Origin of the sequence: Spirosoma endophyticum (genome assembly GCF_900112365.1) — a bacterium.
GTDB lineage: Bacteria > Bacteroidota > Bacteroidia > Cytophagales > Spirosomataceae > Spirosoma > Spirosoma endophyticum.
On record NZ_FOLQ01000003.1, the window covers coordinates 288,357 to 346,027 of the forward strand.

A 57,671-nucleotide genomic window follows, 5' to 3' on the forward strand; every position below is an offset into this window, starting at 1 on the left:
AGACCGGTATGCCTTAATCAGGCTGGCTACTGAAACTTCTTTCTCGGCATGAAGCGCATCGACAGGTTTGGCCGCGGTCTGGCCCGTTGCAGCGGCTCCATTTCCGTTCGGTGTAGTACCGTTACCGTTGGATTTGCCCGGTCCGGTGTTTCCATTAGGTTTTTCGCCGTATGTCAGCGAAAATTCAAATCCTTTGAAAAATTGCTGCCAGCTTTCGTCAACTGCTTGAGGGTCTTGCTTATAAGACTGATAGAGTTGATCTACGTAAGCCGCATCAGAATTGGCGATATATGAGTACTGATCCATGACGGGGACGCGTCGTTGTTATGACCCGCAAAGGTAGCGTTTCGGCCAAACAGTTGACTGCAAAATTTTCTGTTTTTATTGACTTTTTGTTGGTTACCACTTCATTAGCAGCATAACAGTCAGAACACCATTTTGGTTGACTTCCAACTTAAGCTGTAGATCAAATCAAAACATAAGTCATTTCAAATTTTAGGTATGACTTATATTTTCATGCATAATTACTTTCTAATGGGTAGAGAAACGATAAGTCTTCCACGGAGTAATACAGGCATCCAGTCGTATGTCCGTTGGCTCGACATCGTCGATGCATTCGATGGGTTCAAACAAGGATACCCCAATTTTTAGGCAATCCGGCCGACATTCAGCCAGAAAGCGATCGTAGAAGCCGCCACCGTAGCCAACGCGGTGTCCCTGTTGATCGAAAATCAGTAAGGGAACAAGGATAAGACTGAATTCGTCTGATGATAGTGGCTGAGTATCAGTCGGTATAGGTTCTGGAATACCCCAGCGATTTTCAACGAGTAGGGTAGCTGGAGACAGCAGGTAGTGGCTTAGTGTGTGCGTGGAAGCATTCGTAACCGGGACGGCAACTTGAAGATGCGAAAAATTTTCCCAGATCCCCCAGATAATAGGCCACGTATCGACTTCGTTCTGACGAATGATTGGAAGAAACGCATGAATAACCCCCGATTCGCTGGCAAGTCGGCTTGCCTTCAGGAATTCGAAAAAATGCTGCGTAAGCAACTGACTACGAACAGAAACTTCGTCAATGGACAGCGCCCGCCGTTGGGCAAGAAACTGCTGCCGTATCGTAGCTTTGATCATGCTGGAACCTAAGTTATTTACAGCTACCGCATCAGACTACTCCAAACAGAGTTGCATGCGGTAATCGAACGGATCGAAGGCGGACAGCATCTTTTGCAGAAACGTCTTATCGTTCAGGTAGAAGGACAGGAAGTTTTCGCTACGTTCCTGTAAGCTGCCATTTGGGAAGAGAGATTCCTTTACGGCCAGCAACTGCCGAACGCCCGTCTCCTGATTGCGTTCTTCTGCCCGTCGCATTTTCTTCTCAAGCCGGGCAACGGCATTGGCAAACCGTTTTGTTTCGGCCAGAACCGCCTTTTCGAGCGTTGGGTCAACCATTTGTGCTTTGTGCAGAATGGCGTCCAGTGCTTTATTTACGGTCTTATTCTCGTTGTCAAATTTCAGCGTATGGCGCGTGTGGTGTTCGACATATTCGCGTTTGAGCTTGATTGTATCCTCAAATAAATCCTCTGGCGTCAGACCTAGTTTGCAGATACGTTTGTTGCTCACAGACGGCACATACATCGCAAAATTACGCGGCATCAGCATCGGGAATGTCGTCTGGTAGTGATCAAAAACGGGCTTCAATTGCAACCAGTAAGGCACTTCTGAGGGGCCACCAATGTAAGCCAGGTTGGGCAGAATCGTTTCCTGATACAAGGGACGTAGCACTACGTTCGGGCTGAATCGCTCAGGATGCTCATCAAGCAGCGCTAGAATCTTACTTTCCGAGAACGTTAGCTTTTTATGCACGACCCGATACGTGCCGTCTTCTTTCCGTTCAATACGCTCGCGAATCTGGTCATCGAGATAAAACAAGTTGATGTCGCGGGGCGCAATAACGGTTTTATAACCCAAAGTCTCTAAGGCTTCCGTTTGCTTGTGCACCAACTCACCTGATTTCTGATTGACAAGTTCGTCACGCATAACCGGTGCAAAAACGCGCTTCAATGCAGCGTCATCCGCGTCTAAACAAACCAGGCCTTCATTGCCAAACAACTCATTGACATAGTATCGGGCGGCATCGGCTAACGTATCATTTTTCAGATAGGCATCTTCAAACAGCGTTAGTTTTTCAGGAATCTGGTTGAACAGGGTCTTTAACTCCTGTGGATTCATGCGCCCAACCGCACCCCGTTGCTCTGTTTGCCAGGCATAATTCCTGCCCATCAACGAGAAATGGTTGATTTCGGCAAAATCGTGGTCTTCGGTGGCCATCCAGTAGACCGGCACGAAATTGTAATCTGGATAGGCTTTTTTGAGCTGTTTCGCCAGATTAATCGTCGTAATCAGCTTGTAAACAATATAAAGCGGCCCCGTAAAGATGTTGAGTTGATGCCCCGTTGTAACCGTAAACGTATTGGCCTGAAGAAGTATCGAAAAGTCGGGTTTGTTAATGAGTCGACTATACTGACGCTCAAGTGCCTTCACTAGAATCTGTCGTTTCGACTCATCAAACGTTTTATCAAGCAACTGTCCCTCAAAAGCAGATAACTCTGGAAAACGGCTGTAGAAAGGCTTTATACTGTCTTTTTTGTTGATGTAATCGAGAAAAAGAGGAGAAAACTGGCCAGTTGAAGCAAGCGGCAGGTACTTACAGTCCATGCAGAAGGGTAGGGTTGCGTTTACCGGATTTTAACAACGAAAAAACCCGCAAGGTTCGGGCTGAGCGCGATGGTCTTGCGGGTTCGTAAAAACTTAGGCGATAACTTCCCCATATAAATCAAACTCCTCTGCCCGATTGATACGCACGTTGGCAAAATCACCCAGGCGAACGTATTGGCTCGCCGGGACAAGAACCTCATTATCAACTTCGGGCGAATCGCCCTCCGTACGCCCTATGAAATAGCCGCCTTCTTTTCTATCAAACAGCACTTTGTAGGTTTGCCCAACTTTATGCTGATTCAATTCCTGCGAAATGCCCTGCTGAACCTCCATTAGTTCATCGGCACGCGCCTGTTTCACATCAGCCTCAATATCATCAGGCATCGAAAACGAGTGTGTATCGTCTTCGTGTGAATACGTAAACACGCCCAAACGGTCGAAACGCATACGTTCAACAAAGTCGTAGGTCTCCTCAAACATGGCTTCCGTCTCGCCAGGATGACCTACAATCAGGGTGGTACGTAGTGTGATGTTGGGTATCCGCTCCCGAATGGTTTGAATCAGAGCTTCGGTTTTTTCGCGCGTGATGCCCCGACGCATAATTTTCAATAACTCCGTCGAGCCAGTCTGGAGCGGCATGTCCAGATAATTGCACACGTTTGGCCGATCACGCATGACGTCCAGCACTTCCAGCGGGAATCCCGATGGATAGGCATACTGCAAGCGAATCCAGTCAATCCCTTCAACGTCAGACAGCCGGTTGATGAGATCGGCTAAATTGCGTTTTTTGTACAGATCCAGTCCGTAATACGTTAAGTCCTGAGCAATCAGGATTAATTCCTTCGTGCCACGTCGTGCCAGTGATTTCGCTTCGGTTACAAGCTCTTCCATCGGGCGCGATACGTGGCCTCCGCGCATGAGCGGAATGGCGCAGAACGAGCAGGGGCGGTCGCAACCTTCGGCAATTTTAAGGTAAGCGTAGTGAGCAGGCGTGGTGAGCAGACGTTCGCCAACGAGTTCGTGCTTATAATCGGCACGAAGCGTTTTCAGCATTCTGGGAAGCTCATTGGTACCAAACCAGGCATCAACGGTTGGCATCTCAATTTCCAACTCGTCTTTATACCGATGTGATAGACAGCCCGTTACGTAAACTTTATCCACAATTCCCGCTTCCTTCGCGTCAATGTAGCGCAGAATGGTATTGATCGATTCTTCTTTGGCGTTGTCAATGAATCCGCACGTATTGATAACGACGATATTGGCATCGTCTTTTTTCGATTCGTGCGTTACGTTCATGCCGTTGCCCTTGAGCTGCGTAAACAGCACCTCCGAATCCACAAGGTTCTTCGAGCAACCGAGCGTGACAATATTGATTTTATTGGTACGTACTCCTTTGGTTTTCATTTAGTAACGCGGGTGGAAACCCGCTTTGAATAGCAAAATCGCGGATATATCCGCGTTACTTAAAATACGGCCTGGTGAGAAATCTCAACGGTTACGTTGGCCATTTCCCCTTTTCCTACACTAACCGGAAAAATATTATTTTTTGTGTCAGAAAGGTTGGCGTACAAGCCTTTCGGCTCTTTTACGATCACAGAGTATCGGCCAACCGGCAGGTAAATGCAAAATTTCCCGTTTTTATCTGATTTGGCAGTCTTAACAGGTTTGGCGTCGCGAACCGAATTGATAAACCCGTTGTCGCCTGCGTCTACCTGACTTATATTCAAAAGAGGAAAAATTAGTACATCGCGTTCCACCGGAATACCGCCGGATTTAGGAGCGCCAGGTCCCGGCATCTGGTTTCCCCGTTTTTCAACAACATTCCCACAAATTCCCTGAAATGTAGTGGCTTTTTTGACTTTTTTACGGACAGGCTTCTGAGCACAAACCGTTAGCGAAAAGCCGAATAGGAGAAGCGCCAGATAGATGAATGTCTTATTCATTTACTTCTTGAAAAACGAATCCACGAACTCCATCTTGTTGAACGTTTGCAAGTCGTCAATCTTTTCACCAACGCCGATGTATTTGACGGGAATTTTGAACTGATCCGAAATGCCAATCACAACGCCCCCTTTTGCCGTACCATCCAGTTTTGTAATGGCTAAAGCCGTTACTTCGGTGGCTTTCGTAAACTCAGTTGCCTGAATAAACGCGTTCTGACCCGTTGAGCCGTCGAGTACAAGGAGTACTTCATGAGGAGCATCTGGCGTGAACTTCTGCATCACACGTTTAATTTTGGTCAGCTCATTCATCAGGTTAACCTTCGTATGCAGTCGTCCGGCGGTGTCAATAATCACTACGTCGGCGCCGATTTCAGTGGCTTTTTTCACCGCGTCGAACGCGACGGCTGAAGGGTCAGTATTCATGCCGTGTGAAATGACAGGCACCCCCACACGGTCGCCCCAGAGTTTGAGCTGGTCAACAGCAGCAGCCCGGAACGTATCACCCGCGCCAAGCACCACTTTTTTGCCTCGTTTATGGAACTGGGCAGCAAGCTTACCAATCGTCGTTGTTTTACCCACGCCGTTAACACCCACAACCATAATGACATAAGGCTTCTTGTCGGCTGGTACGTCAAAATCGTCTCGCTGCAACGTATCGCCAGGATTGGTGGTAGAGAGTAAGGCGGCAATCTCTTCACGTAGAATACGGTCAAGCTCATCAGTGCCCATATATTTGTCGCGGGCAACGCGCTCTTCGATCCGCTTAATTATTTTAACCGTTGTTTCAACACCCACATCCGACGAAATAAGGACGTTTTCCACTTCGTCTAATACCTCTTCATCAACAGTGGATTTACCAACCACTGCCCGGCCAAGTTTAGAAAAAAAACTGTCTTTTGTCTTTTCTAAGCCTTTGTCAAGTGTTTCTTTCTTTTCCTTCGAAAATAAACCAAATAGAGCCATATTATATGGGGCCGCCGTGCGGTCAGTGAGGTGGTCATTTATCAGGCAGATAGCTGTGCATTTACTGCATTAGTCATCTACTGACTGATTCACTAACTGAGGTAACTATTTTTTAACGAAAAAAAGTCCCACAGGGCCAGTTAAGGCTGTGGGACCTATTTTAAGTCGTTGTGCGGAAAGTCGACCAGAGCAGAAACTAGCTTTTCAGCGCAGCCTGTACCTCATCAACCGGAACCATTTCTTCTTTAAAGGTATAAGCGCCAGTTTTAGGCGACTTAACGGCTCTGATGATCTTAGCGAAAGCCTTGCCGTTATCCTTCGTTTTCAGGGTTGCAACTACCTTTTTTGCCATGTCTGTAATTAGTCGATAGTCGGCAGTCGATAGTGAATAGCGTTTATACTACTGACTATCGACTAGCTAACTGAGTTATTTAATTTCTTTATGCAGCGTTACTTTCTTAAGGAACGGATTGTATTTCTTCCGCTCAATACGAGCCGGTGTGTTCTTCCGGTTTTTCGTAGTGATATACCGGGACATGCCGGGAACACCGCTGTCTTTTTGCTCGGTGCATTCCAGAATAACCTGGATTCTATTGGCGCCTTTCTTTGCCATTGCTGAAGTTCGTTTTCTCGATAAGGAGCGCAAAGGTACGAAATTACTTTTATCTAGCAAATACGAAATCTGGAAAAAGTAATGATTTGTAGCTGGTTATCTGAGAAAACGCCAGTATTTTTTGGCTTTCGGTCGCTGGCTTTCGACCTTTGGCAATAGAATGACTACGCAAACAATTCAATACGAATACGCTCCCGGCCATTTTCGGGCATCTGAACCCAGCCTGTATCGACCCGATATGCTGGAAGAGGGCGAGATGATCCTGAACATGGGGCCCCAGCATCCATCAACCCACGGCGTGTTGCGATTTGAAGTCGTGACGGATGGTGAGATTATCGTGGACGTAGTGCCGCACCTAGGCTATCTGCACCGATGTTTTGAGAAACATGCGCAGTCACTGCCGTTTAATCAGACAATTCCGTTCGTAGACCGGCTTGATTATCTGGCTGCGATGAATTCTGAACATGCGTTTGTGATGGGCGTTGAGAAAATGCTGGGCATCCAGAACGATATTCTAAAGCGAACCGAATACATCCGGGTGCTGGTTGCCGAACTGAATCGAATTGCGGCCCATTTTGTCGGTATCGGTACGTATGCGCTTGATATGGGTGCCTACACGCCCTTCTTGTGGCTCATGCGCGACCGCGAGCACATTCAGCGTCTGCTCGAATGGGTGAGCGGGGCTCGGATGCTATACAATTACATTTGGGTAGGTGGCTTATTTTATGACCTGCCGGTTGGCTTTGAGGAGCGATGCCGCGAGTTTATAACGTATCTTAAACCCAAGCTGGTCGAGTTGCAGCAAGTGGTCATCGAAAACGAGATATTTATCAAACGTACGGCCAACGTAGGCGTTTTACCGCTGCCCGTTGCCATTAATTATGGGTGTACTGGTCCGATGCTACGTGGTTCCGGCCTGCGTTACGACCTTCGTCGGGTAGATGGCTACTCAGTTTATCCCGACCTGGATTTTGATATTCCCATTGGGGAAGGTCAAATGGGAACCGTTGGCGATTGCTGGGATCGAAACAACGTTCGGGTATTAGAGTGCCATGAGTCTATCCGTATTATTGAACAGTGTCTTGATAAACTGTTGGGCGACTATAAACGTACCCGCGATTACGATCCACAGGCGGTTGTTCCGAAGAAAATACGGCCGAAGGCTATGGATTTTTATGCCCGTGCCGAAAGTTCAAAAGGTGAACTGGGTTTCTTTTTTCGCACCGATGGCCGATCGGATGTGCCCGTACGTTGCAAGGCGCGGTCGTGTTGCTTTCATAACCTGTCGGTTATCAGCGAAATTAGTAAAGGAGCTATGTTAGCTGATTTAATCGCTATTATTGGATCAATCGACGTAGTAATGGGGGAAGTAGACCGGTAATTTTAGCCCAGAACAGTCTTTGGCTGTTTGTCCGTAAAAGAAAAGAGCCAACCTCGGTTTAAGTTGCTATTCCAGCACCAGAATATTCGGCGTATTTCGCCCTAAGCCATCATAATCTAGGCCGTAGCCTAGAACAAATCGATTTTCGATTTCAAAACCAACGTAGTGAAGGTCGAGCTGCTTTTTCAGCGCAGTTGGTTTGAAGAGCAACGTAGCGATGGCAATTGATGCCGGTTCCTTTTCCTGAAGTTGCTGACAGACCTCATAAAGAGTAAAGCCGGTGTCCACAATGTCTTCTACAACAATCAGATCGCGGCCTGCAATGGATTCGTTCAAACCGAGGATCTCTTTAAGCTGTCCGCTCGACTCGGTAGCCGTGTAAGAGGCTACCCGAATGAACGTAATCTCACAGGAAATGGTCAGGTGTTTGGCTAAATCAGCGGCAAACAGAAAGGCGCCATTTAAGACCACAACAATAAGCGGTTTCTTGTCGGCATACGCCTGATTGATTTGTTCTGCCAATTCCTGAATTCGTGCCTGAATGGCTTCTTCGGTGATAAATGGGACGAACGTTTTGTCTTTAATGGTCATCATAGAGACATCTGTGGGGGGTAAAGATACGACTGATCGTGAGGTAGCAGTTAAAAAAAGATTGTAAAAATAACCATCCATAAACGTACTATCGGTCTATTACGTTGTTTACTAGGAATGAACGCACCGATGGGCTGAAGCCCATTTACAACTAAATCAATCCGGGCTGAAGCCCATAGATACACTTTTTGAAATGAAGAAGACATTGTTGACGGTATGGCTAATGGGGTTTGTTGCAGTGGCACAGGCTCAACTCTACGATCCGTCGGCGTTTGATAAGAAATACGATGGTTTGTTAAAGCACCCCGGTGTTCAGATTGAATCGGCGGAGGCTATCAACCAGATGTATAACTACAAATTCTACGATGCCGATAAGGAGTTTCGATGGCTGCAATTGCGCTATCCAAAACATCCTATGCCGTATTTTCTGATGGGTTTGTCTGAGTGGTGGAAAATTGTGCCCAATACCGACGTAACAGACTATGATGATAAATGCCTGGCGTATATGGACACGACCATTAACCTGGCCGAAAAACTCTATGACAACAGCGACAATAAACTGGAACCAGCTTTTTTTCTGGCTGCGGCCTACGCCTTTAAGGGACGTCTGTACTCGGAGCGTAAAAAATGGACAAAGGCAACATTTGCGGGGAAAAATGCGCTGAAATACTTCGATAAGTGCAAGGGCAATGCTGACTTTAGTCCTGAGTTGCTTTTTGGCGATGGTATGTATAATTACTACGCGCAGTGGATTCCCGAAAATTACCCACTGCTAAAGCCCATTCTCATGTTTTTCCCGAAAGGAAACAAGGTGAATGGGATCAAAGAATTGGAGAAAACAGCTAATTCGGCATTCTATACCCGCGTGGAAGCCCGATACTTTCTGGTTCAGATTTATAGTATGGAGAATCAGTACGATAAAGCGTATCAAATGTCGAAGTACATGAATGAACAGTACCCCGACAATCCTTTTTTCGAGCGATATTACGCTCGATCAGCTTTTGTGATAGGCCATTTACCGGAAGCTGAGCGTATTTCGAAGGATATTCTGGAGAAAGTGGGCCGCACACAATCGGGGTACGAGGGCGTTAGCGGTAGGACGGCGGCCTACATTCTTGCCTATATCAATCACCTGTTTTACAAGAACATACCGGAAGCTAAAAAATATTATCAGCAATCGATTGACTTCGCTAAACAAACGAACTCCACTAATGCAGGCTATTACTGGTCGTCGGTGCTGGGATTAGCGAAGATTGCGACCGAAGAGAAGAATTATGACCTGGCCCAAACGTACTTCAAAGAAGTGATGGACAAAGCGGAACGTAAATCCAACCAATATAAAGAAGCTAAAAAAGCCCTGGACGACGCTAAAAAGTCTCGGAGAGAGGAGCGGAGGAAACGGAGGGATTGAAATTAATGATGAATCATAAATGATGAATGATCTCTCTGGTCAACATCTTCATCATTTATAATTCATCATTAATAACTCATCAAGGAATGGGCAGCACCTTGCTTTCTTTGAAGGTCGACATGATCACCATCGTTTGCGTGCTGGCAACTTCGTCGATTTCGTTGATGACGTCAAGCATTAGTGCCTGGTAAGAGGAAATATCCTTGGAGATAACTTTCAATAAAAAGTCGCCTGAACCGGTGATGTGGTGGCATTCGATAATTTCGGGAATTTCGTTAACCCTAGCTACGAATGTCATGGTTGTTTCTTTTTTGTGGCCTACCAGTGTAACCATAACGAAGGTTGTTACGCCGAGGCCAATCTTCTCCCGGTTCAGCTGGGCGTGGTAGCTCTGAATGATACCTGAGGTTTCAAGTTTTTTAACGCGTTCCAGCGTTGGAGCAGGCGAAAGACCAATTTCTTTGGAAAGTTGGGCGTTGGTGATTTTAGCGTTTGCTTGCAGAATCTCTAATACGTTACGATCTATCTGATCTAATTTTTGGGTCGACATAAACAAAAAAGTCTGTTGAAATTTACTATGGGATGGGGCAAAGCTACTACCTTTTACGATAGAAAATTCTTCAAAGATGATGAATTTTTGAATTTTGCAAAATAAATAGTGTATATCATCTTATTAAACGGCACAATATTAAACTAATTTCAATAGGTGCCAAATCTGGTATTTATCGTTTTTTAATCTTATTTAGTGTTATTTGCCGTTGCTGATCTGATTTAAACCGGGAATTATCGACTGCCGAAAGAGCCTCATGTTTAGTTGAACGCCCTTGTACGCGGGCCCGCCACATGCGCCATGATGATGGCTTTAACGACCGACGCATAAGCGCAATGACTTCCTGCTCTGAACATCCAAACTGCCTGTCAATGGCATCGAAGGGAGTACGATCTTCCCAGGCCATCTCAATAATACGGTCAATATCACTATCTGTTAGGTGTTGTAGTCGGTCGATTGATTTCATGGTATTTCAAACTTACTGTTTCAGCCAAGAGTTTTGTGCCTATGAAAATGCGCAAGAAGTCAGACCTTCCGACGAAGATTTGCCCAGTTTGTAACAGGCCGTTTAGCTGGCGTAAGAAATGGGAGCGCGACTGGGCGAGTGTCATTTATTGTAGTGATGCTTGTCGGGCAGCTAGTAAACAACAAAAAACGACGTCTGAGTAAACGTAGTAGTGCCGGACTATCGTTAATTTTGTTGATTAACCTACGCCCATTGATGCGCTCAATCATTTATTGCTTTCTGTTTCTTGCTGCTGTTGTCGTGTATAGTTGCCGGGAAGCTAAACCCGTTGTTACTAAACGACCAACTACAGCGCCTGCTCGCCCGGTGGTGGCGGCTAAACCAGTCCCTCCGAAACCTGTAGCAATTAAACCCGCTCCAACTAAGCTGGCTGTACCGAAAGTTGTGCTGCCGGCTATAGATACGGTTGAAACAGAAGAGGAGATTGCTAATCGGATATTTCGTTTAAACAGCCCGGCACCGCCAAAGCGTGAGTTTCGGGCGGTTTGGATAGCAACCGTTGACAATATTGACTGGCCGAGTAAAAAAGGCCTGCCCGTTGCCGATCAGCAGCGCGAACTGGTGAACATGTTTGATCAGCACCAGCAAATGGGCCTGAATGCTGTTGTGGTGCAGGTTCGGTCAGCGGCCGACGCCTTTTATGCCAAAAGCTCGGAACCCTGGTCAGAATGGTTGACGGGGCAACAGGGTCTGGCACCACAGCCTTTCTATGATCCGCTGGAGTTTATGATTGAGCAGGCGCACCAGCGCGGGCTGGAATTTCATGCATGGTTTAACCTGGATCGGGCTACGTTCAGTAAAGCGTCCAGCGTAGCACCCACGAACATTATTTACCGGAAACCAGAATGGATGCTGACGTATGGCGGACGCAAGTTATTTAATCTGGGTGTGCCCGCCGTTCGGTCTTACATCGCTGGTATCGTGGCCAACGTAGTGCGTGAATACGATGTGGATGGTATTCACTTCGACGATTATTTTTATCCTTATTCCGAACCGGGCCAAGTGTTACGTGATGATAGTACGTATCGGGCCTATGGCAATGGGATGACAAAAGGTGACTGGCGCCGTGATAATGTGAATAAACTTGTTGTCGAGTTACGTGATTCAATCCGGGCTAATAAGCCGTGGGTCAAGTTCGGCATTAGCCCATTTGGTATCTGGAAAAATCAGGCGAATGACCCTGAAGGTTCAGCTACGAATGGTGGTCAATCCTATTATGACATTTATGCCGATACCCGCAAGTGGGTGCGGGAAGGCTTAATTGATTACATCGTTCCTCAGGTATACTTTAGTTCGGAGTTTGGGCGGGTTCCTTACAAAACGCTGGTAGATTGGTGGACTCGTAATTCAGGGAATTGTCATTTGTATGTCGGGCACGGCGCTTATCGCGTTGGACGCGGTTCTGAGCGTGACCCCGGTTGGTGGCGGCCGACGGAGTTTCCAAATCAGATGCGATATAACCGGCAGCAGCGGGCAGTGTTGGGAAGCGTGTTTTTCAGCGCTAAAAACTTGCAATTGAATCCTTTGTCGATTCGGGATTCGCTGCAAACGAATTTCTACCGACATCCTGCATTGGTTCCTGCCATGCCCTGGTTAGACAGTATTCCGCCTTTACCTCCGCGAGATCTAAAAGTTGTTACATCACCCGAAGCGGTTGAGTTGTTCTGGAATCAACCGGCCGAAGCGATCGATGGTGATGGGGCTAATTCATACCTTGTTTATCGTTTCGAAGGCCGACGCTTACCGGTACGTTTAGACGATCCCCGCTGCATTGTAGGTCAATGCGTAGGCGAATCCTCCACTCATTTCATAGACAAAACGGCTGATCCCAGAAAGCGCTACGTATACGTGATAACGTCCGTTGATCGGCTGCACAATGAGAGCCGCGAAGTAGCGATACGGGTAAGGTAACGCTACTCCATTACGTCACTCATCACCTGATCAATTGGTCGGGCATTGGGGAAAAAGCTGACGAGCTTCAGAAGAATACCTTCCACAACGGCATCGGGGCAGGAAGCACCGCATGTCAGGAGTAGGGTAACCGGGTTGTCTGATCCAGGACCCTCCAGTCCGGGACCCTCCGGTCGGGGAATAAAGTTTTCCGTCACAATTTCCTGTTTCGAATGCGCGTCGAAGTGGCGGATGAGGGTATCAGACAGGATTTTCTGCTCCGACTCAATGAAATAGGTTGGGAGTTTTTCCTCGCAAAGCTCGACAATGTGCGACGTATTGGACGAGTTATAGCCACCCGCTACAATAGCAAAATCAGCGGGATAAGTCAGCAGCGCATATGTAGCGTCCTGGTTGTCATTCGTAGCGTAACAAAGCGTATCTCGGGTATTCGCAAAATGAGCTTCGATATCTTCTCCAGTCAGTGAATATTTCTGAACCATAACCTGCTTCAGATAATCGGCAATGCTCTGGGTATCAGAGGCCAACATGGTTGTCTGATTCACGACACCGATACGTTGCAAATCGCGGGTTGGGTCGAAGCCAACGGAATATTGACCAGCAAATTCGGTATAAAACTGCTCAGTTGGTAACTCGCCCGTAATGTACATGCCCAGTCGTTGAGTCTGGGCCATGTCTTTTACGACAACTGTTGGAGCCGCTTCTTTACTATGCGAGAACGTAGCGCGGGTTTCCTCGTGACTTGGTTTGCCGTGTACCACCACCGAATAATTTTTCTGGCCGATCTGTCCAGCTTTATTCCAAACCTTTTCGACAAAGGGACAGGTGGTGTCATACTTCGCTACGTCCAGCCCTAAGGTAGCCAGCTGATTTTGCGTCTCCAGCGTTGTCCCAAAAGCCGGAATAATGACTACGTCTTCGGGCGTGAGGTCAGACCAGGGCATGAGTTGCCGACCACTGGTGTCCATGATAAAGCGCACCCCTCGATCCTGCAAATCGGCGTTGACGTCGGGGTTATGGATCATTTCACTGAGCAGAAAAATGCGCTTGTCCGGGTTTTCCGCAATGGCTTTGTAGGCAATTTCAACGGCGTTTTCGACGCCATAGCAGAAACCAAAATGACGGGCAATCAGAACGCGAACAGGGCCGAAATCGAGCAGTGTAGGGGTGAAGTCACGCTTTAGCTTATCTCGTTTCCGCCGGAATTCTTTCAGGGGCGAAATAATGCTACTGCGGTAATAGTCTGGTATATCGAAGGATTTCATTGACTCAATGAGTGAATAAGTGAATTAGTGAGTGAATGGCCCGACTGTTGAAACAATGAGGACAACTCATCACGCTTAACTCAATGATAGTTTCATGGATAGAACAGAAGAGGAAAACGCTTCGTTCGATGCCAGGCTAGCGACCGACTGTCAGCTGCCCCAGAATATCGTCCAGATACTCTCGTGAATTGGCCAAACGGGGTACTTTATGCTGACCTCCCAATTTACCACGTTGTTTCATCCAGGCGTAGAACGTACCGGGCGGTACAACGTGAATCCGGGGACGTTTTAGCACCATGTCATTGTAGCGTTTGGCGTCGTAGTCGGAGTTGATTTGCCGGAGTGTATCGTCCAGGATTTGGTTGAACCGTTGCTGGCTAGTTGGTTCCTGAACAAACTCGATTACCCATTCATGAGAGCCATTGGCGCCGTTACTCATATAAATTGGTCCGGCTGTATAATCAGCAATAATGGCTCCGGTGGCTTCGCAGGCTTTCGTAATAGCATTTTCGGCGTTTTCAACGATTACTTCCTCCCCGAATGCATTGATATAATGTTTCGTCCGACCACTCACTTTCAGGCGGTGTGGGTAAAGCGAGGTAAATCGAACCGTATCGCCAACTTTATAGCGCCATAACCCCCCGTTGGTCGAGACAATCAGGGCGTAATTTTTATCCAGCTCTACCTCTTCGATTGTCAGGGCTTTTGGAAAAGGCTGATCCGCTTCCTGAGTGGGTACAAACTCATAAAATATGCCATAATCGAGCATCAGAAGCATTTCGCCAATCCGATTCAGATCATCCTGAATGGCGAAAAAACCCTCCGAAGCGTTATAAACTTCCTGATAACGAACGGTTCTGGACGGAAAAACCTGTTGTTGAAATAGCTCTCGATAAGGCTGGAAATTAACTGCGCCGTGCATCATGACCTCAAAATTCGGCCATACGTCCAGAATGTTTGATTTTCCTGTTCGTGCCAGAATTTTGTCGATCAGCACCAGTCCCCAGGTAGGTGTGCCTAATAGGCTGGTCACATTTTCCTGCGATGTGATTTCGGCCATCCGCTCCATTTTAGCTTCCCATTCGTCCATGAGCGCAATGTCGATGGTGGGTGTACGGATGAATTGCGCCCAACTCGGCAAGTTTTTCATGACAACCGCCGATACGTCGCCAGCCGCGCTGTTGGTGCTATAGGGATTCTGATGCAGACTTCCACCAATGGAAAGCCCTTTGCCCTCAAAGGCCTTGCTGTCTGGGTTGTTAGCTACGTAGAGCGCCATCATGTCCTTGCCACCCTTGAAATGGCTTTCGTCCAGCGACTCGGTCGTAACGGGAATAAATTTGCTCCGGGCGTTGGTCGTACCCGACGATTTGGCAAACCAGCGAACGGGCGAAGGCCAGAGCACCTTGTTTTCGCCTTTCATAACCCGTTCAATGTATGGAAATAGATCTTCGTAACTTGAAACGGGTACCTGCTGCTGAAAATCCTGAATAGTTTTGATCGACTTATATCCATGCAATCGACCCCACTCGGTTCGGCTACCCGCGCGAATAAGTTGAGCAAAAACTTTCTGCTGCATCGCGCCGGGCTGCTTCATAATTGCCTCAATGCGTGGCAATCGCCGTTGCAGGAGCCATTTAAGCGTGGTGTTGAGAAAGGTCATAAGGCTAAATAAGCATAAACTAACCGTGTTGAGCGAGTTAGCGATACAAATTTATAAATATACTGGTTGCTTTATAAGTTGGTTGCCCGATCTGGATAATCAGAAATCAGTCCATCGACACCCCATTTTTTCAGGCGTTTCATGTCATCGCGCTGGTTCACTGTCCACGGAATAACTTTCATGCCCTGTTCGTGTAGCCTTGCAATTTTATCCTGGCTTAGTAATCGAAAATGCGGACTGTAAATAGCTGGTTTAAAGCCAAGTTCTTCCAGATTCTTTTCCGGACTGTGCAAATTTTCAACTAAAGCTGCTAACCGTACGTTTGGATATTTGCCTGCGTCGGCTTGCTGTTTCCAGTGCTTTAGCGTAGCAAAGTCAAAACTTTGAATAACTACCCAATCTGGCTCTATTCGATCCTTTAAGACTGCCTGAACAAGATCGCAAAACGCGGCTGGCTCCGGCTGACTCTTGTTATACTCGGAAGGTTCACTTTTGATTTCGATATTGTAGGAAAAGTTAGGCAAGTTTCTTCTTTTTCGATAAGCTTCGGCTTGTTCAATAACCTCGCTCAAGAGTGGTTTATAGGTCTTGATCTTTTGCTGTTCAGGAAAGGACGTATTGCCCTTCGAGCCGACATCGTATCGTTTTACGTCAGCGTAGTCCATTTGATAAATAACCAGGCTTTTCTGCTCTTTCTTCCCAACGGGATTCCCATCTGGCGCAATGCTATAGGCCGCGTTTAGGTACGGCTCATGCGAAACGACTACGTGCTTGTCTTTGCTAATCACTACGTCCATTTCCAGCGTTGTGACGCCCAGGTCCAGCGCTTTCAGGAAAGCTGGGATGGTATTTTCGGGCATCAGCCCCCGGCAGCCTCGGTGCCCCTGTAGATCAAAGACAGGCGGATCTGCCTGAGTGAGAGTGGCATTGATCATACAAAACAAGAGTACTGAAAAACGCATAGGGTAGGGGAAATGCTACCAAAAGTACACTTTCTTTTCTAGTTGAAATTCTTTTCTACAACGCGGGTGGGAACAACCCGCGAGGATTGTGACAAATAACCACTGCCATAGTTGAACTCGATTTTTCGCTTTTTACCGTTAGTCGTAGGTTGAACTAACTGCGAATCGGCTGGCTTTACCCGCTGATACGTCACCGGGTTGTTCGCTTCCTTAAACACACGTAGTGGTCCGTTGTTTTGGGTTGCTACGTAATAAAGCTGTCCATTGGCTAATAAAATAGACGCCAGGGCCTTCGCATCACCATCGACTACAAACCCCGAATTTGCGGGCCTTAAGGATTTGAAATGCCCTTTGCCATCGCCGACCAGGCATAAACCCAAGCCAGCGTCCTGCCATCCTGATAGCACTTCGGTGGCATAGTCATTGCCAATCAGCAGGATATCCAGATTGCCATCGTGATTGAGGTCCGTTGTTGCACTGCCGAAGACGGGCGAAAATTGGGCCTCAATAGGCAGATTGTGCAGTACCAGCGTACCGGCCCGGTTCTCAATGTAAGCCGATGATAGGTAAGTAGCTCGCTTAATAACCGCCTGCTTCTGTTCATCTGCCGACAGTAAGCTGGTTAAGGTTGTCTGTCCATAAGCCGCATAGGAGGTCATTTTCTTTTTGAAGGACGGAATCTGATCAGTCAGTACATCGCGGGGATGGAATGGGTATTCGACGTTCCCATTGAATACGCTTAGGATTGGGTCTAACGTGCCATTTTTGTCGTAGTCTGCCGCATATACGGATACGGGCTGGTTGGCTGACGCCTGCAATCGACTATTCAAACCCAGATTGCCTGCTACGTAATCCATATCGCCGTCGTTGTCAAAATCACCCGCTGTCAGACTATTCCAGAAACCAACGGCTTTTGCCAGTTCAGGCGTTTGCATGGGTATGAATCGTTGACCCTGCTGGCTTTTGAATACGGTAATTGGCATAAACTCACCCGCCAGCATCAGGTCGGGCCAGGAATCGTTGTCAACGTCGGTCCAGAGTGCCGCACAAATCAATCCGGCCTGACCAAGACCGGGTGCCAGTTGGTCCGTTACGTCCGTGAAATGCACTTGTTCGGGTTGACCGGGTCGGCTATCGTTACGTAGCAAATAACTTCGGGCAGGCTCCGGGTAGCGCTGCGGCACAACGCGACCTCCTACGAATAAGTCCAAATCACCGTCATGGTCGAAATCGGTAGCGATAACACACGATCCGCTGGACATTGTGTTGGGAAGTGCCCTGGGTGATACCCGAAAATTACCTTTTCCATCGTTCAGGTACAGGCTATCCTGATAGATCGCTTCGTTCTTACCAAATTCGGTGCTGCCGTTGACGGTATATAAGTCGAGATCACCGTCGTTATCTGCATCGAACAGCAATACGCCGGTTTCTTCGGGCTTCTTTGCTGATCGGTCTTTCCGCAGGAACTTTGGCGATCCAGCCTTCTGATTTGGCTGTTGCAGAAAAAATGTACCGCCTTTATTGGCACTTCCTGCTACGTAGATATCATCCAGCCCGTTTCCATCTACATCGCCGATGGCCATACCCGGCCCAAGCTGTGAATGCTTATGCGGAAGTAGCGTTTGCTGGGCTTTGTAATCGACAAAATCATCTTCCTGATGCTGAAAATCAAGCCCAGCCAGATTAGTTACCTCGGTCAGCAGCGGGTTTGCAGGTGATTGCAGTTGCATAAACGTTGACGATTGCAGTACCGCCTTACGTTCATCCAATGTCAGGGTTTGATTGGTCGCTACGTTCCTGAGTAGCTGGCCAGTGCCGTTTGGCCATACGATCTTCAGCGAATCAATGCGTTTGGCAGAGCCTAGACCCAAATGAATGCCCGACGGCATGGTGGATTGATACCCGCGTTGGCGCGTGTACTCGGTGTACTGTAGGTGGCCACCCGCCCAGATGGCAACTTTAGCCCCTAATCCTTCCAGATTACCCGGTTTGCCCGACAGATTTATTTTTAAAAAATGATTTGCCGATGCGTCTTTTGTCTGTTCGACGGTTTGGTTCCGATAAATAAAAGCGGGATCGTTGATGTTATTCATAACCAGATCCATATCGCCATCATTGTCGAAGTCGGCGTAGGCGGTTCCGTTTGTAAAGGATGACTCGGTCAGGCCCCAGTCTGGTGCGACATTGGTGAAGTGCAGACTATCAGGGTGTCCGTTTGCATTGTTATGAAACAGGAAATTTGGCTTGTAAACAGGCTCCAGGTCTTCAATACGTTTCAATAACTGCGTACGTCGGCCGGCGTCGGTGCCAAACATGCCCGCATCCCGGTTGTAGCTGGTGAAATCCAGATCAGTAATGTCTTTTCGATATCCGTTCGTAATTAATAAATCCCGGAAACCGTCATTGTCCAGATCAGAGAAAAGCGCACTCCAACTCCAGTCGGTGGCTGCTGTGCCGGCCAGATAGCCAATGTCACTGAAGAGGGGCAAGGAGCGTGGAGCATGGCGCACGGGGCTTTGAGAAAGGGACGCGGTATTTATGGCCTGGAGCTTGGTACTTGGAGGTCTGACTCCCTGCTCCTTACTCCCTGCTCCGGGCCCCACACTCCTTGCCCCTTCCCAAAACCCTCTGTTCAGTTGCAGTACGTTGCGAATGTATTGGGGTTGGTAACCGAGTCGCCGGGCCATTTGAAAGCGGTCGTAGGGAATTGTTGAGAACATGGTTTTCTGCCGCTGGTTGTCGTCGGGTAGCATGTCCACTACGGCAAGGTCGTTCAATCCATCGTTATTGATGTCGGCCATGTCCATGCCCATGCTGTTATGGCTCTGGTGCTTAAGCGTCTCGGCAATGCGATTACTAAACGTTCCATCGTGGTTGTTCACCAGCCAGACATCATTTGACTGGAAGTCATTTGCTACGTATATATCGGGCCAGCCATCCTGATTCACATCGTTGACGATGACACCCAATCCCCAGCCTTCGTGCAGTAAACCGGCTTGCGTTGATACGTCGGTGAAGTGGGGTAGGGCATGGGGCATGGAGCGTGGGGCATGGTTTAACGCTCGCTGCTCCTGGCTTTCCGCCCCAAGCGTTATCCCATCATTCCGAAAAAGTTTATCCCGGCTTCGGGCGGAGCCGTCGTTATGGGGGCCTATGACGTTGTTTCGGTTGAAAGCTTCCAGTGCGTTGGTCAATAGAAAAACGTCTAGATCACCGTCATGGTCGTAGTCAAGGAAGGTGGCTTGAGTAGAGTAACTCGAATCGGCTAAACCGACGGCTTGGGCTGATTCCTCAAAACGAGGAATGCCGTTGGCGTCGTTGCCCTGATTCAGAAAAAGAAGGTTAGGAACCGCCTGATTTCGGTTAGGATGAATGGTTGATAGGTAGATATCCTGTCGTCCATCCTGATTAATGTCGGTTACGGCTACACCCGTACACCAGAACTTTGTTGAGACACCGGCTGGAATGGTTATGTCGTCAAACTTGAAGTTTCCCCTATTCAGATAAAGTCGGCTCGACACCTGATTTCCGGCGAAAAACACATCCTGTAGGCCATCTCCGTTGAAATCGTCTATTCCAACGCCCCCACCGTTATAAATGTACTCGAACTCCAGTACGTTCAACGAGTCACTTTCGGTGATGGTATTGGCAAAATCAATGCCGGTTTGACTGGCGGTTAGTCGTTCGAATCGGGCAGGGCGGTGGGTACAGCTGACCAGCGTAAGCAAAGTTATTCCGGTCAGCCAGAGGAAGTAACGCATGGGCGAAATGTAAATAAAATCCCCGGCTTGGCAACGCATGCCCGCCGGGGATTTCTCCACTTTAGTTAACAATCATAGGTTAGGTTTTTTGCCTGGGGTCATGTTACGTTGTCAGGCAAAAAATCTTGGGTTAATACCCTGGATTCTGATCTTTCTGCGACAGCTTGCTATTGTTGTCCAGCTCCTGTTGTGGAATTGGCAACAACTCCTGCTTGCCTTTCACGAAGTACGAAAGCGGCTCCGCTTTGAATTTGTTTTGGGCTCTCCAGCGCAAAATATCGCGATTGCGAATTTGCTCACCCGCCTGTTCAACCCGCTTTTCGTGCATAATCGCGCGAAGGACTTCATCTTTGCTGTTAACGGGGAATTTTGCCGTTGGATAAGCCGGCATGGCCACACTTTTTCTGGCCCGGATCTGATTCAGCAACGTAATGGCATTGGCCGTGTTACCGGTTTCATTTTCTGCTTCGGCCATCATAAGCAGCACCTCGGCGTAACGAATCAACCGCATGTTGATGCCTGAAGTATAAAAGGTTTCGTTGTTTTTATACATCGCCGTGTATTTCCGCCAGCTAACTTTCTGCGCCACGCCATTGAAAAGAATCGTATTGCCCTGCACCTGCGAATCCATCAACGTATTCAAACCATTGTTATACGTATCGCCAATGAAATAGAAATTATATTTCAGGCGTGGGTCAGTTTTGGCGTCGCCTTTGGCTGTGTGTTCATATTCAGCCACCAGGTTCTCCGACGGAATCAGGTTGCGCCAGCCAATAGCCGAATATTCCTGACTCCGGGTCATGTTTTCGTTAGCTCCGTTATCATTTCCGTCGGCATCCCAGTTGAAACCGCCAACCAATGAGAAGCCGATTTCAAAAATTGATTCCGAATTGAATTCAGTCTCTTCAATGAAATTGTCCATGTACTCATCGGTCAACTTGTATGTTCCGGAGCTAATAATTGACTGAAGTTGGGTTTTGGCACTTGCGTAGTCGCCTTTTTGCATGTAAACCCGTGCCAGCAGCGACTGAGCTGCTCCTTTGGTTGACCGACCAAGATCGGCTCCACTGAACGTAGCGGGTAAATCGGCCTGAATAGCCAGCAAATCAGTGGTTAGTAACGTATAAATTTCGTCTACTGACGCTTTTGGCTTTGTACCATCGACATTCGTTACGTAGTCGGCATACAGCGGTACTGCTCCCCAGTTGGTTACCAGGTCGAAATAGGACAGTGCCCGCAGAAATTTGGCTTCGGCTACAATTCGCTTGGCCAGCGTTGGATTGTCTTTAACTGACGCGCCATTATCGATCACCACGTTCGCCCGGTGTATGGCTCGGTAGAGTCCATTCCAAACCGAAAATGCGACTGCATTCGTCGGATTTTGAGCACCAATCAGGATCTGGCTTCGGGGCGCTTCCAACTGCCCTCCACCCGTCGCTACGTCGTCGGAGCGCAGGTCGTTCAGGAAAAACCACTCCCGGCCAGTCAGGTTCGCACTTTGCCAAATGGCATATACCGAATTGACACCTTTCAGCAATTCATCCGAAGTTTTGTAGTAGTTATCCGTAATAACCTGATTGGGATTCACTTTATCGAGGCTGCTGGTGCTGCATCCGAAGAACAGCCCCATAGCCACTATACCCGTGGTCCAGTATGTAGATTTCATAATGACTTTGTTTATATCTCGTTCGTTAAAAACCAATTTGCAGCCCTACCATAAAGGAACGAGCCTGCGGAAACTGGCCATAGTCGATCCCATTGGTCAGCGTAGGATTCGTATTGCTGGTACGAGATCCGACTTCGGGATCATAGCCAGTATATTTTGTAAACGTCAGCAGGTTGGTAGATGCCAGATAAATCCGTGCCCGGCTGAGTGTTCCGCGCGAGAAGGATTGCAAGACCGTAGCCGGTACAGAATAACCAATACTGAGGTTTTTCAGGCGCAGGTACGAACCATCTTCAATAAAGCGATCCGATGTGCGGGTGTTTCCGTTGGGATCGCCGTCAACCGCGCGAGGCACGTCGGTACTGGTGTTGGTGGGTGTCCAGGCACGTAGCACGTCGGTACCCGCATTGAACAACCGCAGCATACCCTGTTCGAGGACTTTTACGCCGTTGTAAATCTTGTTGCCCTGCACACCCTGAAAGAACAGCGACAGATCGAACCCCCGATAATTGGCTGACAGGTTTAGACCGTAGGTGAATTTTGGGAGAAAACTGCCCAGATTCACACGGTCACTGGCGTCAATTTTGCCATCGCCATTCGTGTCAACAAATCGGAGATCGCCCGGCTGGGCATTGTCCTGCGTTGGTGCAGCTTTAACCTCATCCGCATTCTGGAAAATACCCGCAACCTTGTAGCCATAAAAGTACTGAATGGACTGGCCCGCTTCGGTCCGGGTAATGTCGCCCCCGCCGTAATCAGCATTGGCCCCGTTCAGCAGCGGAGATACCGTTGGCCCCAGACTCAGGACTTTATTACTGATAAAACTAATATTGCCCGACGCGTTGAACCGCAGTGCACCTTTCGTTTTGTTATAGCCCAGCTGCATTTCCACACCATTATTCCGCATACTACCAACGTTCACAATGGGCGATTGCGTGTAGCCGATGGAAGGAGCAATGGGCTGATTCAGGATCAATCCATCCGTATTCCGCTGATACACTTCGGCCGACAACGTAATACTGTTGCTGAACAAGCCCAGGTCCAGGCCGAAGTTGCTCATCTTCGTTACTTCCCAGCGTAAGTCGCTATTACCCAGTCGGTCGAAATACGTTCCCTGCGTCCGGCTGTCGCCAAAAATGGCGTTGGTGTTTTGAGAAACAGCTACCTGCCACGAGTAATCGCCTATCCCATTGAAGCCCATTGTACCATAACTGGCCCGCAGCTTTAACTCTGAGATGGCTGGTATATTTTTCAGAAAGGCTTCTTCGCTGACACGCCAGCCTGCCGATACCGATGGGAAATTACCCCACTTATTACCGGGTGCAAATCGCGACGATCCATCGCGACGGAACGACGCGCCTACCAGGTATTTGCCCGCATATTCGTAGTTGATACGTCCCAAGTAGGATTCCAGTACATTCTCTGACCGGGTACCACTCAAGCCTGCGCTGGTACTGACAATGCCGTTCAATTCGCGGATGGCATTTGACGTAGCCTGCCCAGTGCCAATAATTTCGAGACTCGTGCCCGCCTGCCGTTCGGCCACGACCACGGCGTTGACGGAATGTTTGCCAAATGCTTTCTCATACGTCAATTGGTTCGAGATCAGGGGAGATGCGTAGGTAAGACGGTCATCTGACAATTGAGCTAACGCACGAGCGTTGAAACTCTCGCTATAAATCGGCAGGAATGAGTAGGTTCGGGCCGTTACGTAGTCGATACCACCACGCAGCCGGTACGTTAGTCCATCAATAATCTTGACGTCAATATAAGCGCTGCCCAGGATTTTCATCCGTTGCGTTTTACTTTGATCCTGTAGTGCAGCCCGCACAGGATTCTGCGGGTCAGTACCGTCTGAACCATCTGGACCACGATAACCGCCCAGCAATGTAGGATCTTCGATTGGCATGTACGGCGTCATGCGAATCATATTCTGAACCTGTGTTCGTCCACCCGCGCTTACTTCATTGAGTTTGTCATCGTATGAAAGAGTAAGCGTTTGCCCGAAAGAAAAACGTTTACTGATAGTATGATCGGAGTTGATGCGGAAGTTGCCACGCTTGTAGCCTGTACCAATCATGATTCCCTGCTGATTGAAGTAACCAACTGATGAATAGAAGCGTGATTTTTCGTTGCCGCCCGATAACTGCACGCTGTGCTGCGTAATCGGCGCGTTGCGGAAGACCGCTTTTTGCCAATCTGTGTCAGTCTGGGCGTAGGTTTGCGTCGCCCCGGCATAGATGGGCTGATTCAGGTTGCCAAACCGGGCCGGGATCGGCTGACCAGCATTGGTACGTAGTGCTGTGCCGAACTGGATATATTCATCGCGATTCAGCAGATCGAGTTGCCGCCAGGCGGTTTGTGTACCCACGTAGCCATCGTAATTGACATGCAGTTTACCATCACCAGTTCCTTTTTTTGTGGTAACGATAATTACGCCGTTGGCCGCCCTGGAGCCATAGATTGCTGCCGATGAAGCATCTTTCAATACGTCTACTGACTCGATATCACGGGTATCGAAGTTGTTTAAATCACTCGTCGGAAAGCCGTCGATCACGTACAGCGGATTTGCGGCATAGTTGATCGAACCAATGCCCCGAATACGCACAATTGGGGTTTCGCCCGGAGAGCCGTTGCTGGTCACCGTTACCCCCGGCACACGTCCCTGAATGGCCTGCTCAACGCTGGGAACAGGCAATTGTGTGACTTCCTGTGAGGAGACCGACGATATTGCCCCCGTCACCGATGCCCGTTTCTGGGTACCGTAGCCTACAACAACGACTTCATTAATGGACTTGACATCGTCAACGAGCGTAATATTAATCCGGCTGCGGTTCGCTACGGACACTTCCTGCGAGGCATAGCCCACAAAGCTGAACACCAGTGTGGCATTATTGGGCGCATTCAGGCTGTATTCGCCTGATACATTGGTAGTTGTGCCCCGCGTTGTGCCTTTCACGACCACACTTACGCCAGGAATGCCCTGTCCACTTTTGTCAATCACCTTGCCTGTGACATCTTCCAAGGGTTGAGTTGATGTCATCGACCAGCCAATACGCTCTAACTTGTCAATTGTCCGGTTGGGCAGGGTCACGGCTTCGGTTGTTTGATCGGCATTGGTTTTGGTTTCGATCTGCTCAATTTTACGAAAAAGCCGTGGGCTCTTTTCCTTCGTTGGCACGATTGCATAAAACTTTGGCTGGACTTTTCGGTAAGTTAATCCTTTGCTAGTCAACAGGTTGGCTAGCTCTGTTTCCAGGTTCTCGCTATGCTGGTTAACCATAACCACTTTCGTGTTAACCAGGTTGGTCGGGTAAATGAACGAAACACCATAGTATTTTTCAAGTTCACTTAAAGCACTTTTTAGAGTCAGCAAGCGCGTGTCGGCTTCCCGATTTTGATACGTAGTGTATCGACTGCTGGAGGCCAAAAGTTGCGCTTTCAGGGGCAGAACGCCAACCATAAGCAGCGATCCAAGCACAATTAGTTGTTTAGTCATGGTAAAAAAGGGTTGAGTCATTGAATGATAATTCGATTTGATTCCTGAGTGATATGCAGGTCGAATAGGGTAGCAAGGCCGTTGAGTATCGTTTGCATCGATTGATTTGGAATAGTACCAGATACGGTCTGCCGTCGTAAATCGGGATCGGCGATAACCACCGTTACGCCGTAAGTATCTTCCAGCATCTGCGCTACCTCCAGCAAACTCGTCCCGTCGAACGTGAGCTTGCCAGTCTGCCAAGCCGATTGAGCCGATGCATCAACGCGTTTACGATAGTAAACTTTGGCTTTTACATCCGCGTAAAACAGGTCGCCGGGCCGCATAACCAGTTTTTGTTTTGCCTGATCGCCCACATCAAGGCGGATTTTCCCATTATTCAGCACCACTTTTGACCGATTTTTACGGGCCATTACGTTGAATTGGGTTCCCAGCACTTCAATATTTAGTTTATTAGGAAGGTGGACTACAAATCGTTCGTGATTGCGCTGATGCGTTACCTGGAAAAAGCCTTCACCATCGAGCCAGACTTCGCGTGTTTGATGGCTGGACCATTGGGATGCATAGCGTAGGCGACTGTTGCCATTCAGCGTCACGGTCGAGCCATCGGGTAACGTTAGCTTATCAATTTTGCCGAATGCCGTCTGATGAATTAATTCGGCAGGATTCAGGTATCGATACCCCCAGAAAGCACTAGTCGCTAGCAGGAGCGCTCCAACGAAAATAGCCGCCCAGCGCATGGGTTGAGCCCAACTGTTTAAACGTCGTACAGGTACGTCATCTATTGAATCGGGAGTCATCCGCTGGCGAATGGCGTTCAGCATCTGTTCTGCATTGGGGCCGGGAACGTTGGGTGGGGCGTGCCAATCAGCTTTGCCGAGTTGATCGTCGAGCCGATGCATCAGGTACGTGTGCCCTTCGCCGGTGTCGAACCAGTCTAATACGTGTTGGGCTTCCTCGGGCGTAACCTGATTCGCAAAATAGCGTTGTAGTAGTTGTTCGGTCATTAAAGTATAGGAACATCCAGTATGCTCACTATACACCACACAGCATAAGAAGTATTATTGGAAACGAAAAAATAATTCAGGGTTAATTGCAAAAAGTAGCAACTAAAATAATCATAGCCTCAATGCCAGCATGTTGGCGTAAGTAGTCGCGGAGAAATCGACAAGCCTGATAATATTGAACTTTGACCGTATTGATGGAAATCTGGAGTTTCGACGCTACCTCTTCGTTTGACAGACCCTGTTCGGAACGTAGCATAAACACCAATCGCCGTTGTGCCGAGAGTTGGCGCAAGCCATCCCGAACCACCTTTGCATAGTCATTTAATATGAGCGTTTCTTCGGTTGTGGTATCAGCTTCGGGTTGAGTGGCGAGATGATTCAGGTGGCGCAGAATAGCGCGTTTATTATCGCGAATCAGATTCAGTACCTGATGACGCATGGCCGTTGCCAGGTAGTTTCTAACGGATTGGGATTCATCTAATTGAGCCCGGTTAATCCATAATTTCAGATAAACTTCCTGAAGCGCATCTTCGGCCAGCGCAGGGTCTTTAACGTACTGAATCGCAATACTATACAGATAATGGTAGTAGCGTCGAAACAACGTCTCGAACGCAACCTCGTCATGTTGTTTCAGGCGAAGCGCTAATTCCTTATCTGTCAGTTCCATAGTGTTCGCTGAGGGAGGATCTGCTCAGGGCGATAGGCAAAAACCATGATTTGAATCGTCAGTATCAACAAATGTAAAAAAGAATTGTCCAGGTTAGGAAAAGAATACTTTTTATTTGGTGGGTGCAATGCTAAACTTGCATTGGCAATACGTTCTATGGTTTCTTTATTTATATGCACTACACGAAGGCTATACTTGTATCCGTATCAACAGTAGCACTTATTTGGGCCCTCAACCGTCCCTGGGGTAGCATTCCGGCGTTTGGACCATTACTGAGCCCATTTGTTGGCTTCTGGCAGAATGCCGAAACAATTAATACGGCCGATGAAGACGTAATACTCAAGGGTACAGAAGCGCCCGTCACGGTTATTTTTGATGATCTGGCTATTCCGCACGTATTTGCTCAGAATGACCACGATGCCTATTTTGCGCAGGGCTATCTTACCGCCCGCGACCGGCTCTGGCAAATGGAGTTTCAGACTCATGTCGCTGCTGGTCGGCTTGCCGAACTGGTGGGCGAGCGGGCGCTTCCGCTTGATAAGTTCAATCGGGAGATTGGCATGGTCTACGGCGCTGAGCAGGCCGAGAAAGCCATGCTCAGCGATCCTAATTCAAAGCTAATTGCTGAAGCCTATACGGCTGGAGTAAATGCCTGGATCTCAAACCTGAGTCCTGCCAATTATCCTATAGAATATAAATTGCTGGGGTACACGCCCGAGCCCTGGACAACGTTGAAATGCGCCCTGTTGCTCAAAGCGATGACCAGTACGTTGGCCAGTGGCGCCGATGATCTTCAAATGAGCAACGTCCGGCGTGTGTTTGGGGCCGCCGTTACCAATGACCTCTTTCCTGACTACCCCGATCATGAAGACCCAATTATTCCCCCCGGTACTAAATGGGAGTTTAAACCATTGAACATACCGGATTCAGCAGATTCGTTGCCGATCAACGAGCCTCTTGCCCTGAACTGGCCTGCGCGCGACCCGGCCATCGGCAGCAATAACTGGGCCGTTGGGGCACAGAAATCAGCAACGGGTTACCCCATACTCGCCAATGATCCGCACTTAACGCTTAGTTTGCCCTCGATCTGGTACCAGATTCAACTGGTTTCGCCTACGATGAATGCCTGCGGTACGTCGTTGCCGGGGTCGCCAGGCGTAATAATCGGGTTCAATAAAGACATTGCCTGGGGCGTCACGAACGTTGGTGCCGACGTACTGGATTTTTATAAGATCCGTTTCCGGGATGCCAGCAAGCAGGAATACCTGCACGGTGGAAAGTGGAAGCCAGTTCACCGTCGGCTGGAAGTGATCAAAGTAAAAGGTAAGCCAGATATTATTGATACAGTTTATTACACGCACCACGGCCCAATTGTCAATCAGGCAGGCCAACGAGGGTTTCGGGCTAATATTCCGTCGGGTTACGCGGCTCGCTGGATTGCGCACGAACCTACGAATGAACTCCGGGCCTACTATTTATTGAACCGGGCCAAAAATTACGATGACTACGTAGCGGCTCTGGCTTATTATGGGGCACCCGCTCAAAATTTTGTCTTCGCGGATGTTAACAAAGACATCGCCATTTCGCCCAATGGTAAATACCCATTGAAATGGAGAGAACAAGGCAAGTATTTGCTCGATGGTACGAATCCCGCTCACGATTGGCAGGGCTGGATTCCACCCGCTCAAAATCCCCGTGTTAAAAATCCACCGAGAGGCTTTGTGAGTTCAGCCAATCAATTCTCTACCGATCCAACCTATCCTTATTATATAAATTGGCAGTTTGCTCCCGCCGAACGCGGTATGCGTATTAATCAGCGGCTGACGGCTATGCCACGCGTTACGGTCGATAGCATGCGTCAGTTGCAAAATGACTTGTATAATCTTCGAGCGGCTACAACGCTGCCTGCGCTTCTCCCCGCCTTAAAAGCCTCTGAATTAAAAGGCGAATATGCGAAAGCGCTAAATACATTGACTATCTGGACGTATCAAAATGATACGAGTTCGATTGGGGCCACGATTTTTACCGAATGGAACCGTCAATTGATGGATGCTATCTGGAAAGACGAGTTTGATCGTGGCGATACATTATTGACGCGTTTACCCAGTTTCGATCGAACGATGCAGCTCATTCAACGAGATTCTACTTCTCATTGGCTTGACAATGTAAATACACCAGCTCACGAGTCATTATCCGACGTATTGATCCAGAGCTTCCGAACTTCCTGTGACACGCTGGCTAAAAAGCATGGCCCCATTGGCCCAGCCTGGGCCTGGGGGAAACATAAGGCTACTTCGATCCGGCATCTGGTGCCTGGTTTGGATGCTTTCAGCGCACTAAATGTCCAGATGGGAGGGGGAGCCGGGATTGTGAATGCTACGACCGAGCGTACGGGCCCATCCTGGCGCATGGTTGTTGAGCTGGGGCCGCAACCCAAAGCGTACGGCGTCTATCCGGGCGGGCAGTCGGGTAATCCGGGCAGTCCATATTATCAGGATATGATTGAAACCTGGCGAATGGGTAAGTTGAATGAGCTTCTCTTTCTACAATCGGCGCAGGATAAAAATCCACGTATCAAACGAAGAATGATTTTGAAATAATGCGGCCGATCGGCGTTCCGATGGAAAGCCGCTTTTATAGACACCTTACTGCGGCTTTTAGCCGCGTTACATATATGATTGAAGTCCTGCTCATTGCCATACTCAGTTTAGTGGCCCAATTGGTACTCCCTTGGTGGAGTCTGGCTATCGTTTCTTTTCTCGTTTGCTTCTGGCGCAGTGAGAAGGCTGGACAAGCGTTTTTTTATGGTTTTTATGGCATTGCAGTCGTATGGTTGATTTACGCTTTGCTCATTCACTTCCGAACAGATGGAATTTTTACGGGGCGAATGAGTGAATTGCTTTTTAAAATGAACAGTAAAGTTCTACCAGGCCTTGTAACGGCTATTTTAGGTGGTTTAGTCGGTGGGTTGTCTGGGTTATCGGGATTCTATATCAAACAGGCAACTGGAAAACAAATTATAAATCATAGGACGTAGCCGCAACGGCGCGGGGTAGCTTGTGCCAACCGTTCGTAATTTCCTCTACCTTTGTAAGATAAACTTGTCACTAACCAATCCGTTTACTGTGAAGAATGCCTCGTTAGTTCTGAATGTCGTCCTGACAATTGCCGTAGCCGTTCTGTATTATTTACATTTTAAAGACCGCCAGCCCGAAGCGGCTTCTCCTGTAAAAACACCAACCGAAGCGAAAGGCAGATCTATTGTGTACGTGAACGTCGATTCACTATTAACCAAATACGACTATTTTAAAGATACTCAGAAAGTACTCGAAAGTAAGCGGTTCCAATTAGAGAATGATCTTGCTGGAAAGGGTCGGAATCTGCAAAATAAAGTAGCGTTCTTTCAACAGCGGGCTGCTACGATGACGCAGGAGCAAGGCCGGGCAACCGAAGCTGCTCTTCAGAAAGAGCAGCAGGATATTCTGGCTTATCGCGAACGGGCGGCCCAAAATCTGGCTGCTGAAGAGCAAAGCAAAAACAAGCAGTTATACGATCAGATCTACGATTATCTGAAGAAGATAAACGGTCAGAACAAATACGAATTCGTGTTGGGGTACACAAAAGGGGGTGGCATCCTGTTCGCCGACCCATCGGTTGATCAGACGAAAGCGATTCTGGATGGTCTGAACAAAGAATATACCGCCAAACAAACGAAAAAATAACCTTTTCCGGCTGCATCAGTGGCCTCTGACAATAAAAATCCGGCTTGTTGAACATTAGTGTTCAACAAGCCGGATTTGTTTATAAACCAGCTTTAAATTTATTTCCTTGGATAAACCTCCTTAGAGTTTCCGGTGTTCTTTCACTTACCCGATTACCTTTGTGACCCTATTAACCTATTTTGACGTATCGATACTTATATCATACATCATGTATTATATACCAGTATATGGCCTCTGCTTCAATTGTTAAACAAGTTGATATCCGCAATCGGCGGGCGTCATTCGAATATGCGTTTTTAGAAACGTATACGGCCGGTATTGTCTTGACTGGAACCGAGATTAAATCAGTCAGGCAGGGAAAAGTGAATTTACAGGATGCTTATTGTCTGATTCATGGCGAAGAGCTTTTTATCCGCCAAATGAGCATTTCAATTTATACCGAAGGCACTCATTACAACCACGAACCACTTCGCGACCGCAAACTTCTATTGACCAAACGTGAGATTAAACGGCTTACGGAGAAGCTTAAGGATCAAGGTCTTACAATCGTTCCTATTCGGCTTTTTACAAATGAGCGCGGCTTTGCCAAAGTGGAGATCGCGCTGGCCAAAGGAAAGAAACTTTACGATAAGCGTGATAGTATAAAGGAACGTGACGTAGAGCGGGAGATGCAGCGGGAGCGGTATTAATTAGTAGTTGATAGTCCTTTGTCATGAGTCAATAGTAACCAATGTAGTGAAAACTCTTGACTAACCACTGATGACTATCGACTCTTGATCAATGACTAAATTTTTCACAACTATTGCCGTTATGTGGATAACTCTGTAACTTGCTACCGTACAGAGGCATTCAAACGCGATATGGGTAGGAAAGTATTAGTCTTAAATCAAGATTACAGTGCCTTCAGCATCTGCTCCGTTCCTAAAGCATTCTTGCTGGTTTATTTAGACAAAGCAGAATTGGTTGCCGAATCTGAGCAATTTATGCTCCGAACCGTCTCCGCCGAGTTTCCGATGCCAACCGTCATCCGCTTGCATCGGTACATAAGTCTACCTTATAAGGGTGTGATGCTAACCCGGCAAAATATCTTCAAACGTGACGGCCATCATTGTCAGTATTGCGGAACGACGGAGGATCTAACGCTCGACCACGTATTGCCAAAGTCACGAGGAGGGAAAACCAGTTGGGATAACCTCACTACTGCCTGTAAACGGTGCAATTCACGGAAAGGTGATTATACTCCAGATGAAGCCAATCTAAAACTGCGACAGAAACCTTTCAAACCAACGTTTCTGGTCTTTTTGCGTGAGTTTTCGGGTTCTCTGGAACAAAGCTGGATGCCATTTTTAACTAAAAAGGAAAAAGCGTTTAAATAAACAAGAAGAGAAGGAAGACGGGTTGCAAAAGGAAATGGGAAATGCTTGGGCAAATCCTTTCTCCTTCTGCTACCCGTCTTTTCTTTTAGCCTCTATGTCAAAGACTTTTGGTTATTTCGAAACTTTTTTCAAAAAGCAATTGCTATCTTTGCAGTCCTTTTTTGAAGGAAATATTTCTATAACTAAAGTCAGCCCGCCATTGACCCACGGGCTGATGTACCTAGTGGGTCAGGACAAATTTTTTTATGAGCAAAACGCAGCAACGCGAACTGCCGGCATTTGATTGGGACCGGGCAGACAACAAAGGGTTTGGTAGTGGCTATTCGGTTGAAGAACACAACCGGATGTTGGAACTGTACGACAATACGTTGTCGGAGGTTAAAGAGAAAGAAGTAGTAATGGGAACCGTCGTTGGGATAACAGATCGGGAAGTACTACTCAACATTGGATTCAAGTCGGACGGCTTGGTACCAGCTTCTGAATTCCGGGATATGCCGGAGTTGAAGATGGGTGATGAAATTGAAGTTTACGTAGAAAATCAGGAAGACCCCAATGGTCAGTTGGTGCTTTCGCGCAAAAAAGCGAAGGTTATAACGGCTTGGCAGAAAATCCAGCGTGCACTGGACGAAGACCTCGTTATCGATGGCTTTGTGAAGCGCCGGACGAAGGGTGGTCTGATTGTCGATATTTTCAGCATAGAAGCTTTCTTGCCAGGTTCGCAGATCGACGTGAAGCCGATCCGGGATTTCGACATTTTTGTCGGCAAGAAAATGGAGGTTAAAGTCGTCAAGATCAATTATGCTAATGACAACGTCGTTGTTTCGCACAAAGTCCTGATTGAGAAAGACCTCGAAGCACAACGCGCCCAAATCCTGAACAACCTCGAAAAAGGTCAGGTACTGGAAGGTGTTATCAAGAACATGACAAACTTCGGCGTGTTCATCGATCTGGGTGGTGTAGATGGTCTGTTGCACATCACGGATATTTCGTGGGGCCGCATCAGTCACCCATCCGAAGTACTTCACCTCGACCAGAAGGTCAATGTGGTTGTATTGGACTTCGACGAAGACAAGAAACGTATCTCACTGGGCATGAAACAACTTCAGGCTCACCCATGGGATGCGCTTGCTGAAGACATTCAGGTTGGTTCGAAAGTAAAAGGTAAAATTGTTAACGTAGCTGATTACGGTGCATTCCTCGAAATCCAACCGGGTGTCGAAGGACTGATCCACGTATCAGAAATGTCGTGGTCGCAGCATTTGCGTAACCCACAGGAATTCCTGAAAGTTGGTGATGAAGTTGAAGCACAAGTGCTGACACTTGACCGGAACGACCGCAAAATGTCGTTAGGGATCAAACAACTGACCGAAGATCCATGGACTCGTCCAGAACTACGTACTAAATACGCAGTTGGTACGAAGCATAAAGGTATGGTACGCAACCTGACCAACTTCGGCCTGTTCCTCGAACTGGAAGAAGGCATCGATGGGCTGGTACACGTATCGGATCTTTCGTGGACCAAGAAAATCAAACATCCATCGGATTTCATCAAGGTTGGTGACGAACTTGAAGTCGTTGTACTTGAACTGGACGTTGATAATCGTCGTCTGGCACTAGGTCACAAGCAACTCGAAGAAAATCCTTGGGATACGTTTGAAACCGTATTTGCCGTTGGTACAATTCACCGTTGCACGATCCTGAGCAAAAATGATAAGATGGCTACACTCGAACTGCCTTACGGCATCGAAGGCTTCTCGTCGCTCAAGAATCTTGGTAAAGAAGACGGTACATTTGCCGAAGTTGGTGAAACGCTTGATTTCAAAGTAACCGAATTCTCGAAAGAAGAGAAGCGGATTATGCTTTCGCATACGAAAACGTGGCAGGAGAAAAATGAGCCAGTTAAAGAGCAGAAAGCGCCTAAGGCTGCCACTGCGAAAGCGGCTACCACACCAGCTGCGGCTGAGCGTGGTGCTACGTTAGGCGATCTTGATGCCTTGGCTGCGTTGAAAGAGCAAATGGAAGGACGTAACTAAGTTACTCTTTATAACACGATAGAATACCCCTGAGCTTTTCAGCTCAGGGGTATTTTTTTGTACCAACCTTATTGACGTAAACGATAAAACCCTATCTTTGCACTCCCGAATATATGACCTGTCATTTATTCGGGAATAAGTAGGGTTCCGTGGCCGAGTGGCTAGGCAGAGGTCTGCAAAACCTCGTACAGCGGTTCGAATCCGCTCGGAACCTCCCGATACAAGTAGTTATCTATCTAATTCGCCATTTTGCTGCTACTCTGGTTGAGTTCTGGCAAGATGGCTTTTTTTTAGTATAAACATCACTCCTAAGAGATTATTAGCTGCCATGAACTCTGTTTATATTCTTCGTTAATTAGAAAGAATATAAATAAAAACGACGGTTCAAATAACTAAACGCCAACTTTTGCCTATACAGTAATCGTGTCGTACTTTTGGTCGCTAATAAAAAGGCATTGGTGATTATGTTGATTCACTCAATTAATATAGTTCAAAAAATGAGTTGTTTATATAAGCTTTGCGGGGCCGTTGTTTTATCGTTGATGCTGTTGCTTTCCAACAGTCAGGTAAAGGCACAAGACTCAGCTAGTGCCCCAGCCGCAGCGGCTCCAGCCGGCGGTGGTGGTGGTGATGTAGAAAAAGGAAAGACGTTGTTTACCAATAACTGCGCCCAGTGTCATTCAATAACGGCCGAAAAAGTTGTTGGGCCTGGTTTGAAGGGAATCGAGAGTCGGACCCCTGGAAAAGATTGGTTACACAAATGGATTCGGAATTCGTCGGCTGTAATTGCGTCTGGTGACGCATACGCCAATCAGGTATTCAATGCCAACGGTAAAGTTCAGATGTCGAGCTTCCCAAGTTTATCGGATGCCGACATTGATGGAATTCTAGCTTACATTGCTCAAGGTGATAAGCCGGCAGTCGCTAGTACGGGAGGTGATACTAGTAAAAATACGGAAGGTACAGGTGGGGGATCTGCATCGGTTGGTGGCCCATCTGAACTCTTCACTTTTGTATTGATTGCCCTTCTGGTAATTATGTTGTTGGTTTTGGGTGTTCTGCTCGTGATCGTGACGATTTTGTCAAAAGCGGTATCGCCAGTAACCACAACAGATGGTACTCAAATTCCTTCTTCCTTTGGCCAACGAATGAAAACTGGCTTATCGGATGCCTTTAACAACCCAACGCTACGTTCAGTCGTAATCTGGTTATTTCTTCTGGTGGTAACGAAAGCAACAATCGACGGCGCCTACAGTGTGGGTATCCAACAGGGCTATGCGCCAAAGCAACCAATTGCTTATTCGCACAAACTTCACGCTGGTCAATATAAAATCGACTGTAATTACTGCCACACAGGTGCTCAGAAGGGTAAAAGTGCCACTATACCTGCGGCAAATATCTGTATGAACTGCCATGGCGTCATTAAGAAAGAGTCGCCGGAAATTCAAAAGATTTATACGGCAATCGAAAATAACCAGCCGATTGAATGGATTCGTGTTCACAATCTACCCGATCTGGCTTACTTCAACCACGCTCAACACGTAAACGTAGGTAATGTAGCCTGTCAGACTTGCCACGGTGAAATCGAGAAGATGGAAGTGGTTGAAGCACGTTCATCATTGACGATGGGCTGGTGTATCGACTGTCACCGCCGGACTGAAGTGAACACTAAAGACAACGCCTACTACGATAAATTGGTAGCTCTTCATCGGAAAGAAAGTAAAGAACCACTGAAAGTAGCTAATATTGGTGGTCTGGAATGCTCCAAATGCCACTATTAACCCACCGTGCCTGGATAGGGCAGCTCAACCAATAGGTACTTACCGCATACAACACGCATGGAAAATACATCTAAACGGTATTGGAAAGGGGTTGAAGAGTTACGCAACGATGCTACGTTCGTAAAGAACGCGAATAGCGAGTTTGCTAACCCTGACCTGAGCGAATCATCAAATGACCTGGAAGGGTTGCTTGGGGGTTCAAACACCCAACGCCGTGACTTTTTGAAAGTAATGGGCTTTGGTATGGCTGCTGTATCACTGGCTGCCTGCGAAACGCCCGTCCATAAAGCGATTCCGTATATTAGTAAGCCGGAATTTACATTTCCCTCTATTTCTGATTATTACGCATCTACTTTTATTGAAGGTGGCGACTATACTGCTATTCTGGTAGAAACCCGCGAAGGGCGTCCTATAAAAATAGAAGGCAATCCATCTTCGAGCGTATCTAAGGGGGCCACTACTGCCCGTACTCAGGCGTCGGTTCTTTCTCTTTATGATATAGATAAGCTTAAAGGGCCTAAACGAGGTGAAACAGATATCGACTGGACTACTGCCGATCGTGAAATAGTAAATCAACTGAATTCGGTCGCTGGGAAAGGGGCTGCCGTACGTATCGTTACATCAACAATAATCAGCCCTACTACAAAAGCGGTTATTGCCGATTTTATTGCAAAATATCCAACTGCCCAGCATATTACATATGATGCTAACTCTGTTTTTGGCCTTATTCAGGCAAATCAGGCATCATTTGGCAAAGCAGTCGTTCCAACGTATGATTTCAGTAAAGCCAATACGATTGTTGGTATAAATGCTGATTTTCTGGGTACCTGGATAGCGCCTATCGAATACATGGGGGCTTATGCTAAAGGTAGAAAGATAGGTGCCATCGGTGGCGGGAAGAAAACCATGTCACGGCATTATCAATTTGAAACCGGACTTTCATTAACGGGTTCTAATGCTGATTATCGCTCACCCATCAAACCATCTCAGGAAGGTTTGGTCGTAGCTGCACTTTACAATAAGGTCGCTGCTAAACTGGGTGGAACACCTATTGGTACCGCATCTGTCACAATTCCTCACTTGGATAAAGCTGCTACTGACCTTGCTAATTCGCGAGGTAAGGCATTAGTGGTATCTGGCTCCAATGATCCTAATGTACAAATTGTCGTTAATGCGCTGAACAACCTATTAGGGAGCTACGGCACAACGATTGATATTAACTTACCGGTTAATTATCGCCAGGGCAACGACCAGCAGATGAATGCCTTTATCAATGAGGCAAAAGCTGGTCAGGTGGGGGCAGTTCTTTTCTTTGCGGCCAATCCAGTATATAATCATCCCCGAGGTGCTGAACTCGCCGAAGCACTACCAAAAATAGCCTTATCTGTTTCATTCGCTGATCGCGCCGATGAGACTGCGTCGTTGGCAAAGTATATTACACCAGCACCACATTTTCTGGAGTGCTGGGGCGATGCTGAACCAAAGCAGGGTTTTTATAGCGTCATGCAGCCTGCTATTACCCTTATTTTTAAAACCCGCCAGTTTGAATCTAGCTTGCTGACTTGGAGTGGTAAGTCAGCTGATTATCAGGCTTACCTGAAAAGTCACTGGCTTTCAGCTCAGTATCCAAAAGCCTCAGGCTTTAGCTCATTTGAAGCTTTCTGGGTACAATGCTTGAACGATGGCGTGTTCGAGCCCGGTAAAAATCAGGCTGCTACAGGCACTGTTACTTTTGCAGGAAACGTAGCGCAGGCCGCTGCAGGGATAACTCAACGCTATAAGCCAACGACCGGCATGGAGCTGGGTTTGTATGAAAAAGTTGGCGTTGGTACGGGTGCCATGGCTAACAATCCCTGGTTACAAGAGTTACCAGATCCTGTTTCCAAAGCTTGCTGGGACAATTATGCGGCTATTTCGCAAAAAACGGCCAAAGCGATGGGCGTTGCTCAGAATGACATGGTCACTGTTTCAGTAAATGGCAAGTCAATAGAGTTGCCCGTGTTGATTCAACCTGGTCAGGCGGACGATACAGTTTCAGTTGCCATTGGTTACGGACGTGAAAAGGCAGGAAAGTCGGCAAACGGTGTAGGCAAGAATGCTTTTCCATTTGTGGCTATTACAGATGGATATGCTACCTACTCAGCGGTTAATGTTAAAGTAGAAAAGGCAAGCGGTAAGCATGAGATCGCTCAGACGCAAACGCACGATACGGTTATGGGGCGTCGGGCAGTCCTACAGGAAGCTAGATTGGCTGCCTATCAGAAAGATCCGAAAGCTGGTCGTTACGAGCCTAAAGTGCAAACGTCAGTAGGGCCAACTGATCCTACGGATATTACGCTCTGGAACGGCTACGGTAAACCGAATCACTCATGGGGTATGGTCATTGACCTGAACTCCTGTATCGGGTGCGGAACTTGTGTTGTTGCCTGTAATGCGGAAAACAACATCCAGGTTGTAGGTCGCCAGGAAGTGATTAACCGTCGCGAGATGCACTGGATGCGGATTGACCGTTATTATAGTAGTGATGCTGAAGCCGAAGATTACTCGGCTTTGGAAGTCGCTTCAGCTAATCCAGAAGTTACGTTCCAGCCGATGCTTTGCCAGCATTGTAGCAACGCTCCCTGCGAAACGGTTTGTCCAGTTCTTGCTACGACGCACAGTACAGAAGGGTTGAACCAAATGACTTACAACCGTTGTATTGGTACACGTTACTGTGCGAACAACTGCCCGTATAAAGTGCGCCGGTTTAACTGGTTTAAATACCATGACAATGATAATTATGATTATCATTTCAATAATGACCTCGGTAAGATGGTCATCAACCCTGATGTGACGGTTCGTTCCCGTGGCGTTATCGAAAAGTGTTCATTCTGTGTACAACGGATTCAGGAAACCAAATTGACGGCGAAAAAGGAACGCCGTCGGTTACTACCCGACGAAGTTCAAACAGCTTGTGCGCAATCTTGTCCTACAAGTGCTATCATTTTTGGTGATATGAACAACCCAGAAAGCACAATTTCTAAGATACGTGAAGTTGAAGTCGAAGGCCGTGCTTTCCATGTGCTGGAAGAAATCAACGTAAGGCCTCAAATTTCATATCTGACGAAGATTCGTAATAAGGACGAAGAGCCGAAGCAAAATAAAAATGCTACACAAGAATCAAACGAAGTAAGTTAATTACGGTTGAGAGTGGTAGATAATTGATTTTGAACAATGTGCTACCACAAATCGTAAATTCGTACATCATAAATCATACATCGTAAATTAGTAAGATATATGTCGCATGTAACATCAGCCGTTAGAACTCCTCTTGTCACCGGTGGCAAAACCTATGCCGATGTGACGGAAGATATCAGCAGACAGGTTGAGGGAGCTCCCACCCGTGAGTGGACTATTGCCTTCACCATCTCGGTGGTTGTGCTACTTTACGGAACCGCCTGTGTATTTTGGACTTGGTGGGAAGGATTAGGCGTTTGGGGTCTAAACAAAACTGTTGGCTGGGCGTGGGATATCACGAACTTCGTTTGGTGGGTTGGTATCGGGCATGCTGGTACGTTAATTTCAGCGATTTTGCTTCTTTTCCGTCAGAAATGGCGGACTGCTGTAAACCGGGCTGCTGAAGCCATGACCATCTTCGCCGTTTTGTGTGCTGCCAGCTTTATCTTGATGCACATGGGTCGTCCATGGTTAGCTTATTGGGCTTTACCATTACCAAATACCTTTGGTTCTTTGTGGGTTAACTTCAAATCACCACTTGTATGGGACGTATTTGCTATCAGCACGTATTTTACTGTGTCGTTAGTATTCTGGTACATGGGTCTGTTACCAGATTTAGCCACGATTCGTGACCGGGCTCGTAGTAAAGTATCTCGGTATATTTACGGTGCGTTTTCGCTAGGATGGAATGGTTCTGCTAAAACGTGGGCGCGTTATGAATACATGAGCTTGATCTTAGCTGGTCTCTCTACTCCACTTGTGTTGTCAGTACACACGATTGTAAGTATGGACTTTGCCACCTCGGTTATTCCAGGTTGGCACACGACTATCTTCCCTCCTTATTTCGTTGCTGGTGCTATTTTCTCGGGTTTTGCAATGGTACAAAACTTGGTTCTTATTATCCGGGTCGTTTTCAAATTGGAAGATTATATTACGATCGAGCACATCGAATCAATGAACAAAGTCATTACACTGACTGGCTCGATTGTAGGTGTTGCTTATCTGACAGAATTCTTCATCGCCTGGTATTCAGGGGTTGAGTTTGAAAGCTACGCTTTTATTAACCGGGCAACAGGACCATATTGGTGGGCATACTGGGCTATGATGACCTGTAACGTAATTACACCACAGCTATTCTGGTCACGTGCAATTCGCCGTAGTATTGTGTGGACTTTTGTTCTATCTGTTATTGTAAATATCGGTATGTGGTTTGAGCGGTTCGTAATTATCGTAACATCACTTCACCGCGATTACCTGCCATCAAGCTGGGCTATGTTCCACCCAACTTTGTTTGACATTAGCGATTACATTTTCTCGTTTGGTTTCTTCTTCACGTTATTTCTGTTATTCTCGAAATTTTTGCCAGTAGTGAATATGGCAGAAGTGAAAACAGTAATCAAGTCGTCTTCTGAAAGATTACCGGTTTCAGTGTCGGGAGTTGCTAAAGGGGAGCGCGTTGCTAACCCTACGTTTAACAAAAACATAGAGTAAACGTAATTCTGGCCCGGTCGTCCGGTGCAAACATCAAATAATAATTACTGATCATGTCAGATGTAAATGGTAGCGGTAAATTCTTGGTCGGCATCTACGACGATGACGACGTAGTACTGAAGGCCGTTAAAGATGTAAAAAACGCAGGTGTGCGAATTCACGAAGTTTATACGCCTTTTCCTATTCATGGACTAGATGTTGCACTCGGTCATCCACGCACGCGGCTGGGAATTGCTGCTTTTCTGTTTGGCTTGTCTGGTACATTAACCGCATTGGCGCTTACTTTCTATACGGAAGGCTATGACTGGCCGATGGTTGTTGGTGGTAAAGACTCGTACTCACCAGTCGTATACGTACCAGTTATTTTTGAATTGACAGTTCTTTTCTGTGCATTAGGTATGGTTGGTACTTTCCTTGTTTCGAACGGTCTTGGACCAACTGTAAAGCCGTTGATGTATGACCTTAGGACAACCGATAACAAGTTTGCTATGGCTATAGATCTGGGCAAAAACAATATTGGCGAGAGCACTATTGAGCAGATTCTGAAAAAATCAGGTGCTGCTGAAGTAAATGTTAAGCAGTTCTAATGTTCAGCATAAAGATGATTACTAAACATACGAGCATAACAGCATTAGCTATTGTTGGACTTCTATTTGTAGGGAGTGCCTGCAAGAAAGGACACGATAATACGGGAGTTGTTTATGCACCCCAAATGTATGAGCCTGTAGGTTACGAACCTTACAGACAGAGTCGCGCAAATACTATCAATGTGCGGGAAAACGGTCTGAACATGCGCCTTCCGGCGCGCGGTACTGTCGCCCGACCTAACTACCATACCACATTTGGTACCGGAGCAAATAAGACGACGGATCTGATGATGTACAATATTCCTGCAGATAGTATTGGTATTGCAGAAAGAGTGTTGACTAATCCAATTGCAGATTCAGAAAAAATGCAGGCTGAGGGTCAAGTTTTATACACTCGTTATTGTAGTCATTGTCATGGTGCTACAGGTAAGGGCGACGGGCCAGTGGCTAAGGAGTACAAAGGTGTTCCCAACTATTCAACCGATGCCTATAAAACCATGAATGACGGTCATATTTTCCATGTTATCACGCATGGAAAGGGTCGGATGTGGCCACATGGCTCGCAAATTACTCCAGAAGATCGGTGGAAGATCGTACAATACGTACATAAACTTCAGCAAGGATAAATTTAACATTTGACTTAAACTACTGATAAGCTTCAGAAAAGTTAACGTCAAACGTCTTTTTATAAATTGACAAATAATTAAGAATGGCATCGGCTCACGCAATACCGTCCTTAGACGAAGAATTTGAATTTACTGCCGAATCCAAGCGTCGGTTACTGATCGGCATTGGAATCGGCGTGGCTTTGGTTGCGATTGGTGCCTATTTGCTGGCATCAGGAGTAGGATCGCACGAAACTCATGCTGTAGCCGCTCATGGAGCTGGTGACCATGAAGGTGGACATCATGCTTACAAGTGGACTAACCGTTTGTGGGCAAACGTATGGTTGAACGCCATTTATTTTACAGGTGCATCGGTTATTGGCATGTTTTTTATGTCCTATAACTATTTGGCCCAAGCTGGCTGGTCAGTAGCCTTTAAACGTATTCCTGAAGCAATGCCAGCTTATTTGCCCTTTATGGGATTGGCAGTGCTCCTGACGTTCTTTATCGCTGGTCATGATTTATTTCACTGGACTCATCCAGGCTTATATGATAAAACCAGCCCTGAGTTTGATCCGATTATTAATGGTAAAAAAGGGTTCTTAAATACGCCGTTTTACGTTGGCCGTATAGTAGCCTATTTTGGTCTTTGGTATTTCTTGTGGAATAGATTGCGGACTTTCTCCCTGCAGGAGGATTTATATGGTGGCACAGCTTATTACGAAAAAAGCATCAAGTTTGGGGTTGCCTTCTTGTTAGTGTTTGGTGTAACCTCTTCTACATCTGCTTGGGACTTTGTAATGTCTATTGACACGCACTGGTTTAGCACGATGTTTGGCTGGTATACGTTAGCAAGTTGGCACGTAACGGGTTTGGCTATCATTACCTTAACGGTTGTAACTCTTAAGGAGCGTGGTTACATGCAATGGGTTAACGAAAGCCATTTGCAAGATCTTGGTAAGTTTATGTTTGCTTTCAGTATTTTCTGGACATACGTATGGTTTGCTCAGTTTATGCTGATTTACTACGCTAACTTACCTGAAGAAACTATCTATTATAGAGAACGTTTCAGTGGCTTTGGTGGAATATACAAAGCACCATTCTGGATAACTCTCTTTTTAAACTTTGTATTTCCTTTTCTCGTTTTGATGACTAGGGATGCAAAGCGGACTAACATCATTTTGAAGGTAGCCGCCTGGGGAATTATAATAGGGCATTACTTTGATTTTTATACTAATATCATGCCGGGGACAGTAGGTGAGCATGGAGGCTTTGGACCGATTGAGTTCGGTATGATTTTGATCTTTGCGTGTGGTTTTGTCTGGAGCCTTTATTCGCAATTGACGAAAGCTAACTTGGTGCCTAAAAATCACCCGATGCTGGAAGAGACCTTACACCACGATATTTAATTAATAACCCGTACAAACATGGTTTATATAGTCGCTCTGTTATCGGTAATCTTCCTGGGTTTAGCCGCAATGGTTATATCCCGGATGACTACCGTTGTGAAGAACGCGAACGGCCCGGTAGAAGAAGGTCGTATTGGGCTTAGTAACCGCATTAACGGTATATTATTCGTTGTTTTCTTCGTCGTTGGTTTGATTGCTGCTACTTGGTCATTCCTATATGCCAAGCAATTTTTCTTACCAGAAGCATCGTCTCCTCACGGCCGTCGAACAGATTTCTTGTTCTGGCTTTCAATGAGCATCATTACGGTAGCATTCGTTGTGACAAACGCATTGCTATTCATCTTCGCATGGATGTATCAGCATAAAGAAGGTCGGAAGGCTGCTTATTACCCTGAAAATCACAAACTGGAGTTAATATGGACAGTTATTCCAGCAATTGTGATGGCTGTGATGGTATTTACAGGATGGCGGGCATGGCGAGATATTATGGCGGAAGCTCCTGAAAACGCGCAGGTGTTCGAAATCGTTGGTAAGCAGTTCAACTGGATTGTACGTTATCCAGGTGTTGATAACAACAAGCTTGGTGCTTATAACTATAAGTTGATTGATAATAATAACGATACTGGAATTGATTACACAGATGAGGCTTCATTTGATGACTTTACGTCTACATCTGAGTTACATATTCCTGTCAATAAGCCTATTCTTTTGAAAATACGTGCTCGTGACGTATTACATAGCGTATTCATTCCTCACCTACGTGTGAAGATGGATGCCGTACCAGGTATGCCAACGCGCTTCCAGTTCATGGCCGATAAGACCACCGATGAAATGCGTAATATAACAGGCAATCCGAACTTCGGCTATGAAATTGCTTGTACAGAAGTTTGTGGTCAGGGTCACTTCTCGATGCGTATTCGATTGATCGTTGAGGATGACGCTTCTTGGCAAGCTTGGTGTAAAGAGCAAAAACCACTGTTGACGTCGACACCTGAGTTGGCAGTACGAATTCCGACAAATTTGAAGGCTAAAGCCGCTAAATATTTACCGGCTGATGCGGCACCCGCCCCGGCTGATAGCTCAACGGTTTCAGTAAAACAAACAGGAGGGGGCGCATCAATAGCTAGTGCTGCGCGCCGTTAATTTCTAAAACTACAACAACTCAAATACTATGGCGACTATATCAGCTGATTCGGCAAACGTGGTGCATGCAGTAGAGCATGACCATCATGAGCCGCAAAGTTTTTGGCGCACATACATTTTCTCCGAAGATCACAAAACGATTGCTAAGCAATACCTTATTTCGGGTATAATTTGGTCAGTTGTTGGGATTAGCTTATCGGTAATGTTCCGGCTTCAATTAGGCTTTCCTAATATGAAGTTAGGTTTTCTGCGGCCAATTCTTGGTAGTTGGATTAATGAGACAGATAAATTAGACCCTGATTTTTACCTTGCTCTGGTCACTATGCATGGTACTATCATGGTATTCTTTGTATTGACCGCTGGTTTAAGTGGTACATTCTCCAACTTCCTCATTCCATTACAAGTTGGTGCACGCGACATGGCCTCAGGCTTTCTGAATATGTTATCATATTGGTTCTTCTTTGTCGCCAGTGTGATAATGTTTTCATCCATGTTTATTGAAACAGGACCTGCTGCCGGTGGATGGGTAATTTATCCGCCACTAAGTGCTTTACCACAAGCACATAAGGGCTCAGAGTTAGGTATGACATTATGGTTGCTCAGTATGGCTCTATTCATCGTGTCGCAATTGCTGGGAGGCATCAATTACATCACTACTGTAATTAATTTACGGACACGTGGTATGTCATTCAGCAAGCTTCCATTAACGATTTGGGCTTTCTTCCTAACGGCTGTCTTAGGTTTAATTTCTTTCCCAGTACTATTATCAGCTGCATTGCTGCTTATATTCGACCGTAGCTTTGGCACCAGTTTCTATTTGTCTGAGATTTATATCAAAGGTGAAGCATTGCCGAATGTAGGGGGAAGTCCAATTCTGTTTCAACATTTGTTCTGGTTTTTGGGTCACCCAGAGGTATATATCGTATTACTTCCGGCCTTAGGTATGACCTCCGAAATTATCGCTACGAATGCTCGTAAGCCTATATTTGGTTATCGTGCTATGATTGCGTCTATGATGGGTATTGCCTTTCTCGCGTTCATTGTATGGGCTCACCATATGTTCGTGACAGGAATGAATCCGTTCCTTGGCTCAATATTCATGTTCTTGACGCTAATCATCGCGGTTCCATCAGCGGTTAAGGCTTTTAACTACATTACTACTTTATGGCGTGGGAATATCCGCTTTACGCCAGCTATGCTTTTCTCAATTGGACTAGTATCATTCTTTATATCGGGTGGTCTTACGGGTCTCATTCTGGGTAACTCTGCACTGGATATTCAACTGCACGACACATATTTTGTGGTTGCTCACTTCCACTTGGTAATGGGCGCTGCTTCGGCGTTCGGGTTACTTGCTGGTGTATACCACTGGTTCCCTAAAATGTTTGGCAGACTTCTGAATGAAAAGCTCGGGTATATTCACTTTTGGCTAACATTTATTGGTATATACTTGGTATTCTTCCCAATGCACTACGTTGGTATTGCAGGTTTCCCACGTCGATACTATGCTTTCACAAGCTATGATTTCACGAAGAATATCTTCGCTGATATGAATGCTTTCATTAGCCTGGCCGCCATCTTTACATTTACAGCGCAGTGGGTATTCATTTATAATTTCGTTCATAGTTTAATTAAAGGAAAGAAGTCTCCACAGAATCCGTGGAAATCCAACACTCTGGAATGGACTACACCAATTCAACCAGGGCACGGTAACTGGCCTGGAGAAATTCCTGCAGTTTATCGTTGGCCTTACGATTATAGTAAACCAGGTGCTAAGGATGACTTCATTCCTCAAAACGTGCCGTACTCGCAAACCCCAGAATCCAATCTTCCCCATGAAAATGAGTTAATTGGTCTGGAAAAAGAGATTCAGGCACAAAACCTGAATGATCAGTTCAATCAACCTCATTAATAAACAAGAGCACCGCTTCCGGCGACTGGCGCTTTTAACAGTAATCGTTATTTATCTGCTTATTCTAGCAGGCGGTATTGTTAGGGGCACTGGTTCCGGAATGGGTTGTCCCGACTGGCCTAGATGTTTTGGTCGTTGGATTCCTCCTACTGAAGTCTCTCAATTACCGCCAAACTACCAGGCGATTTATGGAGCAAAGCTTAAAGGAGAAGTTGAGTTTAACGCGGTTAAAACCTGGATAGAATATATCAATAGGCTTTTAGGTGTTTTGTCAGGGTTTCTTGTTTTTGCAACGCTAATTGCTTCTTTATCCTACCTATATAAAGACAAAGTTGTTTTCTGGGGTAGTTTAGCTGCCTTTCTGCTAATTGGAGCAAATGGATGGCTTGGCTCACGTGTGGTAGCTACAGAGTTAGCTCAGTACATGATTACCCTACATTTATTATTAGCTATTGCCGTTGTCTTTGCATTGCTTTTCGTATTAATTCGTTCGAATGCAAATCATTTAAATGCCGGGCCAATAAGTGGAAAAACAACCTCAGTACGTTGGTTACTATTGGTAATGATGATATTGACAATCGGCCAAGTAGTGTTTGGGACGCAAGTTCGGGATGAGTTAGATAAGGTAGTTAAACAACTAGGGTATGCTCAGCGAGAGAGTTGGATTAGTAATTTAGATCTAAGTTTCTATATCCATCGCTCGTTCTCACTTGTAATATTAGCCTTTCATGTGGCGATTATTTATCAGCTTCGCAAACTGACCGAGGCAAGTATATTACCAAAATTGACCAAATCACTCATTACATTGGTCATTGCTGAAATTGGTACCGGTGTAATTATGGCTTACTTAGGCGTACCAGCCATAGCTCAACCCATTCATTTAGTACTAGCGGTACTGATAATCGGTTTACAGTTTGTAGCGTGGTTATTAATGAACCCTGGCTTGATATTGTCTGTACATAATAGAGACGTATCAAGACTCGTAGAAGTATAGTATGGAAAAGACATTAGCTGTAGCTACGTTTAGCGAAAAGGCGAAGGCGTACATTGAGTTAGTAAAATTGAAACTTACACTGGCAGTTGTCTTTTCTGGCGTGTTTGGCTATTGTCTTGCTATAGATCACATTGACTGGTGGAAAATTGTAGTTCTAGTTGTTGCTTCAATAAGCATAACCGGTGCCGCAAACATAATTAATCAAATTATAGAGAAGGACTCGGATAAAGTAATGAAGCGTACTGCTGTCCGTCCTCTGCCTACGGGACGATTAACGGTACGTGAAGCGGCTATTTTTGCATTTATTTTATTTAGTGTAGCCTGTTACTTATTCGTTGAGGTTTTTAACATTCGTGCCGCTGCCCTGGCTGTTTTGTCGTTGTTGCTATATGGCTTTGTTTATACGCCATTAAAACGGAAGGGGCAGATTGCTGTTTTCGTGGGTGCTTTACCAGGCGCGTTTCCGCCAATGATCGGCTGGGTAGCAGCTACTAATCATTTTGGCTGGGCACCAGGTATTTTATTTGCTATTCAGTTTTTTTGGCAGTTCCCGCATTTCTGGGCTATTGGCTGGCTGGCATTTGATGAATATAAAAAAGCAGGCATTCAGATGATGCCCGGCGACGGCAAGACAACCGAGACAGCTTTTCGGATTATGATTTACACGCTGTTTCTAATTCCAGTAGGCTGGTTGCCATATCTACTCGGCATGACTGGTATTAATTCAGCTTTTGTCGCTATGATTGGCGGAATCTTGTTTCTAGCACAAACGTTTCACTTAATGAGAACCTGTACCGATAAGGCAGCTTTGCAAATGATGTTTGGATCATTGCTCTACTTGCCTATTGTACAGATTGTTTACCTTTTAGATAAAGTATAACAACAAATCATGAGTGAATTAGTAAACGATATTTCAATAATCGAGGAGCCAGAGGAAACGCTCTCAATGAATCCTAGAAAATTTATTCTGTGGTTATTCATTGTTAGTATCATTATGCTTTTTGCCGCTATGACCAGCGCCTATTTGGTTCGTAGGGCCGAAGGAAATTGGCTGGAGTATGATATTCCGTCAATATTTACGTATAGTTCGGTAATTTTAGTTGTTAGCAGCCTGACTATGCACTGGGCCTATATGGCTGCAAAAAAAGATAACTTTGGCAGCCTGAAGATAGCGATAACCATTACTTTTGTGCTCGGAGCAATTTTTCTATACATGCAGTTCCAAGGCTGGGTTGAGTTGGTCAACGAAAATGTATTTTTTGTTGGCAATCCAGCGGGTTCATTTATGTATATTTTTACTGGCTTGCATGGATTTCACCTAATTTCGGGTTTGCTGGTGCTAGTCGTTGCTTTAATAGCTTCATTTCGGCTTCGGATTCATGCTAAAAGTTTGAACCAGATTGAAATTGCTGCTACATACTGGCATTTTTTAGACATTTTGTGGTTGTATTTGTTTTTCTTTTTAGTCTATTTTCATTGATAATCTCTTAGACGCATGGCGGCTACTGTAACACACGATACCCTGACAACTGACTCGGAGCAAGTGTTCGACAAAAAAACCTGGATGGGTGGTGTCGAGCCCATGAAAGTAAGCTACGGCAAGCTGATGATGTGGTTCTTCCTAATCTCAGATACGTTTACATTCTCAGCATTGCTGGTAACCTACGGTCTGATTCGGTATAGCTATCCTGCTTGGGACCCAGCCATTTATGGTGAAGTATTCAAATTCTCGAACCTTTACTGGCCTTCACCAGAGCATGTATACAACTCTGTCCCATTCCTGCATGGAGTAGATTTGCCGCTGATTTTTGTCGGTATTATGACATTTATCCTCATCTTCAGTAGCGTTACGATGGTGTTAGCAGTTGAAGCAGGTCACCGGATGGATCAGGCTGACGTTGAGAAATACATGTTATGGACGATTTTAGGCGGTTTTACCTTTTTGGGAAGTCAGGCTTGGGAATGGAGTCACTTTATTCATGGTACTGAAACAGGAACCACTATTAGTGAACTTGTTAATGGACAAACAATTCAGCGGACTATTTTCGGCGCCAATCTGGTCGAAAATCAATATGGTCCCCCAGCTTTTGCCGACTTGTTCTTCTTTATTACGGGTTTTCACGGTACGCACGTATTTAGTGGTGTCGTGTTAAATATCCTAATTTTTTATAGAGCGGCTACTGGCTTATATGCAAGACGTGGCCATTACGAAATGGTTGAGAAAGTAGGTTTATACTGGCACTTTGTCGATTTGGTTTGGGTATTTGTCTTTACATTCTTCTATCTGGTCTAATTACTTTTTTGTTATGTCTGATCATACACACGGAACTCACGAAGTTGGCGAGATACCACCCGCAAATACGGGTCTCATCTGGCGCACATTTGTTATCCTGTCGGTTATTACAGCTTTTGAATTTACGCTGGCTTATTTCATGAAAGCCGGAGGTTTCAGAACCTCTATTTTCGTACTGATGACCCTGGTAAAAGCTTTCTACATTGTCGGTGAGTTTATGCACCTTAAGCACGAAGTAAAAAGCTTAATCTGGGCGATTGTAATACCTGTAATTTTTATCGTTTGGTTACTCATTGCATTATTGACCGAAGGCGGTTCAATTTTTGAATTACGATAACCCATGACGGTCACTCGAAAAGCCGGGATCCTGCTCGCTACGCTGCTGGTCCCGGCTTTGCTGTATTTATTCCTGCGGTTTGGCACACAAAACCACTTTGTTCTACCTCGATACCTGCCCAAAATTGACTCGGCTAGAGGAGAGCCATTGATGGGAAAGGTTACGTTGCCGGACGGTCGTGAAGTGACCGATACGATCTACAATCATATTCCGCCATTCAAGCTGATTGATCAGGATGGAAAAGAGGTGAATCAATCTATAGTAAAGGACAAGATATACGTAGCAGATTTTTTCTTTACTCGTTGCGGGACGATTTGTCCAAGAATCGCTTCACAACTCACCCGTGTGCAGGACATTTTTCGGGCTAATCCTAATATCGTTTTTCTCTCGCATACCGTAGACCCCGAACATGACCGGCCGGCGCAGCTAAAAGCCTACGCACAGAAATATGAAGCCATATCCGGAAAGTGGTATTTTTTAACGGGAAGTAAAGCGGAGATCTATGGTCTTGCTATGCATGGGTATTATCTGCCAACGGTAGATGCGGGCGTAAAGGAGGGTAAGCCTGACGAAACTTTTATCCATAGTGAAAAGTTGGTATTAGTGGATAAGCAGGGTATTGTCAGAGGGTTTTATGACGGTACAAACAAAGAAGATGTGGATCGTTTAGTACTTGAAATTCGAGTGTTACTGGACATTTACGATAAGGAATAATATGGCAAGTATGGAAACATTGCAACCCGTCCAGGAACAGAAAGCAAACCGAGTCATTAATATCCTCTCCATAGCGATTCCGGTTGCTGTAGCGGTGTTATTAGGAATTCGACAAAAAGTTGATTTAGGTCATTGGACAACTTATTTGCCGCATTTGAATGGTCTTATTAATTCCATTACGTCGGTTTTACTGCTAATGGGATTATATTTTATTAAGCAGAAAAACGTGCTGGCTCATAGAATTACTATGCTGACTGCATTTAGCCTGGGGTCGCTGTTTCTGGTTTGCTATGTACTGTACCATTTAACTAATGAATCAACGCCATTTGGTGGGGAGGGCATTATCCGACCGATTTATTATTTCCTTTTGGTATCGCACATCGTTCTGTCGATAGTCGTAGTATGGTTTGTATTAAGAGCCGTCTATTTTGCGTTGAGTGGTCAAATCGCTAAACACAAACAAACCGTAAAGTACGCGTTCCCAATTTGGTTATACGTTAGTATTACAGGTGTGGTTGTTTATTTGATGATTAGACCGTATTACGTTCATTAATTAGAAAAGCCATGAGAAGTTGGAAAGTGTGGTTGATAATCCTTGTTTTTCTGGCTATTACGCCAGATTTGATGGCCCAGTGCGCTATGTGCCGGGGAACAGTTGAGAGTACGGTCAGTAATGGACGTAGTACCGTTGCTTCCCAGTTAAATTTGGGTATCTTGTACTTATTAGTTGCGCCTTATCTGATTGTAGCTTCAATTGGATACTTGTGGTACCGAAACAGTAAGCGTGAGCATGGAAGACGTCTCGAAATTGCAGGCCGCGTTAAACGGGCTTTGTCCCAGATGTAGAAAAGGGAAGATTTTCAGAAAACCCTTCTATTCTCCTCGTGGCTTCGACGAGATGTATGAACATTGTCCACACTGCGGACTACGTTATGAAGTCGAGCCAGGGTATTTTGTTGGGGCAATGTACGTTAGCTACGCTATATCTGGAGGAGTCGCTTTAGTGATTGGTTTCTTATTATTTTATTTCGGAGGAGATCCTGAGGGTTGGGTGTATGCCGCCGTTGTTGCACCTGTAATGCTGATTATTGCGCCAATCAATTTTCGAATATCACGCGTCATCTGGCTATACTACGTAGCGGGCATCAAATATGTTAAAGGGCTGTAAAAGCCCTTTTTTTATGGCTAAAAAATCCTTTAAGCCATGAATTAGAAAATTTGAAAAAAATAGTCACTACGTGCAACCTCCTCCCCACTATCTTGCATCTTGTCAAAGAACCTAAACAGACATGCTTCGACTTATACCGTTTTTTACGACTGAAGCGCAGCTAATTGCTGCCTTGAAGCGGGGCGAAAGCCGCGCTCACAAGATCGTATATGAGCGATTTTCGGGCAAGATGTTGGCCGTATGTACTCGTTATTGTGCCAACCGTGCTGATGCCGAAGAAGTGATGCTGGATGGGTTTATGCGGGTATTTGAAAAGATTACACAGTTCCGGGAAAATGGCAGTTTTGAGGGATGGATACGACGCGTCATGGTCACAGAATCATTAATGTTTCTGCGCAAATCGAAACAATGGCGGCAGGAAGTACCTATTGAGGAAGTAACCGTTGAGCCAGATTATGAATGGGCTGATACCGCCGTTAACGGAAACGATTTATTACGTATTGTGAATCAACTTCCTGACGGATATCGTACAGTCTTTAACCTATATGCCATTGAAGGCTACGCGCATGCCGAAATTGCCGAGATGCTGGGTATTTCAGAGGGCACCTCGAAATCGCAGTTAAGTCGTGCCCGAACCATGTTGCAAGCGAACTTGAAGAAATTAGAACAGGAAGCGATTTCACAACAGCGGTCTGGACAAACTGAAAACTATGAAAAAGCCTATAGAAAAACTGCCAATTGACGAGCTATTTGCCCGGAAATTAGGCAATATGTCATTGCCGCCCAAGGCTGATGGTTTTGAGCGGCTACAGGCGCGTATGGGGCAAGGTAAACCCGAAGCGAAGATCGTATTCTGGCAGAATCCATCCGTCCAGCGATATATGGCGGCAGCAGCCTGCCTTCTTCTGGTATGTCTTTTTGGATGGCTCTATTGGCCTGCTGGTAAGGGAATGGTGTCTGATGACACACAAATAGCTGTAAATAAATCGGTTGTGCCTGAACGAATGCCCACCCAAACACAGAAGGAGAAAGTCCAGCCCGTAGAAAACGAGGGGCCTGACGTAAAAGCACCCGATCTGCTTGAACAAAAAGCCGCGGTTCAACAACTGGCCAACGTTGATAAACCTTCCGTAAACAAATCAGATACTGGTCGTTCGATAAAACAGTCACAAAAGACGGCTAAACCAAGTCTTAAAGACGTAGCGCCAGTCGCTAACGAACCTGTTTTGGCGCAAATAAAATCGGTGGAGAGGAAGCCTGAGCCCACTACGTCGCTTATGACCAATCCGACTAATGTGGCAACGTCTGAGCAACTGGCTGAAAATAAAATAGTGTCTAAGCCAGCTCCGGCTGCTGAGCGCGTTTTGGTCGTAACCATCGCCGAGCCAGAAGCCTTAGTGGCCGCCCGACAGGCTGCAGTCGCGTCAATAGAAGAGAAATCAACTGTAGCTGATAAATCAGCGAAAGAAGCCAAGGGGAATAGCCTGTGGCAACAGGTAAAACGAATCAAACAGGGCGAAGTATTGGCCCGTGGAGACAATAGTGATAATGAAAGTAGCTTGCTCGGACGTGCCTACAGCGGGTTGAAACACAGTTTGGAAAAAGATAAATCAGCTAAACAATGAACGGTTTATTACGTGTAGGCGCTGTAGCGAGCCTATTTTTGACAATGATCACAGGTGTTCAGGCAACCCCTGCGCATCCTGCCGACTCACTCGTTATTCGATTCGCGAACCGAACCCGTCTGGTTATTTATGCTCCCGATAAAGCCGGTATTCAAGCCTTATCAAATTACGATCTGAATAAAATTGTGCGCGAAATGGGGATGAAACTAGATTCTGTTCCGGGTGGCCCAACGGCGATTTCGCAGGATGGAAACCGGTTTTTGAAAGATACCGTATTGGTGGTTACGCAGAAAAAAGACGGCGTAACTACTATTGTAATCAACGGGAAGAGCGACACGACCCAAACAGGCACACAAAATAAAGATACCAATAAGAAAGACTATGAATGGACCAAGCGCCGGAATCGGGGAAATAGTGGGCGCTTTGATTATGGGCTAAGTATTGGTTTAAATAACTTCATTCAGCAAAGTGCTTCTCCAGCTTATCCAGAGGATAGTTACGATTTGCGACCGCTAGGTTCTCGCTACGTAGCCTTATCCATAGGAGCCATGCCAACGATTGCTCGGGGTAAGTACGCGTCTCTGAAGCTGTACTATGGTTTGGAAGTGGCCTGGAATAACTTCATGTTCGAGGGAAACAACGTAGCCGAAAAGACGCCAACCGGCGTAGCGTTCCCGGATGCAGGCCGGGACTTGCAAAAAAGCAAACTGACCGTTTGCACTATTGGTATTCCGGTTGTGCCGCGGGTTACGTTCTATAACAACGATGGTAAGAAAGTATGCCACATCGGTTTGGGCGGCTATGTGAACTATCGACTCGACAGTTATCGAAAAATAAAGGAAGCGGATGGTAGTAAAGACCGCAGGCATTCAGATTACGATTTGAGCAATATCCGATATGGCGTCATGGCCCATTTGGGTATCCAGAGTTTAGCTTTTTTTGTCAAGTATGATCTGAGTCCTTTATTCGAAGCGGGTAAAGGACCTGACGTTCGAACCCTTACATTTGGGCTTGGTTTCTAATGTATGTCGGACAAAATCATTTCTATCATTGGCTGTGGATGGCTTGGTTTGCCCCTGGCGGAACAACTTGTAAAAACCGGTTTTACGGTCAAAGGCAGTACTACATCGGCTGAGAAAGTTGGATTGTTACGTCAGAAAGGAGTAAATGCCTATCAGCTTCAGCTTAATCCTGAGCCCGTTGGAAATCTTGCCGCTCTTGCGCAAGCCGATACGTTAATTATTGATATTCCACCCAAAGCGGGCAAGCTAGGCGACGATTTCCATCCACAGCAGATTCAGCATTTGATTGACGCGATACGTAAGGCGTCCGTAAAGCACGTTATCTACGTTAGTTCTACGTCGGTTTATCCTGATTTGAATCGGGTTGTGGTTGAAGAAGACGTAGTAAATATGGAGCAATCGGCGGCACAGGCATTGGTTCAGGCTGAACAGTTGGTACAGAGACTTGAACCAGCCTGTCACGTAACCATTTTACGCTGTGGCGGATTGCTTGGCTATGATCGTATGCCGGGGAAGTATGTTGCTGGCAAGACTGTAGACACGGGGGCTGTGCCAGTCAACTACCTTCATCCCGATGATGCCGTTGGTATTCTGGTAGCTATTATTCAGAGAACTATAACCGGCACGTTCAACGCCGTATCGCCGGAGCATCCTACGCGGGAGGCTATTTACCGAAAAAACTGCGCTGATTTCGGTTATGAGTTACCAACATTCGTTACGCCAGCCGAACCAATTCCTTACAAAGTTATTAGCCCTGCGAAACTGATTCAGGCCACAAATTATTCGTATACATATCCTGACCCTTTGCAATTTTTTTATCGGTCAGGAACGTAGTAAATGCCGCATCCGTGTCCAGAAAAATCCTCCCGAAGATGGTTTCCTTTTAGGGGCAACGGCTCGATTCAGCGCTCCCAGGAACATAAAATATCCCTGTGCATGCCATTTTCGAAATCGATCACTAACCTGCGTATCGTGTTGAGGCATGTATGTTAACAATTGATCGAGATCGAAGCGGTCACTAGCTAGGCCAACTCCAGCGCGTTGCCCATCGATGGCATTACAAGCCTGCTCAAAATGATTCGGTTGCGGAATCATCAGAGCTGGCTTTCCTAAGTAAGCTGCTTCGCAAACTGACTCAAAGCCCGCCGTAGTAACGATGGCCTTGCAACGGCCCATAAATTCCAGAAATCGCTTGCCGTCAATGGCGTGATACGTTAGCGTTCCGTCGATCACTTGATCGGGCCCGGTGGCATCTGAATGAAAGGCATCCATTTGAATATCAGGATGTTGCCAATGAGCTTTCATTAGCTCTACCTTTAAGCCCGGCTGGGTGACGTAAGCCAGAAGTGAATCGCCTGACGTTGGTTTCATATCGGTCACTTCCTGACGTAACAAGGGTGGCACTACCCGCAATCTTTGGCGAGGTTCGTTGGCCTGTTTGTCGAACGAGAGCGCTAACAACTCAGTAGCCCCAAAGCAGGTCAGGCGGGTGTTTAACTTGAACGCCTGCCGGTAAAACCATTGTCCCTGTGGCCGCTGAAAATCCGGGTGAAACGCCATGTATTGGTGCGCAATACAGATCATCGGCACCGATGGCCGTAGAAGTGCATAGGTCATTCCGCCCAGCATCTCGAAGAAATTAACCACGACGTCGGGTCGTTGGGTTTCTATACTGTCACGGACCTGCTTCAAACTGCGCCAGAAAGGTCGAATTTGCTGAATGGCATAGAGTGTGGTTTTGGTGGGCTCCAGGGCATTTGTACCCGTGTTATAGACTAAGCCCGGACTAAAAATGGGCGTGATGGGCGCCGTAAATTTTTCACTGAAAAAGGAGGCAACACCTCGCTCAGGCGTAACACCAACTATGGCACCAATGACTTCGTGACCAGCCATCTTCAAAAGCTGGGCCAGTGACAATGCCTGCGTCAGATGCCCTCGACCTTCACCTTGTATCAAAAATAAAACGCGCATGATGCAAAGAAGAATTAATGTGTTTTGGTGGATAAATGGCTGAAGGTTAGTTGCTCGGCTGTTTTTCCCTTGTCATCGTTAGCTAGGTCAGATGTGTAGTAAAGCAGGCTCCAGTTACCGTCATGGTCTTCTACTAAGGCACTCAGAGATTCAACCCAGTCACCGGAGTTCATATAGATAATTCCATCGAATTCTCGGATAGCGGGTTGATGAATATGACCGCAGATGACGCCATCGCAATTACGGGCACGAGCCAGTTCTGTTAGTTTCTGCTCGTAGTCGGAGATGAAGTTGACCGCGTGTTTGATTCGGGATTTGATTTGCTGGGAGAGTGAGTAGTACGGCAATCCCCGCCAGGTGCGGTAGGTATTATAAAACTTGTTGATCCACAGGAGAAACGTGTACCCTATGTCGCCTAGGTAGGCGAGCCATTTCATATGCGACGTAATGGAATCGAATACATCGCCGTGGGTTATATAAAACTTTTTGTCGCCAGAGGTTAGCGTATAATCTTTGCGGATAGAGAAGTTTCTACCCACTTTGAGCGGCATGATCTGATCCAGGAAATCGTCGTGATTGCCGCGCAGGTAAACAACTTTCGTGTTGTAGTGAACGATTTGCTTTAAAACCGTTTTAAAAAAAGCAGTGTGTTTTTTCTTCCAGGTACCGTACTGTTTCAGTTGCCAGCCATCTACGATGTCGCCATTGAGAATAAGTTTCTGGCAGGAGTAATTTCGCAGAAACTCGGTGGCTTCTTTGGCTTTCGACCCTGTTGTTCCCAGATGAATATCGGAGAGCACAATTGTTCGGAATTGCGTACTTGATTGCATGAACGAAACTACAGTTCAGTTATGACGTAAGATTTACCGAACTGTTACCAAATTGACAAGACTATAGCTTTACGGCCGTAGTTATTCATATTGACTTAACAAACGACAACTAATGGAGAATCCGGTGCTTATTTTCGGGGCAGGTAGTCTGGGGCTGACGGCTTTAGACTTGTTTCAACGTAACAACGTAGTAGTGTATGGTCTACTGGACGACAACAAAGAATTGCACGGCAAAGAGTTTGGCGATGTGTCGGTATTAGGTGAAACGGACGATGACGGCTTCCTGAAGTTGGTTGGTCACAAGTGCGAAGCATTCATTGCCATCAGTGATAGCCGGGTGCGGAAACG

Annotated in this window: 53 protein-coding genes and 1 tRNA gene (2 of these 54 cut by a window edge); 33 read left to right on the forward strand and 21 right to left on the reverse strand. The window is 46.4% G+C overall.

Annotated features, from left to right (window positions below; genetic code table 11):
- From BM202_RS10240 to rpmG, 8 genes are all read right to left on the reverse strand, one after another.
- Positions 1–306, reverse strand: partial view of a 2-oxoglutarate dehydrogenase E1 component gene (locus tag BM202_RS10240; RefSeq protein WP_093825614.1) — the 5' portion only. The gene continues 2,490 nt to the left of window position 1, outside the view; 306 of the gene's 2,796 nt are visible here — the first part of the coding sequence; its start codon is at positions 304–306; its stop codon lies beyond the left edge, outside the window.
- Between the two features lie 225 nt (positions 307–531).
- Positions 532–1,131: a 5-formyltetrahydrofolate cyclo-ligase gene (locus BM202_RS10245; RefSeq protein WP_093825616.1), complete on the reverse strand. Its 600-nt coding sequence runs from the start codon at positions 1,129–1,131 to the stop codon at positions 532–534.
- Positions 1,132–1,167: 36 nt separating this feature from the next.
- On the reverse strand, positions 1,168–2,715 hold the full coding sequence (gene bshC / locus BM202_RS10250) for a bacillithiol biosynthesis cysteine-adding enzyme BshC (RefSeq protein ID WP_093825618.1): 1,548 nt from the start codon (positions 2,713–2,715) through the stop codon (positions 1,168–1,170).
- Between the two features lie 93 nt (positions 2,716–2,808).
- Positions 2,809–4,119 carry a 30S ribosomal protein S12 methylthiotransferase RimO gene (gene rimO, locus BM202_RS10255; RefSeq protein ID WP_093825620.1) on the reverse strand — a complete coding sequence of 437 codons (1,311 nt, stop codon included), beginning with the start codon at positions 4,117–4,119 and terminating at the stop codon, positions 2,809–2,811.
- A gap of 59 nt (positions 4,120–4,178) precedes the next feature.
- Positions 4,179–4,658, reverse strand: a complete 480-nt coding sequence (locus BM202_RS10260; protein WP_093825622.1) for a hypothetical protein — start codon at positions 4,656–4,658, stop codon at positions 4,179–4,181.
- Positions 4,659–5,621 (reverse strand): signal recognition particle-docking protein FtsY, encoded by a 963-nt coding sequence (gene ftsY, locus BM202_RS10265; RefSeq protein WP_093825624.1) that lies wholly within the window; start codon positions 5,619–5,621, stop codon positions 4,659–4,661.
- Between the two features lie 196 nt (positions 5,622–5,817).
- Positions 5,818–5,973 carry a DUF4295 domain-containing protein gene (locus BM202_RS10270; RefSeq protein ID WP_093825626.1) on the reverse strand — a complete coding sequence of 52 codons (156 nt, stop codon included), beginning with the start codon at positions 5,971–5,973 and terminating at the stop codon, positions 5,818–5,820.
- 75 nt (positions 5,974–6,048) lie between these two features.
- Entirely contained in the window at positions 6,049–6,234 is a 186-nt protein-coding gene (rpmG, locus tag BM202_RS10275) for a 50S ribosomal protein L33 (RefSeq protein WP_012929817.1), read from the reverse strand.
- A 160-nt stretch (positions 6,235–6,394) separates the two neighbouring features.
- On the opposite strand from rpmG, the gene BM202_RS10280 reads away from it, so the two are divergent.
- A complete protein-coding gene (locus BM202_RS10280; RefSeq protein ID WP_093825628.1) occupies positions 6,395–7,615 on the forward strand; it encodes an NADH-quinone oxidoreductase subunit D in 1,221 nt (406 codons plus the stop codon).
- A gap of 66 nt (positions 7,616–7,681) precedes the next feature.
- Here BM202_RS10280 and hpt read toward each other — a convergent pair whose 3' ends face one another.
- Entirely contained in the window at positions 7,682–8,209 is a 528-nt protein-coding gene (hpt, locus tag BM202_RS10285; protein ID WP_093825630.1) for a hypoxanthine phosphoribosyltransferase, read from the reverse strand.
- A gap of 190 nt (positions 8,210–8,399) precedes the next feature.
- Between hpt and BM202_RS10290 the strand changes: the two genes are divergently transcribed.
- Complete coding sequence (locus tag BM202_RS10290; RefSeq protein WP_093825632.1) at positions 8,400–9,617, forward strand: tetratricopeptide repeat protein; 1,218 nt, start codon at positions 8,400–8,402, stop codon at positions 9,615–9,617.
- Between the two features lie 79 nt (positions 9,618–9,696).
- Here the strand turns inward: BM202_RS10290 and BM202_RS10295 are convergent, their stop codons facing one another.
- Positions 9,697–10,167: an Lrp/AsnC family transcriptional regulator gene (locus BM202_RS10295; protein ID WP_093825634.1), complete on the reverse strand. Its 471-nt coding sequence runs from the start codon at positions 10,165–10,167 to the stop codon at positions 9,697–9,699.
- Positions 10,168–10,339: 172 nt separating this feature from the next.
- Complete coding sequence (locus tag BM202_RS10300) at positions 10,340–10,633, reverse strand: TIGR03643 family protein (protein ID WP_177236553.1); 294 nt, start codon at positions 10,631–10,633, stop codon at positions 10,340–10,342.
- A gap of 47 nt (positions 10,634–10,680) precedes the next feature.
- Here BM202_RS10300 and BM202_RS10305 point away from each other — a divergent pair, with 47 nt between their 5' ends.
- Positions 10,681–10,836: a DUF2256 domain-containing protein gene (locus tag BM202_RS10305; RefSeq protein WP_093826259.1), complete on the forward strand. Its 156-nt coding sequence runs from the start codon at positions 10,681–10,683 to the stop codon at positions 10,834–10,836.
- Positions 10,837–10,888: 52 nt separating this feature from the next.
- Entirely contained in the window at positions 10,889–12,604 is a 1,716-nt protein-coding gene (locus BM202_RS10310; protein WP_093825636.1) for a glycoside hydrolase family 10-like protein, read from the forward strand.
- 2 nt (positions 12,605–12,606) lie between these two features.
- Here the strand turns inward: BM202_RS10310 and BM202_RS10315 are convergent, their stop codons facing one another.
- From BM202_RS10315 to BM202_RS10350, 8 genes are all read right to left on the reverse strand, one after another.
- Positions 12,607–13,869 carry a 4-hydroxy-3-methylbut-2-enyl diphosphate reductase gene (locus BM202_RS10315; RefSeq protein ID WP_093825638.1) on the reverse strand — a complete coding sequence of 421 codons (1,263 nt, stop codon included), beginning with the start codon at positions 13,867–13,869 and terminating at the stop codon, positions 12,607–12,609.
- 136 nt (positions 13,870–14,005) lie between these two features.
- A complete protein-coding gene (locus BM202_RS10320) occupies positions 14,006–15,532 on the reverse strand; it encodes a GH3 auxin-responsive promoter family protein (RefSeq protein ID WP_093825640.1) in 1,527 nt (508 codons plus the stop codon).
- Positions 15,533–15,603: 71 nt separating this feature from the next.
- Positions 15,604–16,494, reverse strand: coding sequence for a glycerophosphodiester phosphodiesterase family protein (locus BM202_RS10325; RefSeq protein ID WP_093825642.1), 891 nt, complete (start codon positions 16,492–16,494; stop codon positions 15,604–15,606).
- Positions 16,495–16,532: 38 nt separating this feature from the next.
- Positions 16,533–20,315 carry a VCBS repeat-containing protein gene (locus BM202_RS10330; RefSeq protein WP_143100675.1) on the reverse strand — a complete coding sequence of 1,261 codons (3,783 nt, stop codon included), beginning with the start codon at positions 20,313–20,315 and terminating at the stop codon, positions 16,533–16,535.
- Positions 20,316–20,385: 70 nt separating this feature from the next.
- Positions 20,386–21,921, reverse strand: coding sequence for a RagB/SusD family nutrient uptake outer membrane protein (locus tag BM202_RS10335; protein WP_093825647.1), 1,536 nt, complete (start codon positions 21,919–21,921; stop codon positions 20,386–20,388).
- 25 nt (positions 21,922–21,946) lie between these two features.
- Entirely contained in the window at positions 21,947–25,420 is a 3,474-nt protein-coding gene (locus BM202_RS10340; RefSeq protein WP_245776609.1) for a SusC/RagA family TonB-linked outer membrane protein, read from the reverse strand.
- A gap of 17 nt (positions 25,421–25,437) precedes the next feature.
- Positions 25,438–26,427 carry a FecR family protein gene (locus tag BM202_RS10345; protein ID WP_093825651.1) on the reverse strand — a complete coding sequence of 330 codons (990 nt, stop codon included), beginning with the start codon at positions 26,425–26,427 and terminating at the stop codon, positions 25,438–25,440.
- 82 nt (positions 26,428–26,509) lie between these two features.
- Positions 26,510–27,094 (reverse strand): RNA polymerase sigma factor, encoded by a 585-nt coding sequence (locus BM202_RS10350; RefSeq protein WP_093825653.1) that lies wholly within the window; start codon positions 27,092–27,094, stop codon positions 26,510–26,512.
- 173 nt (positions 27,095–27,267) lie between these two features.
- Between BM202_RS10350 and BM202_RS10355 the strand changes: the two genes are divergently transcribed.
- The 28 genes from BM202_RS10355 to BM202_RS10490 all read left to right on the forward strand — a co-directional run bounded on the left by BM202_RS10355 (position 27,268) and on the right by BM202_RS10490 (position 55,356).
- Positions 27,268–29,694, forward strand: coding sequence for a penicillin acylase family protein (locus BM202_RS10355; RefSeq protein ID WP_093825654.1), 2,427 nt, complete (start codon positions 27,268–27,270; stop codon positions 29,692–29,694).
- 74 nt (positions 29,695–29,768) lie between these two features.
- Positions 29,769–30,131, forward strand: a complete 363-nt coding sequence (locus BM202_RS10360; protein ID WP_093826261.1) for a hypothetical protein — start codon at positions 29,769–29,771, stop codon at positions 30,129–30,131.
- 88 nt (positions 30,132–30,219) lie between these two features.
- A complete protein-coding gene (locus BM202_RS10365) occupies positions 30,220–30,816 on the forward strand; it encodes an OmpH/Skp family outer membrane protein (protein WP_093826263.1) in 597 nt (198 codons plus the stop codon).
- A gap of 227 nt (positions 30,817–31,043) precedes the next feature.
- A complete protein-coding gene (gene smpB, locus BM202_RS10370; protein WP_093825656.1) occupies positions 31,044–31,505 on the forward strand; it encodes an SsrA-binding protein SmpB in 462 nt (153 codons plus the stop codon).
- Between the two features lie 171 nt (positions 31,506–31,676).
- The gene (locus BM202_RS10375) at positions 31,677–32,192 is read left to right on the forward strand and encodes an HNH endonuclease (RefSeq protein WP_093825658.1); all 516 of its coding nucleotides are present in this window, start codon (positions 31,677–31,679) and stop codon (positions 32,190–32,192) included.
- 245 nt (positions 32,193–32,437) lie between these two features.
- Positions 32,438–34,225: a 30S ribosomal protein S1 gene (rpsA, locus tag BM202_RS10380; protein ID WP_093825660.1), complete on the forward strand. Its 1,788-nt coding sequence runs from the start codon at positions 32,438–32,440 to the stop codon at positions 34,223–34,225.
- Positions 34,226–34,368: 143 nt separating this feature from the next.
- Positions 34,369–34,439 (forward strand) — tRNA-Cys (locus BM202_RS10385).
- Between the two features lie 250 nt (positions 34,440–34,689).
- Positions 34,690–36,006, forward strand: a complete 1,317-nt coding sequence (locus BM202_RS10390) for a c-type cytochrome (protein WP_093825662.1) — start codon at positions 34,690–34,692, stop codon at positions 36,004–36,006.
- A 57-nt stretch (positions 36,007–36,063) separates the two neighbouring features.
- Entirely contained in the window at positions 36,064–39,183 is a 3,120-nt protein-coding gene (locus BM202_RS10395) for a TAT-variant-translocated molybdopterin oxidoreductase (protein WP_093825664.1), read from the forward strand.
- A 99-nt stretch (positions 39,184–39,282) separates the two neighbouring features.
- Positions 39,283–40,713 carry an NrfD/PsrC family molybdoenzyme membrane anchor subunit gene (gene nrfD, locus BM202_RS10400; protein ID WP_093825666.1) on the forward strand — a complete coding sequence of 477 codons (1,431 nt, stop codon included), beginning with the start codon at positions 39,283–39,285 and terminating at the stop codon, positions 40,711–40,713.
- Positions 40,714–40,766: 53 nt separating this feature from the next.
- A complete protein-coding gene (locus BM202_RS10405; RefSeq protein WP_093825668.1) occupies positions 40,767–41,300 on the forward strand; it encodes a DUF3341 domain-containing protein in 534 nt (177 codons plus the stop codon).
- Between the two features lie 14 nt (positions 41,301–41,314).
- A complete protein-coding gene (locus BM202_RS10410; protein WP_093826265.1) occupies positions 41,315–41,926 on the forward strand; it encodes a c-type cytochrome in 612 nt (203 codons plus the stop codon).
- Positions 41,927–42,009: 83 nt separating this feature from the next.
- Positions 42,010–43,314: a quinol:cytochrome C oxidoreductase gene (locus BM202_RS10415; protein WP_093825671.1), complete on the forward strand. Its 1,305-nt coding sequence runs from the start codon at positions 42,010–42,012 to the stop codon at positions 43,312–43,314.
- Positions 43,315–43,332: 18 nt separating this feature from the next.
- Entirely contained in the window at positions 43,333–44,457 is a 1,125-nt protein-coding gene (locus BM202_RS10420) for a cytochrome c oxidase subunit II (RefSeq protein WP_093825674.1), read from the forward strand.
- 28 nt (positions 44,458–44,485) lie between these two features.
- Positions 44,486–46,369, forward strand: coding sequence for a cytochrome c oxidase subunit I (locus tag BM202_RS10425; protein WP_093825678.1), 1,884 nt, complete (start codon positions 44,486–44,488; stop codon positions 46,367–46,369).
- Positions 46,344–47,363 carry a COX15/CtaA family protein gene (locus BM202_RS10430; protein WP_093825680.1) on the forward strand — a complete coding sequence of 340 codons (1,020 nt, stop codon included), beginning with the start codon at positions 46,344–46,346 and terminating at the stop codon, positions 47,361–47,363. Before BM202_RS10425 ends, BM202_RS10430 begins: the two co-directional genes overlap by 26 nt.
- A gap of 1 nt (position 47,364) precedes the next feature.
- Positions 47,365–48,243: a heme o synthase gene (gene cyoE / locus BM202_RS10435; RefSeq protein ID WP_093825682.1), complete on the forward strand. Its 879-nt coding sequence runs from the start codon at positions 47,365–47,367 to the stop codon at positions 48,241–48,243.
- Positions 48,244–48,252: 9 nt separating this feature from the next.
- Complete coding sequence (locus BM202_RS10440; RefSeq protein WP_093825684.1) at positions 48,253–48,843, forward strand: cytochrome c oxidase subunit 3; 591 nt, start codon at positions 48,253–48,255, stop codon at positions 48,841–48,843.
- A 15-nt stretch (positions 48,844–48,858) separates the two neighbouring features.
- Positions 48,859–49,656 (forward strand): cytochrome c oxidase subunit 3, encoded by a 798-nt coding sequence (locus tag BM202_RS10445; protein WP_093825686.1) that lies wholly within the window; start codon positions 48,859–48,861, stop codon positions 49,654–49,656.
- Between the two features lie 13 nt (positions 49,657–49,669).
- Positions 49,670–49,993: a cytochrome C oxidase subunit IV family protein gene (locus BM202_RS10450; protein ID WP_093825688.1), complete on the forward strand. Its 324-nt coding sequence runs from the start codon at positions 49,670–49,672 to the stop codon at positions 49,991–49,993.
- Positions 49,994–49,996: 3 nt separating this feature from the next.
- Positions 49,997–50,707: an SCO family protein gene (locus BM202_RS10455; protein WP_093825690.1), complete on the forward strand. Its 711-nt coding sequence runs from the start codon at positions 49,997–49,999 to the stop codon at positions 50,705–50,707.
- A gap of 10 nt (positions 50,708–50,717) precedes the next feature.
- On the forward strand, positions 50,718–51,260 hold the full coding sequence (locus BM202_RS10460; RefSeq protein WP_093826267.1) for a DUF420 domain-containing protein: 543 nt from the start codon (positions 50,718–50,720) through the stop codon (positions 51,258–51,260).
- 11 nt (positions 51,261–51,271) lie between these two features.
- A complete protein-coding gene (locus tag BM202_RS38185) occupies positions 51,272–51,553 on the forward strand; it encodes a hypothetical protein (RefSeq protein ID WP_093825692.1) in 282 nt (93 codons plus the stop codon).
- On the forward strand, positions 51,498–51,875 hold the full coding sequence (locus tag BM202_RS10470; protein ID WP_093825694.1) for a DUF983 domain-containing protein: 378 nt from the start codon (positions 51,498–51,500) through the stop codon (positions 51,873–51,875). Before BM202_RS38185 ends, BM202_RS10470 begins: the two co-directional genes overlap by 56 nt.
- 121 nt (positions 51,876–51,996) lie before the next feature.
- Complete coding sequence (locus BM202_RS10475) at positions 51,997–52,617, forward strand: RNA polymerase sigma factor (RefSeq protein ID WP_093825696.1); 621 nt, start codon at positions 51,997–51,999, stop codon at positions 52,615–52,617.
- On the forward strand, positions 52,586–53,500 hold the full coding sequence (locus BM202_RS10480) for a hypothetical protein (protein ID WP_093825698.1): 915 nt from the start codon (positions 52,586–52,588) through the stop codon (positions 53,498–53,500). Before BM202_RS10475 ends, BM202_RS10480 begins: the two co-directional genes overlap by 32 nt.
- Complete coding sequence (locus BM202_RS10485) at positions 53,497–54,522, forward strand: outer membrane beta-barrel protein (RefSeq protein WP_143100676.1); 1,026 nt, start codon at positions 53,497–53,499, stop codon at positions 54,520–54,522. Before BM202_RS10480 ends, BM202_RS10485 begins: the two co-directional genes overlap by 4 nt.
- A gap of 3 nt (positions 54,523–54,525) precedes the next feature.
- Positions 54,526–55,356 (forward strand): NAD(P)H-binding protein, encoded by an 831-nt coding sequence (locus BM202_RS10490; protein ID WP_093825700.1) that lies wholly within the window; start codon positions 54,526–54,528, stop codon positions 55,354–55,356.
- On the opposite strand, the gene BM202_RS10495 is transcribed toward BM202_RS10490, so the two are convergent.
- Positions 55,345–56,493: a glycosyltransferase family protein gene (locus BM202_RS10495; RefSeq protein ID WP_093825702.1), complete on the reverse strand. Its 1,149-nt coding sequence runs from the start codon at positions 56,491–56,493 to the stop codon at positions 55,345–55,347. The genes BM202_RS10490 and BM202_RS10495 overlap by 12 nt on opposite strands.
- A 14-nt stretch (positions 56,494–56,507) precedes the next feature.
- On the reverse strand, positions 56,508–57,323 hold the full coding sequence (locus tag BM202_RS10500) for a UDP-2,3-diacylglucosamine diphosphatase (protein WP_093825704.1): 816 nt from the start codon (positions 57,321–57,323) through the stop codon (positions 56,508–56,510).
- Positions 57,324–57,435: 112 nt separating this feature from the next.
- On the opposite strand from BM202_RS10500, the gene BM202_RS10505 reads away from it, so the two are divergent.
- Positions 57,436–57,671 carry the 5' portion of an acetyltransferase gene (locus BM202_RS10505; protein ID WP_093825706.1) on the forward strand. 397 nt of this gene lie beyond the right edge of the window, so only the first 236 of its 633 coding nucleotides appear in the window; it begins with the start codon at positions 57,436–57,438; its stop codon lies off the right edge, out of view.

Excerpts from the sequence above, each read along its gene's own strand:
- rimO (WP_093825620.1), bottom strand. The coding sequence starts at position 4,119 with ATGAAAACCAAAGGAGTACGTACCAATAAAATCAATATTGTCACGCTC.
- BM202_RS10490 (WP_093825700.1), top strand. The coding sequence starts at position 54,526 with ATGTCGGACAAAATCATTTCTATCATTGGCTGTGGATGGCTTGGTTTG.
- BM202_RS10470 (WP_093825694.1), top strand. The coding sequence starts at position 51,498 with ATGGAAGACGTCTCGAAATTGCAGGCCGCGTTAAACGGGCTTTGTCCC.
- BM202_RS10485 (WP_143100676.1), top strand. The coding sequence starts at position 53,497 with ATGAACGGTTTATTACGTGTAGGCGCTGTAGCGAGCCTATTTTTGACA.
- BM202_RS38185 (WP_093825692.1), top strand. The coding sequence starts at position 51,272 with ATGAGAAGTTGGAAAGTGTGGTTGATAATCCTTGTTTTTCTGGCTATT.
- BM202_RS10280 (WP_093825628.1), top strand. The coding sequence starts at position 6,395 with ATGACTACGCAAACAATTCAATACGAATACGCTCCCGGCCATTTTCGG.
- BM202_RS10445 (WP_093825686.1), top strand. The coding sequence starts at position 48,859 with ATGGCGGCTACTGTAACACACGATACCCTGACAACTGACTCGGAGCAA.
- nrfD (WP_093825666.1), top strand. The coding sequence starts at position 39,283 with ATGTCGCATGTAACATCAGCCGTTAGAACTCCTCTTGTCACCGGTGGC.
- BM202_RS10270 (WP_093825626.1), bottom strand. The coding sequence starts at position 5,973 with ATGGCAAAAAAGGTAGTTGCAACCCTGAAAACGAAGGATAACGGCAAG.
- BM202_RS10375 (WP_093825658.1), top strand. The coding sequence starts at position 31,677 with ATGGGTAGGAAAGTATTAGTCTTAAATCAAGATTACAGTGCCTTCAGC.
- BM202_RS10350 (WP_093825653.1), bottom strand. The coding sequence starts at position 27,094 with ATGGAACTGACAGATAAGGAATTAGCGCTTCGCCTGAAACAACATGAC.
- BM202_RS10300 (WP_177236553.1), bottom strand. The coding sequence starts at position 10,633 with ATGAAATCAATCGACCGACTACAACACCTAACAGATAGTGATATTGAC.
- rpsA (WP_093825660.1), top strand. The coding sequence starts at position 32,438 with ATGAGCAAAACGCAGCAACGCGAACTGCCGGCATTTGATTGGGACCGG.
- BM202_RS10345 (WP_093825651.1), bottom strand. The coding sequence starts at position 26,427 with ATGACCGAACAACTACTACAACGCTATTTTGCGAATCAGGTTACGCCC.
- BM202_RS10430 (WP_093825680.1), top strand. The coding sequence starts at position 46,344 with ATGATCAGTTCAATCAACCTCATTAATAAACAAGAGCACCGCTTCCGG.
- BM202_RS10425 (WP_093825678.1), top strand. The coding sequence starts at position 44,486 with ATGGCGACTATATCAGCTGATTCGGCAAACGTGGTGCATGCAGTAGAG.
- BM202_RS10500 (WP_093825704.1), bottom strand. The coding sequence starts at position 57,323 with ATGCAATCAAGTACGCAATTCCGAACAATTGTGCTCTCCGATATTCAT.
- BM202_RS10415 (WP_093825671.1), top strand. The coding sequence starts at position 42,010 with ATGGCATCGGCTCACGCAATACCGTCCTTAGACGAAGAATTTGAATTT.
- BM202_RS10440 (WP_093825684.1), top strand. The coding sequence starts at position 48,253 with ATGAGTGAATTAGTAAACGATATTTCAATAATCGAGGAGCCAGAGGAA.
- BM202_RS10325 (WP_093825642.1), bottom strand. The coding sequence starts at position 16,494 with ATGCGTTTTTCAGTACTCTTGTTTTGTATGATCAATGCCACTCTCACT.
- BM202_RS10295 (WP_093825634.1), bottom strand. The coding sequence starts at position 10,167 with ATGTCGACCCAAAAATTAGATCAGATAGATCGTAACGTATTAGAGATT.
- BM202_RS10305 (WP_093826259.1), top strand. The coding sequence starts at position 10,681 with ATGCGCAAGAAGTCAGACCTTCCGACGAAGATTTGCCCAGTTTGTAAC.
- BM202_RS10360 (WP_093826261.1), top strand. The coding sequence starts at position 29,769 with ATGATTGAAGTCCTGCTCATTGCCATACTCAGTTTAGTGGCCCAATTG.
- BM202_RS10455 (WP_093825690.1), top strand. The coding sequence starts at position 49,997 with ATGACGGTCACTCGAAAAGCCGGGATCCTGCTCGCTACGCTGCTGGTC.
- BM202_RS10245 (WP_093825616.1), bottom strand. The coding sequence starts at position 1,131 with ATGATCAAAGCTACGATACGGCAGCAGTTTCTTGCCCAACGGCGGGCG.
- BM202_RS10290 (WP_093825632.1), top strand. The coding sequence starts at position 8,400 with ATGAAGAAGACATTGTTGACGGTATGGCTAATGGGGTTTGTTGCAGTG.
- BM202_RS10320 (WP_093825640.1), bottom strand. The coding sequence starts at position 15,532 with ATGACCTTTCTCAACACCACGCTTAAATGGCTCCTGCAACGGCGATTG.
- BM202_RS10480 (WP_093825698.1), top strand. The coding sequence starts at position 52,586 with ATGAAAAAGCCTATAGAAAAACTGCCAATTGACGAGCTATTTGCCCGG.
- smpB (WP_093825656.1), top strand. The coding sequence starts at position 31,044 with ATGGCCTCTGCTTCAATTGTTAAACAAGTTGATATCCGCAATCGGCGG.
- BM202_RS10335 (WP_093825647.1), bottom strand. The coding sequence starts at position 21,921 with ATGAAATCTACATACTGGACCACGGGTATAGTGGCTATGGGGCTGTTC.
- hpt (WP_093825630.1), bottom strand. The coding sequence starts at position 8,209 with ATGATGACCATTAAAGACAAAACGTTCGTCCCATTTATCACCGAAGAA.
- BM202_RS10450 (WP_093825688.1), top strand. The coding sequence starts at position 49,670 with ATGTCTGATCATACACACGGAACTCACGAAGTTGGCGAGATACCACCC.
- BM202_RS10420 (WP_093825674.1), top strand. The coding sequence starts at position 43,333 with ATGGTTTATATAGTCGCTCTGTTATCGGTAATCTTCCTGGGTTTAGCC.
- BM202_RS10460 (WP_093826267.1), top strand. The coding sequence starts at position 50,718 with ATGGAAACATTGCAACCCGTCCAGGAACAGAAAGCAAACCGAGTCATT.
- BM202_RS10260 (WP_093825622.1), bottom strand. The coding sequence starts at position 4,658 with ATGAATAAGACATTCATCTATCTGGCGCTTCTCCTATTCGGCTTTTCG.
- BM202_RS10355 (WP_093825654.1), top strand. The coding sequence starts at position 27,268 with ATGCACTACACGAAGGCTATACTTGTATCCGTATCAACAGTAGCACTT.
- BM202_RS10495 (WP_093825702.1), bottom strand. The coding sequence starts at position 56,493 with ATGCGCGTTTTATTTTTGATACAAGGTGAAGGTCGAGGGCATCTGACG.
- ftsY (WP_093825624.1), bottom strand. The coding sequence starts at position 5,621 with ATGGCTCTATTTGGTTTATTTTCGAAGGAAAAGAAAGAAACACTTGAC.
- BM202_RS10310 (WP_093825636.1), top strand. The coding sequence starts at position 10,889 with ATGCGCTCAATCATTTATTGCTTTCTGTTTCTTGCTGCTGTTGTCGTG.
- bshC (WP_093825618.1), bottom strand. The coding sequence starts at position 2,715 with ATGGACTGTAAGTACCTGCCGCTTGCTTCAACTGGCCAGTTTTCTCCT.
- BM202_RS10340 (WP_245776609.1), bottom strand. The coding sequence starts at position 25,420 with ATGACTAAACAACTAATTGTGCTTGGATCGCTGCTTATGGTTGGCGTT.
- BM202_RS10410 (WP_093826265.1), top strand. The coding sequence starts at position 41,315 with ATGATTACTAAACATACGAGCATAACAGCATTAGCTATTGTTGGACTT.
- rpmG (WP_012929817.1), bottom strand. The coding sequence starts at position 6,234 with ATGGCAAAGAAAGGCGCCAATAGAATCCAGGTTATTCTGGAATGCACC.
- BM202_RS10395 (WP_093825664.1), top strand. The coding sequence starts at position 36,064 with ATGGAAAATACATCTAAACGGTATTGGAAAGGGGTTGAAGAGTTACGC.
- BM202_RS10315 (WP_093825638.1), bottom strand. The coding sequence starts at position 13,869 with ATGAAATCCTTCGATATACCAGACTATTACCGCAGTAGCATTATTTCG.
- cyoE (WP_093825682.1), top strand. The coding sequence starts at position 47,365 with ATGGAAAAGACATTAGCTGTAGCTACGTTTAGCGAAAAGGCGAAGGCG.
- BM202_RS10405 (WP_093825668.1), top strand. The coding sequence starts at position 40,767 with ATGTCAGATGTAAATGGTAGCGGTAAATTCTTGGTCGGCATCTACGAC.
- BM202_RS10475 (WP_093825696.1), top strand. The coding sequence starts at position 51,997 with ATGCTTCGACTTATACCGTTTTTTACGACTGAAGCGCAGCTAATTGCT.
- BM202_RS10390 (WP_093825662.1), top strand. The coding sequence starts at position 34,690 with ATGTTGATTCACTCAATTAATATAGTTCAAAAAATGAGTTGTTTATAT.